This is a genomic window from Pedobacter sp. GSP4 (assembly GCF_051857575.1).
Taxonomy (GTDB): domain Bacteria; phylum Bacteroidota; class Bacteroidia; order Sphingobacteriales; family Sphingobacteriaceae; genus Pedobacter.
Genome location: NZ_JBPZIR010000014.1, coordinates 1 through 57,671, shown reverse-complemented (window position 1 = coordinate 57,671; position 57,671 = coordinate 1). Strand labels below are relative to the sequence as shown.

Below are 57,671 nucleotides of genomic sequence, written 5' to 3'. Positions count from 1 at the left end.
ATTGCCGATGCCGCCTATCAAAGAGACAGAAATGACCTGGAGCAGGAGAAATTCCAGCAAGAAATCCGCGTTTCTGCAGCTTATTTAAATTTACTGGCCGCACAAAGATTAACCAAATCACAGCAGAAAAATTTAGAAAGGGCCATTACCTTTAAAAACACAGCGGTAATCAGGGCCAAGAACGGCTTAATTGCAGGTGTCGATTCATCTTTTGCGAAAGCAGAGGTTTCGAACGCTAAAATAGCCTTAACCAAAGCGAAAGATCTGGAGCAGGAACAGGCCAACCGTCTTGGCATTTTAATGGGGCAAACAGCAACTTCATATGATCTGGACACCACATCCATTACCAGGATTCCAAGCAATTTATTGGCAGATACAACAGTTAAAAGTGCGCATCCGGTATTAAAATTTTACCAAAACCGTGTAGAGGTGAGTGAGCAGCAGCTCAGTTATTTTAAGAAACTATATTATCCAACCCTCTCTTTATTTGGGGTTATGCAGGGCCGTGGTTCGGGTTTTAGTCCGGGTTATGCCTTGGATCAAACGGCTTATTCAACCAGTTATGCAGATGGCATCAACCCTACCAGGGGAAACTATTTGATTGGCATAGGAATGAGCTGGAATCTTTCCTCGCTACTTAAAAACCGGCCACAGGTAAGGGCGCAGGCCTATATCAGTGCAGGTTTAAAAGATGAGTACAACCTGGCCGATCAGCAGTTAAAGGCACAGCTGGCCTTAGCCGAATCGAAACTCATTAACGCACTGGCCAACTATAACGAAGCACCCATCCAGGTAAAAGCCGCATCTGATGCTTACCTGCAAAAAAGCACACTGTATAAGAATGGATTAACTACACTGGTTGATTTAACACAGGCCCTTTTTACACTTAACCGCGCCGAAACGGATAGAGATATTGCCTTTACAAATGTTTGGCAGGCTTTATTGCTAAAATCGGCCGATTTGGGCAATTACGACATATTTATAAACGAATTTTAATCTGGCAATATATAAATGAACTTAATCCGTTTTGCACTCCGCAAACCCATTTCCATCTTAGTTTTAGTGGCAGGTTTGTTCTTTTTTGGTATTGGGGCCGTTAACCAGATCAAGGTTGATATTTTACCGCAGATGAACCTTCCGGTAATTTATATCGCCCACCCATTTGGCGGTTACACCCCCGACCAAATGGAAGCTTATTTTGGCAAGCAGTACGTTAACATTCTGCTCTTTGCCAATGGGATAAAAAGCATCGAAACCAAAAACACCCAAGGTTTGATGCTGATGAAACTGACCTATTACGAAGGTACGAACATGGCGCAGGCCGCGGCAGAGCTCAGTGCGCTTTCTACCCGTGCACAGGCTATTTTCCCACCAGGTTCGCAACCTCCCTTTGTTATCCGCTTCGATGCTTCTTCCCTGCCGGTTGGTCAGCTGGTACTGAGCAGCCCAATCCGTTCCAACAACGAGCTGCAGGATCTGGCCAATACCTATGTGCGCCCCAGTTTCTCGGCTATCCCGGGTTTACTCTCACCCGCACCTTTTGGCGGTAGTCCACGAACAATAGAAATTAACGTTAACCCATCTTTACTGCGCTCGCATAACCTAACGGTAGATCAGGTGGTTGAAGCCATAAGGTTAAATAACCAGACCGCTCCATCCGGAAATGTGAGGATTGGCGATAAAAACTATCTCACCCCTACCAACTACACCATTAAAAAGGTTAAAGATTTCGAAAACATCCCCCTGTTTAAGGGCAGTGTGCAAAATTTGCAGCTCCGCGATGTAGCTACGGTTAAAGATGGGGCCGATTTGGTGGCCGGTTATGCTTTAATTAACGGTAAACGCTCTGTATATCTTAGCATTGCCAAATCAGGAGATGCTTCTACCTGGGATGTGGTTAAAAATTTAAAGAAAAACTTACCCAACATTCAAAGTTCATTGCCCGAAGATGTTAAACTATCGTACGAGTTCGACCAATCGGTTTACGTAATCAATGCCGTAAAAAGTCTGGTAAGCGAAGGTGCCATCGGCGCTATTTTAACAGGATTAATGGTTTTGCTTTTCCTGGGCGATAAACGCGCAGCCTTGATTGTAATCCTAACCATTCCAACTTCGATTATTGCCGGCGTACTGTTTCTCAAACTTTTCGGGCAAACCATCAACATCATGACTTTGAGCGGATTGGCTCTGGCCATTGGTATTTTGGTTGATGAATCGACCGTAACAATCGAAAACATCCACCAGCATTTTGATATGGGTAAACCCAAGGCCCTGGCCATTTGGGATGCCTGCAAGGAAATTGCTTTCCCGAAACTGTTAATCCTCTTTTGTATCCTGGCTGTATTTGCACCTGCTTTTACCATGACCGGCATTCCGGGAGCCTTGTTCTTGCCTTTGGCACTGGCCATTGGTTTTTCGATGGTGGTTTCTTTTCTTTTATCGCAAACTTTTGTACCAATTATGGCCAATTGGCTCATGATTGCGCACCCTAAAAAAGGCGCTGAAAACCATCCGGGCATTACACAGGACGAGGCTGATTTTGCAGCGACCGGAATTACGCTCGAATCGGAAAAGGATACCCTGAACCAAAAAAGGATCCTGGTTGAAAGGGAAGATTTTAGCGGTAATGGCAAAATTGGTTTCTTCGATAAATTCAGAAACCGTTTTATGCGCTTTTTAGACAGGATATTGCCTTACAGGAAATCGGTTGTTTTGGCTTATCTGGTTGTAATTATCGGCCTTGCAGCATTGCTATTGGTAAATATTGGCCGCGATGTTTTACCCAGGGTAAATTCGAGCCAGTTTCAGCTGCGCTTACGTGCCCCCGATGGAACACGTTTAGAACGTACCGAAGAAAAAGCCAATACCGTGTTGGCCGAACTGAAAAAAATGGTGGGTGAAACACATTTGGGCATCTCTTCCATCTACGTTGGCCAGCATCCTGCACAGTTTTCGGTAAACCCCATTTATCAGTTTATGGCTGGTCCGCATGAGGCTGTTTTCCAAGTGAGTTTGAAAGATTACGAGGAAGATATGGATGATTTTAAGGATAATTTTAGGGCAAAAATTAAAACGCTTTTACCTGATGTTAAACTTTCTTTCGAACCGATAGAACTTACCGATAAAGTATTGAGCCAAGGTTCACCTACTCCTGTTGAAGTGAGGATTGCCGGAAAAAACAAAAAGTTGAATGAACAATATGCCAATAAAATACTGACCGAATTGAAGGAAATCCCTTACATGCGCGATGTGCAGATCGCCCAGCCCATTAAATATCCTTCGCTCAATATCGATATCGACAGAACCCGCGCTGCGCAGATCGGCGTAGATATGGCCGATATTTCCAGATCGTTGATCGCTTCAACTTCATCATCACGCTATACCGATAAAAACATCTGGCTGGATGAAAAAGCAGCCTTGCCATATAGTGTTCAGGTGCAGGTTCCGCTTAACCAAATGACCAGTAAAGATGATATCGGAGAAATTCCTTTGTTGAAAAACTCGGCAAGACCGGTGTTAAGCGATGTAGCTAAAATTACGCCTGACACCACCGCTGGCGAAAACGACAACATCGGCGCTATGCCTTTCTTATCTGTAACGGCAAACCTTTACCATACCGATTTGGGAACAGCCTCAAAAGATGTAGCCAAGGCCATTAAGGATGTTGGCGAACTGCCAAGGGGTTTAAATATTTCGCCAATAGGTTTAAGTAAAGTATTAACCGAAACCCTTGACAGTTTACAATCGGGATTATTTGTGGCTATTGTGGTGATTTTTCTGATGTTGGCCGCTAATTTCCAATCGTTTAAAGTTCCATTGGTTATTTTAGCCACCGTACCTGCGGTTATTCTGGGGTCGCTGCTGCTATTAACCATAACAGGTTCAACCTTAAATTTGCAATCTTATATGGGTATCATCATGTCGGTTGGAGTATCTATCGCCAATGCCGTTTTACTGATCACCAATGCCGAGCAATTAAGAAAACATAACGGGAATGCGCTCGAATCGGCGCGCGAAGCCGCAGCATTGCGCTTACGCCCAATTATTATGACCAGTATTGCCATGATTGCCGGAATGTTGCCTATGGCCATTGGTCATGGTGAAGGCGGTGGAGCCGTTTCGCCACTGGGCAGAGCAGTTATTGGTGGTTTATTGGCTTCTACCTTTGCCGTATTGATTATATTGCCACTGGTATTTGCATGGGTACAGGGAAAACAGACAACAGATTCTATCTCACTCGATCCAGAAGATAAAGACAGCATCCATTACATTAAAGGTTTAGAAGAAAACGAATAAAATCAGCATCACAAATGAATACTAAAATATTTTCAACAGGACTATTAAGCACAGGTTTTTTATTGCTTACTGCAATGTATGGCTGTGGCAATGCTGAAACAAAAGCAGAAGTAAAAAAAGAAAAAGCCACGGCAATAGCAACGTTCGAACTTAAAAAGGAAGAACTTTCTACCAAATTAACCTTACCTGGCGAATTGATTGCCCTGCAACAGGTAGATTTATATGCCAAAGTGAGCAGCTTTGTAAAATCGTTAAAAGTAGATATTGGTTCGGAAGTAAGCAAAGGCCAATTGTTAATGACCTTGGAAGCACCCGAGCTAACATCGCAACTGGCAGCCACCCAATCTAGAATTAAGGCACAGGAGGCTATTTACACCGCCAGCAAAGCCAATTACAACCGTTTGTACGAAACCAGCAAAACCCCTGGAACGATATCTACCAACGATCTGGATCAGGCCATGGCCAAAAAAAATTCAGATCTGGCGCAGCTGGAAGCGGCCAAAGCAGCCTATAAAGAAGTGGGTTCCGTTCAGGATTATTTGACCATCAGGGCACCATTCAGCGGAATTATTTCAGCAAGGAATGTAAATTTAGGTGCCTATGTTGGGCCTACCGGTAAAGGATCAGATTTGCCCTTGTTTACTCTGCAGGATCAGAAAAACCTGCGTTTAGCGGTTTCTATTCCGGAGGTTTACACCGGATATTTAAAATCAGGCGATGAGATCAGCTTCACCGTTAAATCGCTTCCGAGCCAAATTTTTAAGGCAAAAGTTAAACGCTTATCGGGTGCTTTAGATCTGCGTCTGCGTGCCGAACGCATTGAAATGGATGTGCCCAATGCAGCTAAAGTTTTATTACCGGGCATGGTAGCCGAGGTAAACATTCCGCTTCCGGCCAATACAGAAACTTTCATTATCCACAAAAAAGCATTGCTCGATACCAGCGAAGGCTTGTTTGTATTAAAAGTAGCCGATAACAAAGCCGTTAAGGTAAGCGTAAAAAAAGGCCGCGAAACGGATGATAAGATAGAAATATTCGGAGATTTAGCAGAAGGTGACAAACTGGTGGCAGAACCTACCGAAGAAATGCATGAGGGAATGGCGATTAAACCATAACTTTACTGTATTAAGCACTTAAAGTATGTTATCAAAAAATCAAGAGCTTTCTACCCTTCAAAAGAAGGAAACATTAGAAGATTTTTACAACAAACTAAAAATCACAAGGCCCGAAATCCCTACACCAAGTTTGGGGATGATTAACGATATAGGCCACTTTAATGTTTTTAACCGCACCACGGTATGCAGCAACGTGCCATCAGTTTTTAGCCGGAGGGATTTTTATAAAATTTCGTTAATTATCGGCAATGGTATTTTGCACTATCCTGATGCGCAGATCGAAATTAAGGGCCGTGCATTATTGTTTACCAACCCCAATATCCCCTACTCTTGGGAAAGTACTTCGCCAAAACCTGCCGGTTTCTTTTGCCTCTTTACCGAAAACTTTATTCACAACCGTAACGAAACCCTGCGCGATTCTTTATTGTGGCGCATAAACGATAGCCCCGTTATCCATATCGACGAAGAACAGGAAGCTACTTTAACCGCTATTTTCGCTAAAATGATGAGGGAGATGGATGGCGATTATATCCATAAATACGATCTGTTAAGAAACTATGTGCAGTTGATTGTGCACGAAGCCTTGAAAGTAAAGCCTCAGGATGTTGTTTTTAAACAGAACAATGCTTCTGCACGCTTAACGGCCTTATTTATCGAATTACTGGAACGGCAGTTTCCGATAGGTTCAACCGAGCATATTCTGGAACTTAAAACCGCCCACGATTTTGCTTGCCGCTTATTGGTGCATGTAAACCACTTAAACCATGCGGTAAAAGAAGTAACGGGCAAAACCACTTCCGAACACATTTCGAAACGGATAACAACGGAAGCTGTAGCCTTATTAAAACATACCGAATGGAATATTGCCCAAATTGCTTACTGCCTGGGTTTTGAATATCCGGCCAACTTTAACATATTTTTCAAACGTCAGATGCAGTGTACGCCAAAAAGCTTTAGGGCCAATTAATGGTGCAGGTGATGGTATTTTATTAAACTAGTCGTTTAACATTTTGAAGCGCCAATCCTAAGTTTAGGAAATGGCGCTTTTTTTTTGCGTTGATGTTCTGTATTAATCTGCGTCTCCGTGGCGATTAAAGTTTCAGGCGGTGAAACACCGACCGATGCATAACTACCTCACCACCGCTACATGGTCGCGCTTATCTGCATCCAGTACATAACCATAGGGATCAATCGCAATTGTTTTAGGCTTTTGATCAGTAACAATTGAAATTTTGCTTTTATTTCCTGTTAAATGATATTTCCCAAAATAATCCGGTTTTGTTGTAGCATCCCAATCTCTTTCCAGCTGATTAAAGCTGGCCAAGTCTATTTCAAGATCGGGCAACTGTTTATCATGGCTTAATCTTTCAGCCGATATTTCAAGGTCTATCTTATATTTCCCGTCCTTTATCCGTTTACAGCTGAGCACTTTAATCCCCAAGTCGTAAGTAACTACCTCGTTAAAACAATCGTTAATAAATTTCTTCTGTGCTGGCAAAGCTTGTTTTAAAAGCGCATTGACCAGATCAGCTGCTGTAGCCCTGGGTTTCGGGCTTTCATGATCTACAATTAACTGCCTCAATACCCCATTAAATTGCCGCTCACCAATTAATTCCTTTACGGCATACATCACTGTCCCACCTTTTTGATAATGCACATAAGGCTGATCTGAGGTTTTAGCCAACGTTTTTTCTTCCTCATCATTGTTCCGGTTTAAGAAATAAAGATTGTTGTCATATCCCAGATATTTCCATAAATACATTTTACCGAAAGCTTTTTCAATCAATATATTTTCGGTGTATTTGGCCAGCGATTCGGTAAGCATCGCATAACCGGGGCCATCTGCCGGGGCCAGCTTATTTGCCCACCATTGGTGCGCTGTTTCGTGCGCGGCTATTGCATAACTGTGATCGATGGTACCTTTCTGACTAAAATTGCCCAGAAAATTGATGTTTTCCGCACTGAATACCACACCAGGATAAGCCGTTGCTGCACCTTTATATTGTGGAATTTCTGCAATAGTGAACTGCCTGAGCGGATACTTTGCAAAATTCTCATTTCCATAATCCAAGGCATCTTTAACTGCCCTAAACATGCTAGTTAAGTTGTATTCTTGTCCAAGCTGGTAATAAATACGCAGATCCATATCCTTATATCTTTCCTTTTTAACCTGATACTTAGCACTGCTTAAGGCAAGCATAAAATTAATGGCCTGCGGTGTTTTGTATTTAAAATACCTGCGGTTATGGCTAATCCAGCTTTTCTGCAGTTCGCCAACGGTAACCACCTGTTGATCCTCATCTGTAGAAATGGTTGTTTCTAAATCGATCAGCTCATATCGGTTATTAAATTTTGCTTTACTGGGAATTTCTGCCAAACCGGCTTTTTTACGCTCCCTTTTATTTTCGGTCTCCAAGTTGTAATTATATCCAAACTGAGGCACAAACTTTTCCAGTTCTATGTAGGTACCGTTTTTTACCACCGAATTTTCGCTGTCAAAATCGTCAAATCCCGTTCTGTTCACAGCAATATTGAAATCCATTACTATTTCCTCATTGGGCCACAATGGAGTTTTTAAGGTAATAAACTGCTGATTAAATACCCTGTCCTTTTTACTTTTAGTGCTCCCTGCTACCTCAATAGAAAAATCATTTACCACAGGACGCAGACTCACCCATATTTTAACAATTGGCTGTGCACTTTCATTTTTCAACCTATATGTACCTTTAACCGTGTATTTTCCTTCAGCTGGATATAAATCGACATGGGTTTTGATGGCTTTTACAACAGGTTGTGGCAAATCAATAAACCGTTTATATTGCTGCTCGTAGGCCAAACGCCAGCTAAGCTGTGCTTTTTTGTTTCGATAAGCACCTACAACATTGGTTTCGCGATAAATAAATGTGCCGCTTGAAATCCAGATCAACAGGGCCAAGGCAACCGCCGATTTATTTTGCCTAAATGTCTGAACGATCAGCCTGAGCCTATTTTGCGCGTTCATTTCGACCTTACTCTGCCACATAGCAACAGTTAAAACAGCTAACAACACTGCAAATGCCGACCAATACAGCATATACCAGTTAAAGGCACGGGCATAGTAGCCAAAACCATTAAAATAAGAGTGCAGCAGATCGGGCACAGTTGCAAAACGGAAAAGATAATGTTCCAGGCCAAAACGATCGGCATACAAAATCAGAAGAGTAGCCATCATGCCCAGCAACATGCCGAAGTATTTATTTGCACTTAAGTTCTGAATAAAAATAAGGAGCACCACAAACAGCAGCATCGGGAATGCACTATAATAGTACAAGGATAAATACTTGGGCAGTTCTATATGGAAGTAACCATGAGTAAGCTGTAAAACAATACCAATACAGATATTTAAGGTAACCAGCATAAAAACAAGTGCAAAAAGACTGATGGTTTTTGCTGCCCACACCACCGATGCGGATACGGGTGTACTGTAAATCAACGACTGTATATTGACCGATTTTTCCCTCCCAATGGTTTCTGCAGCATAAAATATAATCAAAATCAACCCGAATTTGATAGCGCGTATCTCTTCTATAATAATTCCGGTAGCTGGGTAACTGTGGATACCATAAACGCCACTAAAAAGTTCATCTTTTAGCTCTACACCAAAAAGAAATACCCACAACAGGAGCATGACCATAACTGGTATATTTTTAAACAAAAAGATCATTTCCAGTTTAAGCTGGCTTTTAAGGGTAGTATAGAGATACCTTAAACCACTTGGAAAAACCGATAAAACCCGATAGGGAATAAATGTTACCATTTCTGGTAATGCAGCTTTTAATTTTGATTGGCGGGGTTGCTGCAACCTAAAATTGAAAAGCCGGTACGTAATCAGCATCAGCAGGCTGGTTAAACTAATCCATAGTATCCTGTTAAGAAGAAATGCACCCGCTAAAGGGAACAGTTGTTGATTGCGCTGTAAATCTGTCCAGCTTCTGGTTTCGCCAAAAAACGAGGCCAGTGCAAAAGGATCTAAAAGAATGGGTAAAATATCCGGACTACCGGCTTTCAGATTTGAGGTGGCCAGCAATGGCGAATTGCCAAAAATCGAAGCTAGCATGTACAGTATATATATCAGTACCCCAACCACATAAATGGTCCGCACACTTTTGCTTAACAAAGCGGTGCAAAACAAAATACCTGCCGAGAACAATACATTTGGCAAAGCAAAAATGAACAGTGGCTGTAAGAAATAAATGATATTCAAGGGCCCTAGCCTATCGGCATCAATAAAAAAGGTACCAGCAAATAGGCCGAGTGCCGCCATTACCGATAAACTGAAAACGGCCAACAGTATACCCAAAAGCCGAACTAAAAAATAGGTGCTTTTTTGAATGGCAGTCGTAAATATAACCGGTTCCATTTTATATAAGCTATCCCTTAACACCACTCCTGCGCTGAATAATGTACTCGAAAATATGGAGAAAAGCGATAGCAAAGCCATAATATTGGTAATGACATAGGGCGAATTCTTATGTACTTCATCCGAACCAAAACCACCCTGCACCACGCTAACAAAACCCAATGTAAAAAACAAGAGGGCTGCTATTTTGAAAGATATTTGTCCGAAATGGTATTTCAGTTCAAATTTAAGCAAGGATGCAATCATACCTTTGCCTCCTTTTGGTTAATTGTTACACCAAATAGCGCAGCAAAATATACTTCCTCCAAACTTGGCTGTACGGCCTCAAAGCCCGACTCCGGAAATTGATCGGCCAGGATAAACACATGAAACTTACCTGCTATAATCTTAGTAGAAATTACATTAAACCTGGCAGAATATTGGCTTAATTCTGATTTAGCAATGGCCTTACACCATATTTTATCCTTTATTTTTTCGGTCAGCCCGGCAGGCTTTCCCTGTAAAATAAGCTTACCGTTGGCCATTACAGCCATTTCTGAACAAAGGTCGTTTACATCTTCTACAATGTGGGTAGAAAGAATAACCACCCGTTCTGTTCCAATTTCACTGAGCAGATCATGAAAGCGGTTACGTTCTTGAGGGTCAAGGCCGGCTGTGGGTTCATCTACAATAATCAACTGCGGATTTCCGAGTAAAGCCTGCGCAATTCCGAAACGTTGGCGCATACCACCAGAGAAAGTGCCCACCGATCTTTTTCTTACCTCAAATAGATTGGTTTGCTGCAAAAGCGACATGACCTGCTCCTGGCGCTCGCCCTTATTCTGCATACCTTTTAAAACGGCAAGATGCGTTAACAGGTCAACAGCCGAAATTTTAGGGTAAACGCCAAAATCCTGTGGCAGGTAACCCAGTTTGTTCCGCATTTGCTGTGGATTTTGCAGCACATTATGCCCATCAAAAAAGATCTGGCCCGAATCTGGTAGCTGCAAGGTGGCAAGCGTACGCATAAATGATGATTTACCCGCCCCATTTGGCCCCAATAAACCAAACATGCCATTAGAGATATTTAAGTTAACCTCATCGAGCGCTTTCACGCCATTTTGATAAGATTTTGTAAGTTGCTGTATTTTAAGCCGTACCATATTATTTTAACATAAGATGGAAGCAAAGTAAAAACTCAAAACGGCAGCAATATAATTTAAGTGATGAAAGGATAAAAAGTAATGACGAAAGGAAATAATTGACTTCAAGGAGCTTTCATCAGCAAAAACACTCCTTTCGTCAGATAAAGTGATCCATATAGGGGCGCTGCTCCGGCCTTCAACACATGGTTTGTGGAGACAGGAACCATGGCAGTTGGTTCCTGTTCTTTTTGGTTAAATATCAAATTCCGTGTACTCAGTGCTTCCGTGGCAAAAAATAAACTTGCTTAAATTTTGAATGTCTATCTTAAGGCTCTGCTCCGACCTTCCACAAATGGTTCGTAGAGACACAAACCATGGCAGTTGGTTCCTGTTCTTTTTGGTTAAATATCAAATTCCGTGTACTCAGTGCTTCCGTGGCAAAAAATAAACTTGCTTAAATTTTGAATGTCTATCTTAAGGCTCTGCTCCGACCTTCAACAAATGGTTCGTAGAGACACAAACCATGGCAGTTGGTTCCTGTTCTTTTTGGTTAAATATCAAATTCTGTGTGTTCAGTGCTTCCGTGGCAAAAAACTACACCCGCACACGTGTGCAGTGTGTGCAAAATAGAATTACTTTCATCATCTAAAACAGGCCTTTCATCATTTAAATTATAACCGATTCTCAATCTTTGCTAATTTTAATCAAAGTTCAACTAATATTACATCATTAAAAAGATCTCTGTAAATATTATTAACAAATATTCGTCCTTTAGCAGGAAAGATGCTGACCACGAAGTAGCTATTAGGCCTTTGAAAACAATAAAACTACTAATAAAACAAGTTCAGCATGACGATCGCTTTAAGTAGGAGGCTAGAAACTGGTCGCTACGAACAAATATTAATCGAACTCAGGTAATTTTAACAAAATGCAGCGCAATAAGAATTTCAGTTATAAATACCAGGATTTCTTCATCTTCGCGGGTTTATTGCTTTGGGTAGCTATCGGCCATGTGCACACCATTAAGACTAATGCATGGGGCAGTTATGCAGGCTACATTTTAGTATTAGGCTTTGCTTTGTTACCCGCATTGGTATTCTCTTTTTTTAAACCTGTTTTAAAAAACACTTTAGCCAACAACAGGCAGTATAACACCTATTGGTTCATTAATTTCATTATCCTGTTGCCCCTATTTGCTTTTGCGGCTTCAAACATCAAAATTGAAGGCTTGTATCCTTCCAATATCGTCCTTACGGCCATCGCGGCATTTGCGCTTGAACTGCTGCTGCTGGTCAATCAATATTATCAAAAAAAAGTACAGCACATTAAATGGATTAAGAAAATAGGATTGGAAAATGCAGTGCTCATCTCTATCATCTTAATTGCAGTAACCATTTCGGTAATGGCGGTATCCAGTCAGGACAACCCACTTTACCAAAGAAAAGGTTTCCGTTTGGTGGGTTTTGAATTCGATATTTGGATGCTGATCCGCAATTTCGGAACTTTTCTGGCCTTCTTTTCACAGTTCCTGATCATGTATCTGTGCGGCTATCTGCTTTTCTTTATCAACAGCCGCTACCTAGTACCCAAAATACTTAAAAACAAGGGCTTACTCATTTATTTATTAAGTGTTGCGGCTACTGTTGCCCTACTTTATCCGATGTTGGCACAGCTACTTATTTCGTTGCCCATTAATACCATATTTGGCAGGAGCATATTCGAAAGCAACCCTTTTGAATTAGAAAATGCCTTTGGTGCCTTTGCCATTATATTGATCAGTTTACCTGTTGTACTGGCACTGCAATGGGGAAAGCAAAACCACATTATCCTATCGCTGGAAAAGGAGAAATCGCAAAACGAACTCGATTTACTGAAACAACAGCTCAATCCGCATTTCTTTTTCAATACCCTGAACAATCTCTATGCGCTGAGCCTCCAGAAATCGGATAAAACCCCCGAAAGCATTCTGCAGCTCTCAGCACTGATGCGTTATACCATTTACAAAGGGCAGGAAAAATCGGTTAAACTTGCGCAGGAACTCGATTATATAACAGATTATATCCAGTTGCAACAGATCCGTTTGCGTAAGAAACTCCATTTCGAATTCGAAAAACAGATTACTGATGATCAGATTGAGGTTGCCCCTCTCTTGCTCATTGTTTTTATCGAAAATGCGTTTAAACATGGTATCGAACCCGCCGAAGATGCCGCTTCATTAAAACTGTGCTTAGTAAGCAACCATACCACGCTCCATTTTACCTGCGAAAACACTTATCATCAAGAAGAAGTGAGCCAAACCAGTGGCATCGGGATTGATAATTTAAGAAAAAGGTTAGAATTGCTTTATCCTAACCGCCACACGTTGGATATCAGATCAAATGATAATATCTTTAGGGCAGAACTAAAACTCCAACTGGGATGAGCTTACGTTGTTTAATTGTAGATGATGAACCCCTTGCCCATGGCGTAATTACCGAATATGCCAAAGATATTCCGTTTTTAACCATCGTAGGGCATTGTTACCGTGCTACAGAGGCGCTTGAGTTTTTGAGCAGGCAACAGGTTGATCTGATTTTTTTGGACATCAGGATGCCCAAATTAAGTGGACTCGATTTTTTAAGAACCCTACAGCATAAACCACTCATTATTATTACCTCGGCCTTTGAAGAATATGCTTTGGAAAGCTTCGATCTGGCAGTTTGCGATTACCTGTTGAAACCTTTTCGCTTAGACCGTTTTTTAAAAGCCGTTAACAGGGCACTGGAGTTTCATAACCTGAAAAAGCAAGCCGATGGTACCGATGTGGCTAAAACCGATCAAAAAGCCGCAGCACTTATTTCGGTTAAGGTAGACAAGAAGCACGTTTTGGTAAAAATAGATGAAATACAGTACCTGGAAAGCCTGGGTAATTACGTAAAAGTTTGGAAAAACCACGATTTTTTACTCACACCACGTACATTGGGCAGCTTTGAAGATCAGTTTCCAACGGATGATTTTATCCGCATCCACAAATCTTTTATACTCAATAAACAATACGTCGATTACCTGGAAGGGAATACCATTGTGCTTAAAAACGGCCAACAGGTACCTATTGGTAAAAATTATAAAGGGATAATTAAGCAGCTGTTGGATATTGAAGAATAAAACTTAACCAATTTTAAGCCAGCCTGTAATGCTCATGCGCTGTTTATGGGTAAGCAGAACCTCGTGCGCCAGATCAGAGCTTTTAAAGAAAACGCTTTTACCATTGTTGGGCGCAATATCCTGCTCTACATTTTGGTGATAGATGCGCAGTTCGCCACCATCTTCCAACTGCCAATCGGCGTTTAAGTACATAATCATCGAATATTGCCGGCTCCCATTGTTTTGAAACTGATCCATATGCTTTTTGTAAAATGTACCCGGCTCATACAGCGTATAATGAAACTCATAGTCGGCAATGCCGGTATAACAGGTGCGGTTCAAATACACCACAAATTCATCCATCAAATCAAAGAAATCATTTTCATGCTGGTTCTCATGCTTTCTGTCCAGCCAATAAATTACATCGCTCCTGATTAATTTATCCTGGTTGATAACGGCACTATTACCAATCCCCGCATTTAAAAGTGCTTTATTTTCAAATAATCCAATCAGGTTATCTTTAAGGTGGGCCGCCAGCGAAACATTTAAAAAATTCTCGGCAATCCCTACTTTATCTTCGATAAAACTATCAATAAGGCAATCAAATATTTTTTCCACCAGATGGGTTTAACCTTAAAACAACGTGCCTAAGGTGGGTAAGGTAATCTTATTTAATGGTTTAGTTCTCGTTTCGAAAATTTATATTTGAAAATCCAAGTCCCATTCCATGCAAAACGTTTTCCCTGCCCAATATTCTACCTTATCAGCCGATGCTTTAAAAAATTATTTAATTCAGGCTTATCAATTACATCCAACCACCACCTGCCGTTTATTGATCAGAAATGTGAGCGATACGTATATCCTTGAAAACGGGGAGCAGAAATACATCTTTAAAATTTACCGGGATGCACACCGCAAAAGAAGCGAAATTGAAGCTGAAGTAGAATTATTGAATGCATTGAAAGCCAATGGAAACAATGTTTCTTACCCTATAAACGATCTGACCGGAAAACAGATACAGCAATTTAATGCAATAGAAGGTCTGCGCAATGGTATATTGTTTTCTTTTGCAGCAGGAAAAGTAATTATAGACCTCGAACATAAACACTTGGTAAAACTGGGTACGGATATGGCCAAACTGCACCAAACCACTTCAGTTGTACAGCTAAAAAATACCCGGCCTGTTTTTAATTTTGAAACCACCTTATTTGAGCCTTTAAGTAGTTTAAAGCCTCATTTTACCGAAATGCCGGACGAATTTGACTACTTAACCCAAGTTGCAGACCGGGTAGTTAAAAAGTTCGAATCATTTGATACTCCAAAATTCGGTCATGGTTACTGCCACTATGATTTCTTTCCAAAGAATTTCCACTTCGACGAGCAGGGAGCCATTACTTTCTTCGATTTTGACTTTGCAGGGAAAGGTTTTCTCATTAACGATTTAATGTCGTTCCTAAACCATTTTTTCTTTCACCAGCTCAACCATCTGATTTCAAAAGAACAGGCAGAAGCAGATTTCGATACATTTTTAAATGCCTATCAGCTGATACGCCCTTTAACAGCCGATGAGCTAAAGGCCATCCCCTATTTGGGCATTACCTTTCATATTTTCTTTTTAAAATTCTTTTACGATAATTATGATGATTGGTCGAACGCGTTTTTAACGCCCCGCTATACCAAACACCGCGTAGGCCTGATCAAAAAATGGGAAGAAATGTATTGTAACTTTTAAACAGCGCTTTTTCAAATGCCGATGGGCTTGATTATATTGTAGGGTAATTCAAAATCAGTAAGATGGATCAGAAAATAATCAACCTGTACGATGCGTACACCCACAGCCAGATAGGCAGAAAAGATTTTATGAAAAAGCTGGCCATTCTTGCAGGCAGCACAGCCTTGGCCATGACAATTTTGCCCATGCTCGAAAACAATTACGTGGCAGCGGCAGATTTTATCAGTGATGATATTGAGGTAGAAAACATTACCTATGCGGGGGTTGATGGCGAAATGAAAGCGGTTTTGGCCAAACCAAAAGGAAAAAACAGATTAGGCTGCGTGCTGGTTATCCACGAAAACCGGGGCTTAAATCCACACATTATTGATGTAACCAAACGCATTGCTTCCGAGGGTTTCCTTGCACTGGGTGTTGATGCGCTTTCGCCCCTTGGCGGAACACCTGCTGATGAGGATAAAGGCCGTGAGCTGATCGGCAAGCTCGATCCTGAAAAGAATTTACAGAACTATTTAAAAGGCCTGGAGTATTTACGCAACAGAAAAGATGGCAATGGTAAAGTGGGCTGTGTTGGCTTTTGTTGGGGCGGCGGAATGGCCAATAAGCTGGCCGTTAACGACCCAAAGCTACAGGCTGCTGTGGCTTATTATGGAGCACAGGCAAACGCTGCTGATGTGCCTAAAATTAAAGCCAGCATAATGCTGCATTATGGTGGTTTGGATGAGCGTATTAATGCGGGGATTCCAGCTTACGAAAAGGCGCTAAAAGAAAACAATATCGATTACAAAATTTACATCTATGATGGGGTAAACCATGCGTTTAACAACAATACCTCGCCTACAAGGTACAACGAAGCCGCAGCAAAACTGGCCTGGAGCAGAACCATTGATCTGTTTAAACAAAAATTGGCGGTGTTAACGAGGTAGTAAACCTTTACAATTGCGAGGTACGAAGCAATCTTACAACTATGGCTACCTGCCATTGCATTATGATTGCTTCGTCAGCTGAAAAAGAAGTCAAGGTTTAAGAATCGTCACAACCCTGATCCGATAGCTATCGGATTTATTTCAGGGTCTGTATTGCAGAAAAGATGCTGAAATAAATTCAGCATGACGATTTTGTAAGAGAACTGTGGTTATTTGCAGGAAAAGTGCTGATCCCAATCCATCGGTAAGGCATGACGATTTACAACCTAAAACAAATCTGTTTTAAGCATCGTTTTCAGAATATTCGATTGAACATCGAAATTATTGAGATGGTTTAAGAAATTAATGTCCGATATTTTGGTGTAACTATCTTCGAGCAGATCGATTACCTCTGCCGGGATAGCGGTTTTCAGTACCGCAGCGTTACTTTTAAGTTTATCATTTTTATACTGCAGCTCCTGCACAATTCTCTCCTTTTCTGAGAGATTGGTAGAAGTATCCAGGTTTTCAAGAACCGTTAGATCGCAGAACAGGAATAAATTCCTACTGGGAAAAAACAGGTAATAACTGTCTATATCCAAAAACCGATATACCTCAATGACCAGCTCACCTGATTTTAATCCGATGTAAAATTCAGTCCTGAAATCGTGCTTACACAATTTGCCCATTAATTTCTTTTCAATGGTTGCATACACATTGGTATATACCTGCCTGGCCTGAAAATCAATCAGTTTGGCAAACTGATCAGTGGTAAGGTCGAAATAAAAATCGTTAGCATATTTGGAACTGAACGCACTGATGTTCTTTGAAAATGGAAAATCAGAACTCAGCTCAGACAGAACACCGAACAACTTTCTGAGTGATTGGTTTACTTTTAGCGACTGCCTTTGTTTATCGAGCTGAAAATTTTTCTGATTACCAAGTGTTCCCGCCATCCGGTCAATCAGTTCTTCGTTCAGATCAATCTCATCGTAAATAAGCGATACGTTTTTTTCGTTGCTCTTCTTAATTTTTTTGAGCAGTTCTATCACGCTATCAGTAAACTGAAGGTGAAAAAGATCGAGTTTTTCAATTTCAAGTTCATCATTGTTGGCAAAGAGCTGATGAATAACCTGGCTTCTTAAGTAAATTTTATAAATCACTTCATCATCAAAAAACACAGAGAGCAACTGTAACCTGTTGATCTCTGCGCTTGATTTTTTGATAATATTTAAGCGGTATTCATCCATGTTTTAATTAATTCACCCTCGTTACGTTCTTTTTCAACTCTGTTTCCAAAGTTTTAAGTTCGCCATCCAACACCCTTCTGCTCTGTGCACCAGCTTCATGAATCTGTTTCACCTCGTTAAGGGTTTCTATCAATGATGAAGTTGTGCGTTTTAAGGTTTCCAAAGATACCACAGTTTTTTCATTTTCTTTGGCCACATCAATACTGTTCTGTTTCAGCATTTCTGCATTTTTCTGCAAAATGGTATTCGTGGTATCCGAAATTTTCTTCTGCATTTCTACATTGGCCTTTTGCCTTTGTAAAGCAACGGCAATGGTTAACTGGTTTTTCCAAACAGGTATGGTGGTAGAAACTATCGATTGTGCTTTTTCTGCAATTGATGTGTTGTTGTTCTGCACCACGCGGATCTGAGCCAAAGATTGCAGCATAATAAAACGCACAATCTTCATATCTGCCAGTCTTTTATCCAAACGGCTAATGAAATCCCTTAAATCGGCAATTTCATAATCCTGATAATCTGCAGGCCGGCCTTCCATTTCAGCGAGCTTAATGCTCAGTTCGTTGTATTTTAACTGTCCGGCAATAATCAGCTCCTCCATCTGGTGGATATAGCCCACATTGCTATCGAACATCGTTTGCAGCGAGCTGTTATCTTTAATTGAATTTAACCTTCCAGCCTTAATTTTATTGGTAATCTTATCAATATTGTTTACCACCACATCATACTTCTGGAAAAGTTTTTTCACATCAACCACAAGGCTTTTGATAAACGGGATTTTAGAAATGAAGTTTTTAAAAGCACTCTGTTCCAGTTCAGAAACATCAATATAATTGAGTTCGGTAAGCAGTTCGTTAATTAAACCGCCAACTTCGCCACTGTTATAGGTACGTACAGATGATAAAAATTCATTACTGTATTTCTCCATCGAGTTTTGGGCATCGCTACCGTAGTTCAAAATAGAATTTACATCGGATGGTTCGAGCGATTTTCCAATTTCCTTATATTTTAGTGTTTCATCGGATGTTATTTTCTCGAGATCCACATTGCCATCTTTATCCAGTTTAACCGGAGTAAGGGCCTGAGTAGCATTTGGGTTGGTTTCCATAGTTGATTAATGATCAGCTCTGCAGCTTATAAATAGTTTTGAGTTACTGTTTTAACGGTATCTTCCAGTTTTCTATCTTTGGTTGGCTCGCCAATGGCATTAAATTTCCACTCGCCGTTTTTCTTGTAAAAAACACCCATTACCATTGATACGTGCCCGGCAAAGTTAGATCCGTTGGCAATATCATATTTAGCAAAAACCTCGTTAACACGTTTTGTGGTACCTTCGTAAATGCGGATAGAGGCAAAAGGAATGGTTCCAAAATCGTGGCCCCTAAAGCTGTTCAGCACAAAGGCTACATAGTTTACACTGGCATCCAACTGAGAAAAATCAAGTGTGATAATCTCGTTGTCCAAACCATCATCGCCACCCATATCGCCGGTTAAATCATCACCGCTGTGTTTTACCGATCCGTTTTTTGATTTGAGGTTACCAAAGTAAACCACTTCTAAAAGCTGCTTGTTTTCGTTATATAACGCACAGCTTGCGTCTAAATCTACTGCTTCTTTCGAAGATCCGAAACCGAAAAGGCCTTTCTTTTCAATTGCGCCCCAGTTAATGCCTACACAAACATTCTGTAGCTTGCTGCCATTGCTTTTTTCTAAGCTGATGCGCTGTCCTTTTTGAAGATTAATTGCCATAATATTATTGATATTTGTTTAAATAATCCTGTAAACCACCTTTCATTCCTACGCCTACTGCTTCAAATTTCCATTTGCCTTCGCGTTTGTAAATCCGGCCAAACTCTACAGCAGTTTCTATAGAAAAATCTTCTTCCAGTTCATATTTTAGGATCACTTCGTTGGTAACCGCGTCAAAAATACGGATGAAAGAGTTTCTAACCTGACCAAAGTTCTGTCTTCTGCTTTCGGCTTCGTGGATCGTTACCACAATACAGATTTCGCTTACCTTACTATCGGCCTTGGTCAAATCAATTTTGATCTGCTCATCATCGCCATCGCCATCGCCTGTTAAGTTATCACCTGTATGTTCTACCGAACCATCTGGCGAAACCAGGTTGTTATAAAACACAAAGTTTTCGTCAGAAATCAGTTTTTTCTGATCGTTTAATATAAAAATAGACGCATCTAAATCGAATGCAGAACCAGTAGAAGAGCTGTTGGTATCCCAACCTAAACCTATTGTAAATTTAGGAGCATCGATGTTTTCTCTTTGCCCCTTTTGCAAATTAATAGCCATATTTAAATTAATTTATAATTGTTGTTTTTGATATAGTCTTTGATAAGATGTAAGTTTTTTGAATAAACCTCGATAGTGTGGTAACTATTTCCTAGTGATAAATCGTAAAGCTGGTTGATAAAATCGTTGCTGCGGCGCTCCAAAAATATAGTGAAACTGCTCGAAGTGGCGTTTAGGATATATTTTACAATGCGGGTATTGAAACAAAAATTTCCGCCATCGATAATTTCTTCGAGATCAAAAATAGATTTAATCTGGTGGTAGTTTAGAAAGTTCTCTACGTTTGGATGAATGTTTTTATTAACCAGTTCGGCAAAATAAAGCATATGCATTTCATTCTTAAGGCCATATTCTTTCGCCATTTTTAAAATCATGCGCTCGTGGCTTCCGGTAATTTTGATATCATCCAAAAAAAGCAGCGTTTTGCCTTCCAGAAAATCTTTATCAATGTGAAAAGAATCATTCCCGATCAAGGTTAACCGTTGTTCGGCACTTAATTCGCCATAATCTTCTTTGTAAGTGATGGTTCTATGCACTTTTGTTTCCTGTACGGCCAAGCCCCCATTTTCTACCAGCCAACGGTTAAGCTGGCAAACGAAATAGTTTTTCATGGCAAAAGTTGCTGTGGGGATAAAGCTGTAAGGACTGGAAATTACCACAATCTGGTCGGTAATAACGTTATCGGCCAAGTAATACCTGATAAAGCCATCGGCGAGGTCTTTCCCGAACGATCGGGCCACCAAATCATCGCCAAACTTAAAACGGCTGTATGCGTTGGCATCGAAACCGAAATCGTTCGTACTGTCGATTTTATGAAGTGAATAACTATACGGTATCATGGATTAGGTTTAAGATAGATAGATGGTTTGAGTTAATAAGCATGCTGTTAATCCCTATGGCTTCTGCACCGCGCACATCGGCATGCGGATTGTCGCCCACGTGGATCACATCTTTCAATATCAGTTCAGGATGTTTTTCTCGGTCGATGGTATCGAGCATCAGCTGAAAAAAACCAGCATTGGGTTTAGACATGCGCACTTCATCAGAATATAGCTGAAAATCGATAAACTGATCGATACCCAAATGCCTGATTACCTTTTTTAAGGTTTTACCTTTAATGAAACCGGTGTTGCTTAAAATATTTGTCGAGCTTAAACCGTTCGATTTAAGTTCTTCCAATACGGTTAATGAACTGTCGCTGTACAGCAATGGCATGTGGGTAAACACCAGTTGTTCCATATCACGATCGATCTCCTCCAGGTCTACATCATGGAAATTGAAATCATAATCATTGATCATCCCGATGATCATTAAATACATTTCATCGGCATCAACATTTTTTCCGGTCCGTTCGTTAATGGCGTTCACCATTAAATCAACCTGACGGAAAACCACCGCAATTTCTGCTATATTTTTATGCCTGGTATTAAATTTCTTATAAAAATACCGTGTCCGCTCCTGTTTGTACGCCGGATTGGATTTTATCAGCGTTAACCAAAGATCGAATGAATAGTGTTTGTAAAAAGCCATTTAACCCTGTTTTATTAAATTCTAATATTACAATTTCTGTTTAATATCAGAAATCTTCCATTGTAAGTTTTATCACAGATAAGCCTTATTTATCAAGATTTGTTCAATACATCTTCGGCTTCTTCCGAAATAATGATATCGCTCTTGTGTTTTTTGGGATAATTAAACAAAAGGGACGTTAATACTGGTATAATGAAGATTGCAACGGTAAAAATCGAAACGAAGAGATCGGTTTTTTCGCCTTCGATAAAATGCGACACGGCAGAATCGGGACTGAAATGGGTAAACAGCGAAGAAGTAAGTTTAATACCTAACACACCGATTACAATGAAGGCCACTGTTTCTAAAAAGGTAAATTTCTCCATCAGTTTAACAAAAGCCTGCGCTACAAAACGCATGGCCAAAATTCCGATAAACACACCGATGTAAATTAACCAGATATGATCGGTAAAAGCCACAGCAGCAAAAACATTGTCTATTGAAAAGGCTAAATCCATTACTTCTACCAAAGCAACCGTAGCCCAAAAAGTACCGATTACGCCAACAGTCGATTTATAAATCCAGCTTTTATTTTTGTCTACCTCCTCTTCTTCTTCCTTATTTTTGTTGTTCTTTTTCCTGAAATAATCAAAAGCCAGGTACAACAAGTAAAGTCCACCAAGTGGTTTTAGCCACCATATTTTAACCAACCAAGCGGCCAGGAAGAGGCAGATCCCCCTAAATACGTAAGCACCAATAATACCATATTTTAAGGCTTTTTCTCTTTGCTCTTTTGGCAGGTCCATTACCATCGTTGCCAGAACAGCAGCATTATCAACCGAGAGCAAACTTTCGATTACTATTAAGTTTAAAATAATTAATAATCCAGCCTGTATATCATCCCCTAAAATCGTGTGCAAAAAATCCATTGAGTGTGTGCGTGTGTTTAAATTAAAGTTTTAGTTGATAGCAAAGAAACAAATTTTTCTCAATCCCGATGCTTCAATCTTTTTATTTATTGATTTGTTTTGTGGTTTAGATGATTAATCAATAAACATGTTACGTAAAAGCTGCCAAAATTTTATTAATCAGTCTCCAAACGGTAAACAGAGCCTTTTTCTCCGGCCAATATTACCTGTTTGCCTTTTTTGGCCTTTTGTACGGCGTTAAAGCTTTTATCGGATATGTGTTTCCAGTTTTGACCGCCATCTGTAGAAATATCGGTTCCAGATGTACCGGTGGCCACTAGCGTTTTAGCAGTAATATAGGTTACCCCCGATCGGAAACCCCAAACCGGAGTAATCGGTTTTTGCCAGGTTTTGCCCCCATCATTGGTTAAAAGCACATTATTGATATTTTCTTTATCCTTAACATAATTACCGCCAACAGCTATACCTGTTCTTTCATTAAAAAAATCGATAGAAAAAGGGCCGGTTGTACTTTCGCCCTGTAAAATGGGGCATTTATATACCTGCCAGGTTTGGCCATAATCTGCCGAGAAATAAATATTGGAAACCGTACCGCCACTGGCAATCCAGGTTTTACCACCGGGCAGTGTTTTAATGGTAGTGCCACTGGCCGCAAAGCTTGCTTCGCCTTTAGCTAAACCTGTTTTTAGGTTGGCAGAAATATCTTGCCAGCTTTTACCGGCATCGGTTGTTTTGAGCAGCTGCATTTTATCACCTATCGGATCGCCGAAGATGATACCTTTATTTTTATCCCAAAAACCTGCGCCATCCAAAAATATCGCCGAATCTACATTTTTATACTGCTCGGTCCAGCTTTCTCCGCCATCTGTTGTTTTTAATATGTACGCCGGCGAACCTGCATTAACAATCACTGCCTGCTGATCATCAAAAGCTTCAATATCCCTAAAATCGAGTTTCTCGTAGCCTTTTGGTTTTATCCATTTCCAGGTTTGGCCGCCATCGGTAGTTTTACCAACAGCGCCCCCGCTGCCGCTTACCCATATTACCTGATCGGAAACCACGCTCAGCCCCCTTATACTGGTTTTGGTATTTTCGTGTAAAGGTTTAATGGAATACGATTGCGCAGCGCAAAAAAAAGGTGCCAATAAAAGGCACCATAGTAATTTTTTCATGTTTTAATTATTTAACCCGTCTAAAAGTTTCTGATCTGCCCAAAAGCGAAATCCCAACATAACCCCTAACATTAAGCACATCTGTACTTTTTAAACTGAGGTTACAGCTATAGGTTTTACCGCTTTTCGGATCGTATATGGTACCGTCGGTCCATTTACCATCATCGTAAACAAAATCCTTCAATATTTCGAGGTTTAAAAGGGCACGTTTCCTCAAATTTTCGTCCGGGTTTTTACTATCCAGCTTGGGCTTACCATTTAAGCTAGACTCTTTCATCCAGGCCAGCTTTCCGTAGTACTTATCTCCTTTCTTATAAATTTCTATCTGTCCTTCTCCTGATGGGTTAAGCCACTTGCCAACAATAGCATCCTTATTCTGTGCCAAAGCCGAAAACGATACAGCCATGAAGAGCAACATTAAAAATGATAACTTTCTCATATTTTTTATTTCTAGTTAGTTTTTAAAGATAGTAAATACACCTTATATGGAAACACTAAATAAAGAGAAAAAGTATCAGAAAGGTAATAAAGCCGAAAATTTATTTAGAAACTATTGGCAGATACTTTGCCCGGTAAGCATAGATCAGGAACAGGTTGAACAAAAGCATTACGCCAACCATTGGCAGATCTTTAGGACCTAAAAACGCGTGGTACAGGAAAATGTTTACGGTTACCGGTAAAATAATCAAGGTGGCCAAAGGTGCTGTTCTACCAATGAGCAGCAATGCCCCGCCAATCAGCTCGGTAATTTTGATTAAAGGAAAAAGGTATACAGAAGCCATTAAGCCTGTCATAAAGGTGGTTTGTGCTGCTGTCATTTCAGGAGCTTTAGGCATTAAATTAAGGAAATAGCTTACTGAAGCAAAAAGGTACATGGCGGCTAAAAGCACGCGGACAATAATAACTGCAATTTTCATAGTGGTTTAATTTTTGGTTTCTATAGTTTAAAAATAATGTTTTTTGTTAGTTTATTAGTCATTAGTCACTGGTCATTAGTATATTGGGTTAATTGGTTAATTGTTTAAATCGGTTAAATGAGGTCCTAGCCTACCGCCAAACGCTCAATCCGGTTAACTGGTAACTATTTAATCGGTTAATTAACTGATCTTTGAGGTTAATTGTTAATAATATCCCAGAATGTCCTTCAAATCTTAATGTTCTTAATGGTTATTGACTCGTTAGGTTAATCGGTTAACTGTTTAAATTGGTTAATTGACTGATGGTTAATGGCTCATGGTTGATAGCGTCCCAGAATGTCCGTCAAATCTTAATGTTCTTAATGTCTTAATGGTTATTGACTCGCTAGGTTAATCGGTTAACTGTTTAAATTGGTTAATTGAGGCCAAACGCCCGGCCCTTGGTTAATTGGTTAATTGACTGATGGTTGATGGTTAATGGCTCATAGTTGATAGCATCCCAGAATATCCGTCAAATCTTAATGTTCTTAATTTCTTAATGGTTATTGACTCGCTAGGTTAATCGGTTAACTGTTTAAAATGGTTAATTGAGGCCAAACGCCAAGCCCTTGGTTAATTGGTTAATTGACTGATCGTTGATGGTTAATGGCTCATGGTTGATAGCATCCCAGAATGTCCGTCAAATCTTAATGTTCTTAATTTCTTAATGGTTATTGACTCGTTAGGTTAATCGGTTAACTGTTTAAATTGGTTAATTGAGGCCAAACGCCCGGCCCTTGGTTAATTGGTTAATTGACTGATCGTTGATGGTTAATGGGTCATGGTTAATAGTGTCCAGAATATCCGTCAAATCTTAATGTTCTTAATTTCTTAATGGTTATTGACTCGTTAGGTTAATCGGTTAACTGTTTAATTGGTTAATTTAGCCCTAACGCTCACCGCCTTCCCACCCCTAGCCCATAAGCGCTACCCAGTTATTGATAAATTGCTCCAGTGCAGTTTTTTTTGATGCAATATCAGCTAAACTATAAAACCGCGCCTCTCTTCTATCTTTCCAGGTACCCTGCAGTAATGAAGCATCTTCGATCATGTTCCCATCGTAAAAAATAAAAATGAGCTGCACGTATCCTTTTGCACGGAGGTTAAATGCGGCTAAATCTTTCACATAATAATAGCTTGGCGCATTCCACTTTATCCTTTCTTGCAGTTTAGTATTGGCATTCAAAATAATGTTCCTTAAACTTTCTATTTCGCACTTATATGGGTGATCGAGTTTTTCCATATAGGCGTTCACCTGATTTATAGTGGGCAAACTTTCTTTATTGGCCATCGCTTATTCTGGTTAATTTGATATCCATCCATGCCTGCCAGTTTTTACCATCAAACTGCTCCCAAAGCCCTTCAATGGTATTGGCTTTAAAATTTCCTTTAAATCTTTCTGTATCGGCGAATATTAAAATAATGTCGTCATAGATTTTCAGTGTAGAAATAGAAATATTGCCTGCATTATCGAACGATTGCGACCTAAAAACATCCTCCATATCATCGTAGTGGGTAATTTCTAATGATTGTATCTGCTTTTTACCAAACAATACATTTACCTTATGGGTTAAAAAGAAACCACCAGCTACCCACTCATAACAATCTGTTCCGCTAATTATATCTCCAGCTCTGGTCAATCCTTCCGTTTTCCATGTGCCGATATATGGATGTAACAGTGCCAACTTTTCGTTTCTCATAAATTTAATTAAAATCTGCCTGATTTAATTTAGTGAAGATATTTTTTAACTGGTAGTTATGCCGCTGTGTATGATAGATCACGAAATAAATAGCCTCCAATCGGGTTAAGAAACCATAAACCGGCAGTTCAAAAGAAGTGCATGTTTTGGTTAAATCAAGTCCTGCCACCGAAACCGCCATCGCATTGCTGATATGCTTCAGGTTTGCCAACAGAGCCGACTGATCGTATGGCTTATCTTCAGGATAAATTTCTTTGGGCGAATCGAACTTTATCTGGAAATTTAAGAAATCATGCTTAATCTTTTCTACATTGATATCGGCCGGACGGCTGGTTTCTGATACCGGCCCATTAATTACCTGCAAAAAGCCCGAATTTGCCATCACCAGGTGCTGTGCCAGTTGCCCAGCAGTCCAGCTCCCCGCAAAAGGCACTTCATTAATCTGTTGCGGATCAAATTCCATCAATAGCTGTTCGAGTGTAGATAGAGAATCTGTGGCCTCTTTAATCACTTTTTCCATAATTTACATATAATTCATTCCAGGATAATCCAATAACCTACGCCATAGCGCAATCTGGCCAATGCAGTTGGCTTCACGGTAGCTGGTAAAGCTGATCATTTCGAACAAGGTAATTTCCATTCCCGGCATCGTTAATTTTTCTTCCAGTTTATCATCCGAGGCCTGCGTTAATGCTTCTTCCAATAGTGGTGAAATCTGCGCCCAGTCCTCTCTAAATTCGGCCAGCGATGGATAGGTGGCATCATCTACGATACCTTTATTGTCCGCAAAAAGTTCTCCCGTGGTTGATTTAAGGTCGATACCGAAAGATTTGGCCAGAAAATAGCGCCCATGTACTACACTTCCGGTAATCCAGGCGATGTGGTTTGCTTTGGTATCCAATCTCTTCTGCGCATCTTCTTCGGCTATGCCATCCAAGGCCCTCAACAAAAAATCAGTCTGCATTTCGTACAGTACCATGATGCCGTACATCCTGCTGCTATTTGGTTTGGTTTTCATATCGTTTTATATTAGGTTGATACATTTACATAAAGTTAAGGTTTTCTAAAGCCCGGTACCCTTGCCGTAAAAGTCAAACTTGAGGGGCATTTCAGACATTTTTTATATCTTGTATTTCCTTTATTGGAATACCTAAATTTTAACCAGATGATACAAGTAGGTGTATTAATACCCAAAAACTTCAGATTGCTGAGTATAGCCGCTATTTTAGACGTGTTTGATACTGTAAATGGTTTTTACCGTACCGATGGATTGGAAACCCCATTTGCGATTAGCTTAATTACACTTGATGATCAGCAATATGATTTTAGCGGGCATCCTTCTATAAACCTACAGAAAACAGCAATACTCGATCTGATACTGGTTCCATCTTTTGCTACCAGTGATATTAAAGCCTGCCTAGCGGTGAATAAAAGTTACCTGCCCTGGTTAAATAAACAGCATAGGGCCGGAGCAGAAATTGCCACATTTTGTACAGGGGCATTTTTACTTGCCGCATCGGGATTATTAAATGGAAAAGTAGCAACTACGCATGTTGATGCCTGCGCGGCCTTCTCTACGGCATTTCCACAGGTACATTTAAAAGCCGACAAAACGGTAACGCAGGATGGAAAACTGTTTACCAGTGGCGGTGCTACATCTACCTTCCACCTGTTGTTGCACCTTTTACAGCTTCACTGCGGGAAAGAGATGGCCGTTAAGGTAGCCAAGATATTTGCCATTGATATGGACCGTGTAAACCAATTGTACTTTAGTACTTTTCAGCCTATCCGTCACCACAACGACGATATTGTAGCTTCGGCCCAGGAAAAAATAGAGAACAGCTATCAGGATGTGGCCACCATTGAAGAAATGATCAAAGATATCCCATCCAGCAGGCGGAACATTGTACGCCGCTTTAAACAGGTAATTGGTATTACCCCTATCGAATACCTGCAGCAAACCCGCGTAGAGGCAGCAAAAAAATTACTGGAACAAACTGCGCAGCAAATGACAGAGGTAATTTACAATTCGGGTTACAACGACCCAAAAGCGTTTAGAAAAGTATTTAGAAAAGCAGTTGGGATGACTCCCACCCAATACCGTGATAAATTCCAGTCGAGATAAATAAAAGCAGTTACCTGATTAGCAAATATTTACAATTAAAACAGCACAATTAAAAACTAAATAAATAGTTTTCAACAGTCCGCGAAATTTTGTTAATAATTATTTTAAAATAAATGCTCCACCCTATATAATTTAAGATAACTTAACGTTATAATTACACTAACCAAACAAACAATATTATGAGCACATTCCTTTTAATCACAGCAGCCTTCTATGTTATTTCTTTTGGATCGATGTTATATTGCTATTTTTCGGCAGAACAGATTCCAAGCGATGATGAAAAATTCTAAACTAGATTATTCCCCGTCGTCCAAATTAACCTCTTCAAAATTCTTTATCAAATAGTGTAGCTGTTTCTTCAAAAAAGAATCAATAGCAAAGCATGGCCAGGCTTGGTCGTCCATTATTTACACCAATAAATTTCTGTTTACTTGTTTGCAATCCACTTAATTAAATAAGGGGCGGCTCCCGTATACCATAAAACTGCGGAAATTAAAAATATCACAATTAGGATCCATAATATAGGCCAGCCTTCAAACTTATGTTTTGATTTGGGATGATAAGGTTCATTAAAGTTATTATGCTCATTGTCCATCCCATCGGCTTTTTTTACCGGTTTCGGATTAGAAAGATTGCTCATAAAATATTCAGTTAGAAATGCAAACTTAAGCTATAAACCTATAAATCAAAAATTAGTTTCAATTTTATCTGTGCGCAGGTTAATTTATTGCTTAGAAAAAGCCTGTTGGTATTTTAGCGGCGTTTTTCCGGTTATTTCCCTAAAATATTTATGGAAACTGGTAAAATTATAAAAACCGCAATCGTAACAGATTTCTTTAACGGTCAAATCGTTCTCTATAAGCAATTTACAGGCCTGCCCTACCCTAATCTCGTTCAAAAACTGGGTATAGGTTTTTCTGCTTTTGGTTTTAAAGAACTTGCAAAAAGAGTTAGGACTGATTTTAGCCACCGCAGCAATCTCTTTCAGCTCTATTTTATTTTTGTAATTGCTGATGGTGTAATTGTAAATGGCCTGGATCCTATCTTTTTCATTTTCCAAAAAGTTTGGCTTAAACCCTAGCGATACCAAGATGTTCTTTTCATTACAGTTGGCAATTTCTGTTAAAACTTCCAGTAATTTTATAATCCGCATGGTTCCGGTTGCCTCAATAATCTGCGGCATCAGGCTTGCAATTTTCTCTTTTGCATTTCCCTGCAACTTAATCCCCTGCTTCGATTGGGTTAAAATCCTTTTTATTTCCTGATTTTCGGGAAGATCGATAAACTCTTTGCCCAAAAAATCCTCTTTAAAATGAATGGCATAAACATCAACGGTTTCACTCCCTTTTTCTAAAAAAAACTCAGGGTCGAAGCGCCAGTAATGCGGTAGGTTACTTCCCAAAAGCACTACATCGCCATCACTAAAATTTTTAATACTATCGCCAATAAATTGCGTTCCCCTGCCCTTTTTAATATAAATCAGTTCCAAAGCAGAATGGTAATGCCACAGGTTGTTTATATCTGGCATCACATCTCTCCGGGCGCTAAAAGAATCTACCGAATTGGTAGATACATTAAGTAAATGCGGTTTCATAGTTTAAAAAAATCAATCTAATATGCAGTAATATTGTGCAATGTATGAAATTGAGACAATATCATTTAATAAATAGATCATAAAGTTAAATTTTAATTAGCACCTAACAACTTAATTTGTATAGCGGCAACTAACCAAAACATATTTATGAAGGCAGGATTATTTATTCCCCGTTATATCGAACAGCTTTATCCACAGGTTGCCATTGCTAAAACTGCCAACGTTATGCAATCTTTTGTTATCGGTGCTCACCGCACCAGAAGTTTAACTTTTATCATTTTACTAGCATCTGCTTAAACCATTTATAACCAAACAATATGAGCCAAATTACATCAACCAACTTTCAGGTATCTGATACGCCAAAAAATGGCAAAGGGTACTTATTTCCTTTAATTTTGGTAACCAGCCTATTTTTTTTCTGGGGCTTTGTGCACAATCTCGATCCTGTTTTGATCCCGCACCTTCGCAAGGCTTTTCAGCTTAATGTTTTCGAATCAACCCTGGTAGATTCTTCTGTTTTTATCGCCTATTTTTTATTGGCCTTACCTGCGGGTTACATCATGCGCAAGTATGGTTATAAAAGCGGTATCATTTTAGGGCTTGTTTTATTCGCCATTGGCTGCCTATTGTTTATTCCGGCTGCCAATACTGCTAAATACGTATTTTTTTTAGGTGCCCTTTTTATCATTGCCTGCGGATTAACCTTTTTAGAAACTGCCGCCAACCCTTATGTTACTGTATTGGGGCCGCCCGAAACGGCTACGCAGCGTTTAAATTTCTCGCAATCTTTTAATGGTTTAGCGGCCTTTTTAGCTCCCATATTAGGTGGTAAGTTCATTTTTACCGAAGTAAAATATACCGATGCTCAATTGGCTAAAATGCTGCCGTTAGAAAAACAGGCCTATGTACTACAGGAAGCCTCAACGGTAAAAGCGCCCTACCTGATTTTGGGTATCTTGATTATTGTGGTGGCCATCCTATTCGTTTTCACCAAACTGCCTGATATTAAGGAAGAGGAAAGTACAACCGAAAAAAGCAGCTTTAGCCATGTATTGGGCCACAGCCATTTGCGTTGGGCTATTATTGGACAATTTTTTTACGTGGGTGCTCAGGTTTGTGTGCTGAGTTTGTTTATCAGTTTCATCACTACATCAGCGGGTGTTACCCAAGACCAAGCGTCATGGTATTCTGGCGCAGCTGGTTTGGCCTTTATGCTAGGCAGGTTTGCGGGTACCTTTTTTATGAAATTTGTGGCTCCCCACAAACTATTGATGCTGTATGCCTTAATCAGTGCCCTACTTACCTTGGTATCTATTTTTGCCAGCGGCATGGTTACCGTTTATGCATTAATCGGCGTAGCCTTTTTTATGTCGATCATGTTCCCAACCATATTCTCGTTAGGCATAGCTGGCTTAGGCAAAGATACCAAGTTAGGCTCATCGCTAATTGTAATGTCGATTGTAGGTGGGGCCTTTTTACCGCCCGTACTCGGCATAATATCAGATGCCACCCATAATATTCAATACGGCTACCTGGTGCCGTTCATCTGCTTTTTGGTCGTATTTTATTTCGGCTGGAAAGGATGGAAACCCAATCATACGGAGAAAGAAATAAGTTTAGAAGTATAAAATTAACAATGAAGAAATTAGTCATCCAAATTAACCATGCTGATAATGTTTTGGTTGCCCTGCAGGATTTACCTAAGGGCACCAACATCGTACACGAAGGAAATACCTACCTCACCATTGATGAAATTCCGGCCAAGCATAAATTTTTTATGCAGGATATGAAAGCCGGTAGCGAGGTAACCATGTACGGTGTGTTGGTTGGGAAAGTGCAGTTTGACGTTAAGGCTGGTATGCGCATGACTGTTGATAACACCAAGCACGCAGCAGAACCTTTTGCCTACCGCAACAGCAATTTTAAATGGGAAGCGCCCGATGTAAACAAATATGCCAACCGCAATTTCAAGGGTTACCACCGCAAAAACGGCGCGGTTGGAACGGCAAATTATTGGTTATTTATTCCTACCGTATTTTGCGAAAACCGCAACCTCGATATTATAAAAGAATCGTTGTACAGCGAACTGGGTTATGCCGTAGATGACAAATACAAATCGTACACACATAAACTGGTACAGGCTTTTGAAAATGGAGAAAACATCCATAACATTAGTTTTGAACCTAAGGTAGATAAGGCTAACCGCACCTTTAAAAATGTAGACGGAATAAAATTCCTTACCCATAACGGTGGCTGTGGTGGTACACGCCAGGATTCGGATACCTTGAGCAAACTCTTGGCCGCTTATGCCAACCACCCCAATGTGGCCGGTATTACAGTTTTAAGTTTGGGCTGCCAGCATTTACAGGTTGAAGATTTTAAACGGGATCTTTTCGCGCTAGATCCTGATTTTGATAAACCGCTGTTAATTTTTGAACAACAAAAAGCGCAGAGTGAGGAACAATTAATTCAATATGCCATAAGAAGCACCTTTGAAGGACTAATATTTATCAATAAACAGGAACGCTCAGCAGCACCTTTGAGCAAATTATGCGTGGGCGTTAAATGCGGTGGCAGCGATGGCTTTAGCGGAATTTCTGCCAACCCTGCTGTTGGTTATTGCGCCGATTTATTGGTGGCTTTGGGCGCAAAAGTATTATCGGCCGAGTTCCCCGAACTTTGCGGTGTAGAACAAGAAATGATTGACCGATCGGTTGACCGCCCAACGGCAGAGAAATTTATCCGCTTAATGACGGAGTACGACGATCTGGCGCATAAAGTGGGCTCGGGCTTTTACATGAACCCTTCTCCTGGTAACATTAAAGATGGTTTGATTACCGATGCCATAAAATCGGCAGGTGCTGCGCGCAAAGCAGGTTCTTCTCCTGTGGTAGATGTACTCGATTACACCGAGCCTGCAACAAAACCCGGCTTAAGCTTGGTTTGTACACCAGGAAATGATGTAGAGGCCACTACCGGAAAAGCTGCTGCCGGAGCTACTTTAATTTTATTTACAACAGGTTTAGGTACACCAACAGGTAACCCGGTATGCCCTACGATTAAAGTGGCCACCAACTCCATTCTCGCTACACGCATGAGCGATATCATAGACATTGATACAGGCGCTGTTATAAGTGGCGAAAAAACCATTAATGAAATGGGCGAAGATATTTTAGAATACTGCATTAAAGCGGCCAGTGGAGAAGAAATACCTAAAGCGGTACAACTGAACCAGGATGATTTTATTCCGTGGAAAAGAGGGGTTAGCCTTTAGAAGATGTGGGATGGATGATTTGGGATGGATGATGGTAAATGGAAGATGGATGGAAGGTTCAGCTAACTCTCTGTCCATGCACTAAATAAAAAGCACGGTGCTTACATAAAAACGAATACCCGAATATGAATTTAAATTTAGACGGAAAAATAATATTGGTAAGTGGTGGTGCAAAAGGTATTGGCTCAGCAATAGTTAAAGCTTTAGCTATAGAAAATGCTTTTCCGATTATTATTGGGCGTAACGAAGGGGATAACCTGAAAATGTTTCAGGAGATAAAAGATTTAGGTTTACAGGCTGATTATTTTACGGCAGAACTAACCAACCCCAATAGCTGCAAAGCAATTATTGATGATGTACTTTCCAAATACAACAGGATTGACGGCTTGGTGAACAACGCTGGGGTTAACGATGGTGTTGGTTTAGAAAGCGGAACTTACGAAGGCTTTATGGAATCGCTGCATAAAAATGTGGTGCATTATTACCTTTTGGCCAAATATGCCCTGCCTGCATTAAAACAGAGCAAAGGCAACATCTTAAACATTGGCAGCAAAACAGCTGAAACCGGACAGGGCGGTACCTCTGGCTATGCAGCGGCAAACGGCGCCCGAAATGCGCTTACACGCGAATGGGCGGTAGAATTGCTTCCTTTCAGCATCCGTGTAAATGCAATTATTGTTGCAGAAGCCTGGACGCCTTTATATGCAAAATGGATCAGCTCTTTTGAAAACCATGATCAGAAACTCAAAAGTATTACTGATAAAATCCCATTTGAAAACAGAATGACCACTGTGGATGAAATTGCGAGCATGGCTGTATTTTTACTGTCTGATAAATCGAGCCACACCACAGGCCAGCTTATCCACGTAGATGGCGGTTATGTGCACCTGGACCGGGCATTGCTTTAGGATGCTGCACAAAAGGCTGTATCATAAACTGTAAATGCTACAATTTATGATACAGCCTCTTATTTAGATAACCTTTGGATTTTTCCCTATTCCCAGATCGACTTAACGGTATAAACTTTTAGCTCTTCAACCTCAATATTGGTTCCCCAAAAATGAAAACCTTCCTTGTTCTGTGTATCAGGCCTTCTCTCCATTGAATAAGAATAGACACCACCATCAATAAATACCTCAATAGATGTCCTGTCGATATAAACATCGGCAGTGATTTCCATACTGGTCATGTCTTCTGGCGAATAGAAAACACCATTTACGAGGTTAAAATTCATATCATAATCTAATATTTTCTGTCCAAAAAGGTTTAAACCGGCACTGGTAGCATGCGAAAGTTTCAAAGTCGTTTTAATCCGCAGCTTATCACTACCATTATATTGTTTTAGCTTTTCGTTCGCATCTTTTGCATTTAAGGCTTGCCATTCGCCCACGCTCTCAAACAGTTGGTTGGTTTCTTTAACCGGCTCGCTTATCAAACGCACACCATTTTTAGTCGTTTTAAGCTTAAGTTCAGTTGGTAGTAGCATCATGCCGTTAAAAGGCATTCCGGGGTGGCTAAGCCTAGCCCAGCCAATCTGTATCCTTCGCCCATCGCTTTCGGGTATATTGGTAAAAGTTTGTGCGGCGTAAATGGTTCCGGTAACGTAATAATGTTTACCAGATTCGGGCGTAAATTTTTTACCGTCGAATGTGCCGATCATGTAAGTATTGGATGCACCATACATTACCCACTTGGTTTTGGCTTTATCGCCATCAACAGGCAGTTCAAACAGATCAGGGCATTCCCAAAAACCGGTGGTATGGCTCTCAAAAGTCCAGTCTTTTAAATTTTTAGAGTTATAAATAGAATGTCCATCTCTTTCATTCAGTACCAAAACCCAGTGGTTACCTGGCTTGTACCAAAAAACCCTGGGATCACGGGTATCAACACTGTTCCATTTGGCTTTCGAATCGATAACCGGGTTTTTGCTGTATTTGGTCCATGTGCGCCCCTTATCCAAACTATAGGCTACACATTGTACCTGTTTGTCATCCGTATTTGCGGTATAGGTAGCTACCATTGCAGGTGTGTTGCCTTTATTAAAACCAGCGGTATTGTTGTAATCAATTACGGCAGAGCCCGAAAACATTGTACCCAAATTATCCGGGCTTAAAGCCGTTGGCAGTTCCTCCCAATGGATCATATCTTTACTCACGGCATGCCCCCACGACATATTTTCCCATTCTCTTTCGTATGGGTTATGTTGGTAAAAAAGATGGTATTCCCCTTCATAAAAAATAAGCCCATTTGGATCGTTTATCCAACCTCTTTTGGTGGTGAAGTGAAACTGAGGCCGGTTTTTCTCCTTATACATCATTTCGTGCCCCTCTATCTCATCGTTTTGATAAATTTTCTGTAAGCCAGATCCATCACCATCGTAGCTGATTTTGATGGTCTTCCCTTTTAAGGCGCTAACATCGCAGAATACCCAATATTCGGGTTCATCTTTAGCCAGCCTGATTTTAAAAATACGTTCCTGTTTACCAGCTATTTCAAATTTCATATTTCCCCTGGCCTGTTTCTGCGAAATGGGCAGGTTGAGGTAACGTTTATTGATTTTGATTACCACATCAGCCGCATGCGAAACCTGAAAAAAAAGCATTAAGGCTCCGATGGCCAGCATCATTTTGAGTGTTGTTTTCATATCCTTTCAATAATAATAATTAATCTGTTTGCTAAGCCCTTTATCAGCTTAATTTGGTAAAATAATTTTAGCTTCTTCTGCCACTCCTGCTGTATTGTCGGTTGCACCGGCAAAGCCATACCAATAGGTGGTTATCGCAAAATCGGCGCTTCCGTTCTGCCAGCCCAGCATTTCCATATCCATTTTAAATAACTTTTTGAAGGGAATTCGGTCTAGGTTTCTTGTTCGGGTAAAGGTATTGTAGCCGTACGAATCTTCATGATCGGCACGGGGCGCATTGGCAAAAGGCGTTTGATACAGTACAACCGGTGCCCAAGAGGTATTGTAATAATCTTCAGTTCCGGTTCCAAATTCGGAAGGGAATTTATCCTCATCCACCCATATTTTCTGATCGCCCTCTCCATACCAGGTATGCATATGGTTAAATACCGACATACTGTTGCCCAAATAAACACCCTTTCCCTGTATGGTAATAAAATTAAGCTCGGCAGCCTGTGGCCTATCCCACTTAAAAATGGCCTCGTTTCTTTTTTGTTTCCAGCTGGCATGAAAATACATGCTTGAGCCAGTCCATTGGTAAGTATTCAGCTCAGTTGTTAAATCTACGGTAAGAGGTGCATCGCTTAAATTGATAAAAGAAATCTCTGCTGTTTTTTGATAGGGCATCACCCATCGGCTTATTATATCGCCATCACTTTTTACGGTTCGGTACCAGCTCTGTAGCGGCTTGCCGCCTACCCCACTGCCCGAAAAATCGCCGACCGGGCACCAAACCGTCTGAACGCCATCAAAAACAATTTTGATCAGCGTAGAACGCAATACCTGATCCTGAACCGCCGCATGCTGTGCTACAATTTTGAGCTTCATCAAATCAATGGCCCACGATCCTTTGGGCATTTGGATAACAGCGGTTTTACCGGGCAAAATTGTTTGCTTTAGTATACGTTGGCTATTTGCCCGCTGGGTTGGCGGCTTCCACAACTGCTGTTCTGTTGTTGCTATCTGTTTTGTAGCAATAGCTAACTGCTTAATATCGAATGTTTTTACCTTAACTTTTGGCAAATAAGTACGGTAATTAATCTGATAATACCTAGGCTGTTTATCTTTAAGGTCTTTTTCTTCCCAGGTAACCCTACAGTGCTTTGCATAGGGCAACGGTAAATAAAGCGTACTGCCACCTTTTTCTGTAGGCTGGTAAGATGAATGCGGGTTTAACAAAGCTGGGCCAAGGTTCAATCCACTTTTCAACAGGTCGTAACCCGCTATCTGCAGGCTTGCACTATCCCGGTTGTCGAAATAAATCCTGAACACCCCATTACGTTTAAAGGTAGTAAGCCAAAATCTTACCAGTACGCCGGGTCCATCAACATCAAGCATTACCTGTTCGGTACGTCCGTTTTTCTGTATGGAACCTTTGTACTGCGAAAAATCTGCATTGCCGTACCAACCGGCTTTATCGGGCGCAACCGAAGCCCTATCGTAGCTACTGGCCTGGTGGGTACTAAAGTTTTGAGCGGGCCAATAAGTGTTGGCCTTGCGGGCTGTCATTTCTTTTAACAGGCTGGAAAGGGAAACCTCTGCCTGACCAAAAGTTTTACCAACCATAAGCAAGAGCACCACAGTAATTACAACCGGATTAAAAAATTTCATCATGTTCTTCAATTTAAACCGTTAAAACCACTTTGCTTAAGCATCAAAATGGAGGTATTGTTCCAGTTCATACTCTGGGCATGCTCCTTTTTGCGTGGCAATAAAAGCGCCCATTGCAATTGCATTTCTTAAAATTTCGTTGGGCTGTTTTTTCAGTTTGTGCCCTGCAATAAAGGCGGCCAAAAATGCATCGCCACTGCCAATGGTGTCTTCTACCGAAACAGCAGATCCAAAATGATAAAACCGATCGTTGTCCTTATAATATGCCGCACCCGATTCGCCTTTGGTAACCAATACTTCGGCTACGTTAAACTTATCCTGAATAAATTTAACTTTTTCTTTTTCCGTGCCAATAGTCCCGCCAAAAAGTGTTTGCACAACATCCAGTTCGGCTTCATTAAATTTGATGATATTGGCTTTCTGCATTAAATCTTCCAAAACAGCGCGCTTTACAAAAGGATAGCGCAGGTTAATATCGAGCACTTTAACTACATCCAGTTCGAGGAAATGTTGCAGGGCCTGCCGGGTCTGCTTATTCCGCGAGGAAAGGGAACCATAGATAAAATATTCGGCTTCGGCCACTTCATTAATAGCGGCCTGGTCAGCATCGATAAAATCCCAGGCTACCGGAAATACGATTTCGTAACACACTTCATTTCCATTGTTCAAACTGGCTATTACTTCGCTCGTGGGGTATTTTATATCCACCTGAAGCAGGTTATGGCCAATATCCCATTGCTGCATAAGTTCTAAAAGCCACTGGCCATTTTCGTCATTGCCTATCCGGCTAATGATGCCACTAGAAATGCCAAGTTTATTTAAATGATAAGCAACATTTAAAGGCGCCCCGCCCGGTTGTGGTCCATCAGGAAGGATATCCCAAAGTACTTCGCCAAAACAGATTACCGATGGATGATTTGTTTTTAATACAGACATATTTAGTGGGTTATGATGTTAGATTCGATCTGTTCCAATGATCTTCCCTTGGTTTCTGGCATTACCCGCCAAACAAAAATCAGTTGCAGCACCATCATTGTCCCGAAAAAGAAAAAAGTGACGGCGCCACCGAGGGTTTCGGTTAAATAAGGGAAATAAAAGGCAATAAGTGCGGCCATGATCCAATGGGTAGAGCTGCCCAAAGTTTGCCCTTTTGCCCGCACCTGGTTGGGAAAAATCTCTGAAATAAATACCCAGATTACCGCTCCCTGAGAAAAGGCAAAAAATGCGATAAACAGCATGATAAAGATGGGAATGGATAGCCCGCCCTGAATATGGAAATAAAAGGTAAATGCCACCAAAAACAAAGAAGTAATTAAACCTACCGAACCGATAAGCATGAGTACGCGGCGGCCTACCCTATCGATAAAATTGATGGCTATAAGCGTGAAAATAAAATTGATTACGCCGATACCCACCGTAGAAAGCAGTGAGGAATGCGCCCCAAGCCCCGCCATTTCGAAAATCCTCGGCGCATAATAAATAATGGCATTGATACCCGAAACCTGGTTGAAAAAAGCAAAAACAACGGCTAGCATTACAGGCACATTGTATTGACCTGAAAACAACCCTGCCGATTTATCTTTACTTTCGGCCTTGCCCAAACCATCCGATTTTTGAATGGCCAACAGCTCCTCACTGTAGTTTAAAGGGTTAATAATTTTTAATGTTTCTAGCGCGCGTTTTACATCACCTTTTTTGAGTATGAGCCAACGTGGGCTTTCGGGGATAAACCTGATGAGGATAAGAAAAACCAGCGAAGGAACAGCCTGCACGCCCAGCATCCACCGCCAGGAATGCTCTCCACCCTGGCTGAGCAGGTAGTTGGACAGATAAGAAATTAGAATACCTAAAACCACATTAAACTGGAATAGGCCTACCAGTTGCCCTCTTTTCTCGGCCGGCGAAACCTCCGAAATATAAATCGGAGCGGTTACCGATGAGGTTCCAACACCTAATCCACCTAAAAAACGGAAAGCCAGAAACAGGTACCAGTTATCAGCAAGGGCGGTACCCAGCGATGATAAAAGATAGGCCACCGCAACAAAGGCCAATGTGTACTTCCTTCCAAATGTATCGGATGGTTTTGATCCTAAAAGCGAGCCCACCACCGTACCAATCAGGGCGATGGAAATGGTAAGGCCATGCTGAAATACAGAAAGCGACCAAAATTGCTGGATAGATTTTTCGGCCCCGGAGATTACGGCGGTATCAAAGCCAAAAAGAAAGCCGCCGAGCGCAACCACCATGGACCAGGCCAGAACAGATTTTTTTTTCATATGATTTGGTTAGAGAATTTTAACTGCAATTTATAGGCAGCAGCTGATGTAGACTTTAAAAAAAATATCAAAATCGTTAAAAAAATAAAAAAAACACAAAACACTTAAAATCAAATGGTTAAATTTTAACTTTTCAGGTCAGATTCCAAACTTTAAATCTGGTATCATATAACATTAGTTCTGGTTACAGATTTATAGTGGGCCTTTGCAGCCCAATTTTTAAATGCAGATTACATTTTATAGTTTTAACCCAACTAACCAAATGGATAAGCATATGCATGTTGCACATTTTACAGTACTACCGCTCAGGGCGGGCCTTAAGTTGGCTCAGCTGCTTATGCTTTTTTTGGTGGTTTTATTCTTTTTAGGCTGCAGCAAAAAGAAAGAAGATGAAAAGTTTATAATCGGCTTTTCGCAGTGCGTAGCTTCCGACCATTGGCGCCGTACCATGCTCGATGAAATGAAAATGGAACTATCCTTGCATCCGGCCACTAAACTGCTATATACCGATGCAGATGGGAACAGCAACAGGCAGATTAAACAGGTACACGAAATGCTTAAGCAAAATATCGACCTTTTAATTATATCGCCAAACGAGGCCCATCCGCTTACAGCTGTAGTAGAAGAAGCCTACAACAAAGGGATTCCGGTTATTGTAATCGACAGAAAAACTTCTTCATCGCGTTACACGGCCTACGTTGGGGCCAACAATTACGAAATCGGCAAAATGGCTGCCGATTATATGGCCAATGCTGTGCTTAAAAGAAAAGGCGGCGTGGCCGAGGTAATGGGCCTACCTGGATCATCGCCGGCCATAGAGCGTGCTAAAGGTTTTGCTGATGGCTTGAAAAAATACCCCGATATTAAAATAAATTTTCAGGTTTATGGCAACTGGGTAAAGGATGAAGCACAAAATCAGCTTCAAAAAAATGCCGCACAATTAAAAGAAGTGGATGCCATTTTTGCGCATAATGATGTAATGGCCATGGCCAGCAAAGCTGTACTGCGCAAATTTTCTTTAGCCAAAAAAGTAATCGGGGTAGATGCGTTACCGGGAAAAGATGCCGGTTTAGAACTGGTAAGCAACAATACCCTAACGGCAAGCCTTTTATATCCTACAGGAGGCAAAGAGGCGATAAATACAGCTTTTGCGATCCTCAACAATCAATCCTTTGCAAAGGAGAATATTCTGCAGACCGTAGTGATAGACAGTACTAACGTTGAGCTGATGAAGATGCAATGGTCGAAAATTAGCAGCCAGCAAAAAGATATTGAACGTAGGCAGGAATTATTGGATAACCAGCTCGAGATATACGATAACCAGCGCCTGGTGCTCAATATTATTGTAATTACCCTGGTATTGGCCGTTGTTTTGGGTGGTATTGCCTTTCATTCGCTGCTGCAGAACAGGAAGATAAACAAAAGCTTGGCGCTTAAAAATTCCGAAATACAATCGCAGCGGAACCAATTGATAGAAATGTCGGCAAAGGCCGAAGCCGCAGCAGAAATGAAACTTAGCTTTTTCACCAATATCTCGCACGAGTTCCGCACGCCCCTAACACTTATTCTCTCGCCGCTGGAAGACCTGCTCAAAAATGAAAAAGTAAAGCAATTAACCGGCAATAACCTTAACCTCATCCATAAAAATGTGTTCAGGCTGCTTAAACTTGTAAACCAGCTGATTGATTACCGGAAAATTGAACACCAAAAATTTAAGTTAAGGGCTACTGAAGGCAATATTACCGCCTTTTTGCACGATCTGATTGAAAACTTTAGGCATATTGCCCAAAAGCGCCATATTGATTTACGCCTGCTGAGTGAAAATAGCAGTTTGATGTTATGGTTTGATGCCAATATTTTGGATAAGGTTATTTTTAACCTCTTATCCAATGCACTTAAATTTACTGCCGATCATGGCCGTATACAGGTTAAATTGCGCACAGCAGGAAATATAGCCGAAATTTTGGTCGAAGATAATGGCGTAGGCATCGAAGATGCTGACCTAAAAAACATCTTCGATCAGTTTTATGAGGCAGATGCCGGTTATTCGCGCGGTTCGGGACTTGGCTTATCGCTTTCTAAAGAGCTGATGCAACTGCACAAAGGCACCATTAACGTAGCCAGTAAAAAATGGCATGGCACCACATTTACCGTTACCTTGCCATTGGGCAGCAGTCACCTTTCGGCAATAGAAAAGGATGTGCAAACGGAGAAAAGAATCCGTTTGTACGATCAGTTAAAAATTTACACAACCGATTTAGAACCGCAACAGCCCCTGGCCCAGGAGGAAGTGTTTAAGCCTTTAAAAGAACAATCAATCCTGATTATTGAGGATAATACCGATCTGCAGCATTACCTGCGCGAAAAATTTGAGTTCAATTACGAAGTTTTTATGGCGGCCAACTGCTTAAATGGCATGAACGAGGCCTACGAAAAAATACCTGATCTGATTATTTCTGATGTGGTTTTACAGGATGGGCATGGGACTGAACTGGCCAATAAGCTCAAAAACGATTTCCGCACCTCGCATATCCCCATCATTTTATTAACGGCCAGGGGAAGTATTGAACAACAGATTGATGGCATACAGAGCATGGCCGATCTTTACCTAACCAAGCCCTTTAATTTTGATTATTTAACGGCCAATGTAGAGAACCTGCTGCGTAACCGCGGGATATTGAAAGAGCGTTACAGCAGCGACATTAGCCATACCACAACCAAGAAAACCGTTGCAAGCCAGCTCGACAAGAAATTTATCAACGATTTTTCGGGCATTGTGGAGCATAACCTATCGAATGAGGATTTTAGTGTAGAAGATCTCTGCAAAGCCATTGGTATTTCGCGCATACAACTGTACCGGAAAGTTAAAGCACTGCTCAACTGCAGCATAAGCGATTATATTTTAAACCGCAGGTTAAAAAAAGCCAAATATTATCTGGGCAACGAAGATTATACCATTGCCGAAGTAAGTTATATGGTCGGAATTTCTTCAGCTACTTATTTCTCCACTATATTTAAAGCCAAATATGGCATAACGCCTAGCGAGTTTAAAAAGAACCGCATGTAAACCGGCTTTATCCGGCCGCTATTTGGCCGGTTTCACTTTTGGATCAGGGTCTTCATCCTTAAAAATAAGGTCCAGAATATTGGCCAGCACAGGATTATGATCATCGGTGCGCCAGTTGATGTACAAATCAGTTTTAAAAGGCAAAGAGATAAACCTAAGCCCCGGACTTTGATGGTGCAGGTAAGAATCTGGCAAAACCGCTATCCCCAAGCCTTTTCTCACCAGTGCAATAATGGTCGATCCGAATTCTGAATACAAAAATACATCTGGAGAAAAATCGTACGAGTCGAAAAAGGCCTGGATAATCTCACTATAACTGCTCCCCTCATCTTTGGTTGGCAGTATAAATTTTTGTTCGGTAAGGCTTGCGGTTGATAAATCTGCTATGCCTTGAAATGCATGTTCTAAGGGCACTACCAAAGCCAGATTATCGGAGTACAGCTTTCGCGATTTAATGCCCTGTTGATTATTCACGTCACGGGTAATGGCCAGGTCGATTTTATAATTTCTGAGAAATTCGGGTTGGTCTTCGTATAAAACCTGTACCAGCTTGATTTGAAGCTGTGGAAAGGCCTGGGTTATTTTGGCCAAAAGATCGGGCATAATAGAGGCCGAGATCGAATCGGGGTGGGCAATGGTTATTGCACCGCGCTCGCCAAGATGTAACTGCTTGGCAAACTGATGGATATATTCGAGCTCGTTCAGTTCTACTTCCCATTTGGCTTTTAAAAATTTACCGGCCGGGGTAAGCTTAACGTTTCTTTTATTTCTTTCAAAGAGCTGCAGGCCCAGTTCATTTTCGAGCGACTGTATCTGGCGGCTCAGGGCCGATTGTGTAATGTTTACCTTTTCTGCTGTTTTCCAGTAATGAAGCTGCTCCGAAAGCGCCAAAAAATATTTTATCCGTTGAAGATCCATTAATGCAATTTTAGCATTAATAAATGAAAAAATAGCATTTTATCACATTTAAAGTCTCTGTACATTCGTGGCATGAAGCATATCACCATCGAGCAGGCTTTGCCAACAAACCTCTCAACATTACAGGAAATTGCAAAGACCACATTTTATGAGGCTTTTGCCGGGGTAAATAGCAAAGAAGATATGCAGCTTTACCTCGATAACAATTTTGCAGCAGAGAAATTGAGTGGGGAGCTGAACAATAAAGATGCGCAGTTTTATTTTGCCATGAGCGATGGACAAGCGATTGGATACTTAAAAATAAACCTTGGGCAGGCGCAAACTGAAAACCTGGATAATAATGCACTGGAAATTGAAAGAATTTATGTGCTTGAAGCCTTTCATGGCCAGCAGGTAGGCCAGCTGCTTTACCAAAAAGCCATTGATATTGCCTACCAGATACAGGCACCTTTTGTGTGGCTCGGGGTATGGGAAGAAAACCATAGGGCTTTAAGGTTTTACCAAAAAAATGGTTTTACCGCTTTCGATAAACACCTCTTTATGCTTGGAAACGATGAGCAGACCGACCTGATGATGAAAAAAATATTGTTGCACACCAGCGATCAAAAAACAGCCTAATGGAAAAAAGAAACCTATTTTTGTCTTTATTGGTATTAGGTACTGCTTTTTGGGGCATTTCATTTTCAGTTACTAAACTGGCTATCGGCGAAAACCAATCGGCCTTATTTTTATTTTACCGCTTTTTACTGGCAAGCTTGGTTTTATCTGTCGTTTTTTGGAAACAGGTAAAAAACCTCGATTTAAAATCAGTTAAAACCGGTGCGAGCTTGGCTGTTCCGCTTGTACTGGGCATATACCTGCAAACACTGGGCATTACACACACTGCCGCCTCACAATGTTCGTTTGTAGCCGGCATCACCGTAGTTATTATCCCTGTGCTTAAACTTGTTATTTACAGAAAATCTGCCCCTTTAAAAATATGGATTGCCGCTTTTACCGCGCTTCTTGGCCTTTTTGTAATAGCAATTAAAGATAACCTGAGCATTGGTATTGGCGATTTATATACCATAATCGGTGCATTTTGTTTTGCGGCATACCTAGTACAGGTCGAAAAAGAATCGCAGGCCCGGAATATTATCCCCACTATTGTACCCATGTTTGCCACCTGTGCTGTTTTAACTTTTTTATTAACCCTTACGCAACAAAATATTGTTTGGGTGCCCCAGCAAGATAATTTTTGGATAGGTATTATTTTTTGTGCACTGTTTTCTACTGCTTACATGTATACCATTTCCAATATTGCGCAAAGGTACATCAGTGCCGAAAGGGTAGCCATTATTTATCTTTTCGAACCGGTTTTTGGTGCTATTGCCGCACATTTTATTCTGGGCGAGCACATGTCGTTAAGGTTATTGGTAGGTGGAACATTGATATTTGCGGCTACATTGATATCTGAGCTTAAGCTTAAATGGCGGCCAGTAAAAGAAGTGGTATCGTAGGTGTTTTTTTTACTGTACTGTACTCCATTTTTTAACCGCAAAGCACGCAATGAGAAAAGCGCAGAGGGCGCAGAGCTGGGCTGAACCATCTTCCATTTTACCCATTATATCTTCCATCTTTAAACGCAAAAACACAAAGGGCACGAAACTAGGCGCTTAGAAGTCCCATCCTCCATTTCCCATCTTACATCTTTCCTTTTTTGTTTTCGTCACAAAAACGGCGCTATATTGTCACTATTGCCCCCGCTGTACTGTATTTTGTCCGCATATATTTGTATAAACAATACCAAACAAAATGAGAAAGATCAAAATCATGGAACATATTTCGCTGGATGGTGTAATTCAGCACGAAAAGAGCGAAGACTTTGCCTATAGTGATTGGACTACTCCTTATCGCAGTGCCGAAGGGTTGCAGCTCGTAATGGAAACACAGGGAAATCGCTTCGATTTGCTGCTTGGCCGCCGTACTTACGATTTATGGACGCAATATTGGCCTAAAGCTGGCGATAGTGCGATAGCAAACAGTATCAATGCAGCCACCAAATATATTGCCACCCACCGTCCAGAAAGTTTGGAGTGGGGTCCGGTTAACGATTTAGGTACTGATATTGCAGTGGGTATAAGCCAGCTCAAAACCACTGATGGCCCCGACCTGATTGTATGGGGAAGTTCGAGCCTAACCTCGTTATTATTGGAGCAGGGATTGGTTGATGAGGTTATCCTGATTGTTTACCCGGTTTTACTTGGCCAGGGCAAACGCTTCTTTTCTGATCGCGCAGCAGCCTGCCATCTTCAACTTCTTAGCTCGAAGACCACCTCTACCGGTGTAATCATGAATACGTATCAATATGCTGGATTGTTGCCAATTTAGTTTTCTTTAAGGCAAAACATCAATTCTCCTCTTCTGTTGGTTACTTATTGGGCCTGTTGGTCCGGATTTATAATCTGGACCTAGCTTAGACTATTTATATTAACCAGAACAGGAAATGATAAAAGACTAAACAGGCATGCGAAAGGTAAAGCGCGTTTCATTATCCTTTGATACAACAGACAGTGTTCCACCATGTGCACCAGCAATCTGCGAGGCAATGTACAATCCCAATCCTAAACCCTGTTGGCTTGGCGAAGTTTCTTCCCGTTTAAAGGGCTCAAATAAGGTATCAATCGACTCTTCGGGTATGGTTTTGCCACCATTGGCTACTGTGAGTTCAAAATAGCCCATTGTTATATTTGCAGAAACAATAACAGGCTCATTTACTGCCCCATGGGTAAGTGCATTTGCAACCAGGTTTGATAGCAGCTGAGCAATTCGGTTTGCATCACATTTAACGGCAATGTTTATACTACAGTCTATATCAACTGTACGCTCTGGAAAGGCAATTTTTAGTTCGCTGGTAACCTGTTCGATAATTGGATCAATAAGGGCATGCTCTAGATCCAAGGTTATGCCGCCGCCCAAACGTACCCTAGCAAAATCCATCACATTGGTGATCAGTTCTTCCATACGGAGACCACTTTTGTTGATCAGGTTCACTATTGCTTTGTTTCTGTCGGATAAATCTGCCCGCGATAACAATGATGCCCCGCTTTTTATGGCACCAAGTGGGTTCCTGAGATCATGACCTAGTACAGCTATAAATTGTTCTCTTAAACCAGCCATTTCACGTTCTTCACTTAACCTTTTTTCTGCATCAGAAATTGCGTATCGGAGATTTTCTTCATACACTTTCCTGTCTGTAGCACGGTATAGGGTTAACTGCACAAATTGGGGTTTATCTTCTTGATCTTTCCGTACATAGCCATTCAGAAGCACCTGTAACCGGCCTCCGTGTTTTGCAATCAGCTCCACAGATACTTCTTCAAAGAAACCCTGTAATTTTAACAGCGGAGACAAATGCGTTTCATAAAATATTCTGCTGCCTACAGCAAGCAGACTGTTAAAACGTTTGCCTATTAATTCTTTGCTATCATATCCCAGCCACTTTAACAATTTGCTGTTGATGTTGATGATCTCACCCCCTACGCCAGACGTAACATGCCCAGACAGCGAATGTTCTAGAAAATCATCTAGATCGTTTCCAGGTTCCTTATTTCTCAAGTTCAACTAAGCTAGTTTATGATAAAAATTCTTTCATTGCAGAAACAGTTTCCAACGGAGCGCTCATGTGCGGACAATGGCCTGTTGCTTGCAATATTACAAGTTTGCTGTTTGTCATCTGCTCACTCATGTACGTACCTACTTCTACAGGCGCAATAATATCGTTTGAACACTGGAGTATCAGCGCAGGTGTGCTACACAGACTTAAGGCACTCCGGCTATCGGTAAGAAAAGTTGCACGGGCAAATTGCTTGGCTATGGCTGGGTCAGTTCTACAAAAGCTGTTTTTTAGTTCTTCTCCCAACTCAGCCCGATCAGGATTGGCCATAATCAGTGGTGCCATCGTCATCGACCAGCCCATATGGTTCATATCTAAAGATTCGAGCAGTTCATCAATCTCGTTCCTGCTAAATCCACCGATGTAATCGCCATCGTTAATATATGAAGGGGATGGCGATACTAAAATTAACGTTTTAAATAAATTGGGTTCCTGCTCTGCCGCAAGTATCCCCATCACTGCACTTACCGAATGTCCGACAAAAATAATATCCTTTAGGTTCAGCTCCCTTGCAATCTCAATAATATCAGCGGCATAACCATCTAGCTCGTTATATTTTGCAGGATCGTAAGAACCTAGGTCGGATTTGCCCGCGCCTACATGGTCGAATAAAATAATTTGATAGTCCTGTTCAAACGATGGAGTAATAAAACGCCACATGTTCTGGTCACATCCAAATCCGTGGGCAAACATCATAGGAGATGTACCATTACCCTTGATAACTACATTATTTCTTTGGATTACATTCATTTAAAGGTCAATTTAAAACGAGGGTTGGTTTGCAAAGCTACTGGCTAACAAATATAATATTACCAATGTTTTAAATAGGGTGTGTAAAAATACAGTTATTTAACTGATGGAAAGAATTGTGCAAGGTTTTACAACTTTTTAGCATATGAATATCAATTGCCGAAATGGTTGATAAATGTTGCAACCGCTATTTTTTGTAACCATATAAGGCATTTTAGTATATCAGAATATTACTGAAGCTCCTGTTGTTACGGATTTAGTATGGGTTTAGTATTAATACCAATTTTTCAATTGCGCTTATATGTCTCATATGGTTAATAAATTGAATAAAGCCTAACCCAATTATTTTAAATTACTGGCCTTAACAAACACTAAAAACCCTCAAAACCTTAGCTGTGCTCGGCACCACTTCCTATTGGAAGTATCAAATTGGATAGATTAGGGAAATTTGCGTGTTTTGCTCAGCTCGAACAGATTATCAGTTGGATAATGCTTCTATTTTTTACAAATTGCGGGCTTTTACACACACCTAAATGATAACCAACCCGAGTAATGAGCTGGCTACCAAGCCACACTATCCCATTTTAGATGGCCTTCGCGGCATTGCAGCCATCATTGTTGTAACCTTTCACTTAACTGAACCCTTAGGAACGGGCCACTTGGATATTTTGGTGAACCATGGCTATTTGGCTGTAGATTTTTTCTTTTTATTATCCGGTTTTGTAATGGGCTACGCTTATGATGACCGCTGGCACAAAATGAGCGTTGGTACCTTTTTTAAACGCCGTATAGAACGCCTGCAGCCCATGGTTATTTTAGGGATGACCTTAGGTGCAATTGGGTTTTATTATACCGATTCTACCATTTGGCCGCTTATCCATACCGTACCACTATGGAAAATGCTATTGGTACTCCTTATCGGTTACACCATTCTGCCCATCCCCCTGTCGCTCGATATACGTGGCTGGCAAGAAATGCACCCGATGAACAGCGTAGGCTGGTCGCTATTTTTCGAATATGTGGCCAATATACTTTACGCCGTATGGATCAGGAAATTTACTAAAACGGCCTTAAGCATTTTAGTGGTTATTGCGGCCATTGCATTGGCACACCTGGCCATTACCAACGGCGATGTAAGTGGCGGCTGGGCCCTCAACGTAGAACAGGTACGCATTGGGATAACCCGCACAATATATCCTTTCTTTGCCGGTTTGTTACTTGCACGCATAGCGAAACCTACCCAACTTAAAAATGCCTTTTTATGGTGCAGTTTATTGGTGGCCATTGTACTTTATATGCCGCGCATTGGTGGTGCTGAGCACCTCTGGATGAACGGCATTTACGAATCTGTTTGCATTATTATTGTTTTTCCGCTTATTGTATACCTTGGTGCCAGCGGCATAATTCAGAGCGATAGAGAAAAAAGGATATGCAAATTTTTAGGCGATATATCCTATCCGCTTTACCTGGTACATTACCCACTGGTTTATTTTTACGTGGCCTGGATAAGCAACCATAAAGGTACAACCCTGGTACAGGCCTGGCCTTATGCCCTGCTCATTTTAGCAGGTGGCATAGTTTTGGCCTATGCGGCTTTGAAATGGTACGATGAGCCGGTTCGTAAATGGTTACGTAAAAAGCTTGCTTAAAATAAAGGCGTAAGTTCACCTTTACGAAATGAAGGGAGAGCCAAATAATCAAACAAGCTCCATTTACATCTGCGCTTTTATCAATTTTAATCTGCGGGGAAATTTACAACAATGTTTTCCCGCAGATGCTATAGAAAAGAAAACCTCTTTTTAGGCTTTGAATTGCCCGTTAGAGGCATAACTAGTATAAATACGTGGAGCTGCGCAATTTACCTACAGCACATAATGTACCCGATAATGGCATGCGCCACTGGTATAGGTTTTGATTTAGCCGGTTACACGCTAAAACAAAAACTTATGACACAGAAAGAATTCAGTAAGATTATTGATCTGCACGCGTCGTCATTAAGATCGCACGCACTCAATTTTACCAAAGACTATGATGATGCCAACGACCTGCTACAGGAAACCTTTTTAAAGGCCACCAGATTTGTATCCAAGTTTAAGGATGGCACCAACATGAAGGGATGGTTGTTTGTGATTATGAAGAATACCTTTATCAACAATTACAAAAGAACTTTAAAGGCACGCGAGCGTACGGTACAGGAAGAAGAAATTACTTCGGCAAACCTGTTTTACAGCGCTACCACTAATGGATCGGTTGGCAGTTTTGCCCTTCAGGATATTAACCTGGCCTTGGCCATGCTGCCTCAAAAATACGCCATTCCATTTATCCGTTACTTTGAAGGCTACAAATACCATGAAATTGCCGATGAGCTGCAACTGCCGCTTGGCACCGTTAAGACCTATATTTATGAAGCCAGGATACAGCTAAAAAAATACCTTAAACAGTACGAACTGTAAAAACAAAGAGGAAAGCAGTACAATTGCATTCCTCTTTTTTATACACCCTAATTAAATATTTTAACTGCTACCAGACTTTAGCGGGTGTAAACTACTTCTTTTGATGAGCAGAATACCTGAAAAACTGGTTCCTATTGAAATGTTACCATTAGATATTATTTTTTAGATAAAGCTAAATCCGCCTTTATCAGTTTAAAATACCCTTAAGGTAGGCAAAGCGCATAAGTACAGCTGTATTTTTGGCACCTGTTTTATCGATCAGGCTTTGGCGGTGCCCTTCTACCGTGCGCCGGGATATAAACAATTTATCGGCCATCTCTGCATTGGTAAGCCCTTCGCCTATTAACTGCAGGATTTCTATTTCTCTGGAAGAAAATGCTGAACTCTGAACATCAGCAGTTGATGAAAAAGCCGAATCAATTACCTGATCAACAATTTTTACCGATAAACTGGAACAGATATAGCGCTCTCCAGCAACAATTCTTGATACGGCAAAGAAAAGTTCATCAGAATCTATAGATTTGGTTAAAAATCCTTTCGCTCCCGCCTTAATGGCCTGATAAAGGTGAGCTTCATCTTCGAGCATGGAAATTATCAGTACAGGAACATTTAAATTCCTTTCGCTGATATTTTTAATCATGGCAATTCCATCCATAACAGGCATGCCGATATCCGAAACGATGAGATCGGCCAACAGGCCTTGCTCCAATACATCGATTACTTCTTGGCCATTGCCGGCATCAAAAACAACTTTATATTGGTTTGTTGATTCCAGGAGCATTTTGAGTCCGTTCCTGATGACCTTGTGATCTTCTGCTAGAATAATATTTTTCATTATGGTTGGGCATGATCAGGACAAGGCTGCGGTGTATTGTCAAAGTAGTCAAGCATTAAAACAACATTAGTTATTCCATAAAGTTTTAAATAAAGCACATCTCTAAAATGCTATCTGTAAATACAATAATTGGTTAAAAAAAAACCAGGGCATTGCTGCGCCTGGTCTTCCCCGTTTATATTTGAAATTATGATTATTTTTTATAATCGCTCCACTGGGCAACACCATCAGGTTCAGCAGATTTAACTTCAGCACTCTTTTCTTTACTCATCTTTACGTTCAGTGCTTCTGTATCTTTCAGTTCTTTAGCCTTTGGATCGGGCAGATTGCTCAACCCTTCAGTTTCTTTAACGAACGCTGCAGGATCTTCAATCAGTTTCCAATTTTTGCCCATATCTGGCATTTCCCCTTCATTCCATGGCCCTTTAACTGAATTTTCTGGCGAGAGGTTAAAATACTGTTGGGTAAACCTTGGGTCGGCCTGTAACACACCGGGAGGAAAGTTTGGCTGTATGGTTTCGAGTGCTGCTTCAAACATTTTATAATGCGCAACTTCTCTGGTCATCAAAAAGGAAAGCGTTTCTTTCACGTAAGGATCGTCGGTAAATTTCATCAAATGCTCGTAAACCAGTTTAGCACGCGATTCAGAGGCCAGGTTAGACCTTAAATCAACTGTTAAATCTCCATTCGAATGAATATATGAAGCACACCAGGGTATACCTTGACTATTGGCCAGCCTCGGACCGCCACTGCTCAGCATTACAAAATGTGGGTTTGCGGTAAGGGCGGCATGGATAATATCTTCTTTTGCAGCCTTACCTTTAAGCACCTGCATAATCTCTGACGAGTCTGCTGCATCTTTTAGTTCGCCATTAACACCTTTAAGCAGCATCTGGATGGTTGCACCAACAATTTCCAAGTGCGAAAACTCTTCGGTGGCGATATCCATCAGCATATCATATTTATCGGGATGAGGCTGTTTAGCGCCAAAGGCCTGGGTAAAGTATTGCATGGCTGCTGCGAGCTCGCCGTTCTCACCGCCGAACTGTTCCAATAAAATATTGGCAAAAAGTGGGTCTGGCCTAGAAACCCTTGCATTGAACTGTAGGTCTTTTGAATGATGAAACATAAGCTTTTTGTTTTGTTAAATGTTTAAGAAACCTGATCTGTTGAAGCTTCTGCACTAAACACACTAAAAACAGGCGTCTGGTTTGCACAATTAACAAAACACGTAGTTGGCTCAAAACAGGTATTGCGCTTCATTAATTACCTGTTTTGCAAAAAAGAAATGATTTTAAAAGAGGATAAGCAAAAAAAAACAGGGGTATTTTAACATGATCTCTACAAACTGAAAATTAACCTGCTCCGTTCAAAATTCCTGAAATTAAGAGATGCCACTGGGTAAAAGACATACCGATTGCGCTTCCACCATTTACCACTAAATTCCTCACTTTATCCAACAGATTCTGATCTTGCGTATTCGGAAGCTCATTACGACCATGTACTTCCACACTGAGTACACTGGCCCTGCGGAAAACAAAAAAGGTAGAAGTGGCCTGATTGGTAAAAAAATGGGCAATTTTATCGTCACACTCACTTGGGTTTTTACTAGGCCTGGCTACCAGAAGCGTAAATTCGATACCCGATTCCTCATCCGAAAACTGCTCCATGTTTTCGATACAAACCCAATCGTACCCATTTCCGGCCGATGTTCCAGGACCTGGAATATCAATGCGGATGTAGTCGCCCTGTTGCACCAACCTCTCAATCGGAGATCCATCACTATCGAAAAGTGCGAAACTGCTAGCGGTTATAGTAGAATTACGTTGCCATTTATTTACATCCAACAATCTATTAGCGGCCTGTTGGTAAGCCGTTTTAGCTTCTATTACAGTAGAAAATATTTTTTCTTCAACTGCATCAGTCTGTCTACCGATCTGCTGTGTAGGTATAAGCTCCTCTTTTTCCATGGTCGTATTTAAATGAAAATCCTATTTGCTCCAAATTGTTTTGGTATTTGGCTAAAAAACCCTAAACAGGTAATCAACATCAAAGGTGATAAATACCTATACCCGTTACCAACAATACCTGTTTAAGCAATTGTGTAAACCATTTGATTAGCAATGGGGTTCTTAGATAAACAAGAAAAGATAAAAAGATATGGCAACTACAACAAAAACAACTGCCGCAAAAGCCAGCAGTAAAACAAGTAATAACAAGACCAATAATAGTGTGGGTAAAATTGAACCATCAGAATTCCACGAGTTTTTTATTGATGAATTGAAAGATATTTATTGGGCAGAAAAACACCTGGTAAAAGCACTACCTAAAATGAAAAAGGCCGCCACCAGTACAGAACTTGCTTCAGCATTTGAAAAACACACACAGGAAACCCAAACCCACATTGACACCTTAGAAAAAGTTTTCGGTTTATTAGATGAGAAACCCGCAGCAAAAAAATGCGATGCTATGGCTGGGCTATTGGAAGAAGCAAGTGGTATTATCGAAGATACTGATGCTGGTACCATGATCCGCGATGCCGGTTTAATACTTGCAGCGCAAAAAGTAGAGCATTATGAAATTGCCACCTACGGAACGCTAAAAGTGTTTGCCGAAAATATAGACCGTATGGACGTAGCTGAGCTTTTGGGTGCAACTTTAGAAAACGAAAAAGCAACCGATGTAGCCCTTACTGAAATAGCGGTTAGCGCTATAAACGCTGAAGCAGCAGCGGAATAAGTATAACTATATCATGAAGCCGCCTCATCATTAATGATTGAGGCGGCTTTTTTATTATGCTAAGCCATGAATTGCTTAATGTTATAAGCTACAGATTATTTACCTCATTGAAACCACCATATTGTTCATCAGTTACCGGTTCAAGCCAGTTTACCATGCCTTTATCGGTATTGATGTTAATGGCCAAATGAACCATCGGCTCTTCTGGAGAAGCTCCATGCCAATGCTTTATGCCGGGAAGGATATTAATCACTTCGCCTACCGCAAACCTTTGAATCGGTTTTCCTTCTTCCTGATAATAACAGGTGCCCTCCTTAATCATTAAAATCTGGTTTGAGGGATGCGTATGCCAGTTATTGCGGCAACCTTTTTCAAAAGCCACATCGCTGATGTTACAATTTGTTACCTCATCTGCCGCGACAAGGATTTTTAAAAAAGCTTTTCCAGAAAAATATGCTGAAGGCGCCGGTTTGAAACCTTTTTGTTCTAAATCTTCCATCTTTATACATGTTAGTGCTATCAAATTTACTGACCTTTTCTCAACCATTTAAGCCAAACCTAAGCTTATTCTCTATGAACGGCTTTGTTTATTGGTTATTTTTTTGCCTTAGTTTATTTGCCTACCCTATTTTGAAGGTGCTGCGGATATCTTTCGCCATGAATGGTGATTTTTGCTGCTGCAAGTTCAATTTTTTCCAAATCTGCTTTGGTAAGCGTTACAGCTGCTCCGCCTACATTTTCTTCCAAACGGTGTAACTTTGTGGTTCCCGGAATAGGTGCAATAAAAGCTTTTTGGGCAAGCAGCCAAGCCAAGGCAATTTGTGCCGGAGTAGCTTCTTTCTCTGCAGCAATAGCTTTTAACAGCTCAACCAAGGCTTGATTTGCCTTTCTGTTTTCTTCAGTAAACCGCGGAACAATATTCCTGAAATCATTTTGATCAAATGTTGTCTTTTCATTTATCGCCCCCGTTAAAAATCCTTTACCTAGCGGACTGAAAGGCACAAAACCGATTCCCAATTCGGCCAACGTTGGAAGGATTTGCTGTTCAGGCTCGCGGAAGAACAAAGAATATTCACTTTGCAAAGCTGCCACAGGCTGCACAGCATGTGCTTTACGGATGCTTTCTACACTGGCTTCAGAAAGCCCGAAATGTTTTACCTTACCTTCGGCAATTAAATCTTTTACGGTTCCTGCAACTTCTTCAATCGGCACATTCGGATCAACACGGTGCTGATAAAGGAGATCGATATAATCAGTCTGCAAGTACTTCAAAGAATTGTCTACCACCTTGCGTATCCTTGCCGGACTGCTATCTAAACCCTTGGTAGCATCGCCATCCAGAAAACCAAATTTAGTGGCAATAACCACCTTATCCCTAAAAGGCTGTACGGCTTTTCCCAATAATGTTTCATTCCCACCCTGGCTGTAGGCCTCAGCGGTATCAAAAAATGTAATGCCTAAATCGTAAGCACTTCTGATCAATGCAATGGCTTCGTTTTCTGCTGTTGCCGGTCCGTAGCCAAAAGTTAAGCCCATACAACCCAAACCTAATGCAGAAACTGCTAAACCGTTATTTCCTAATATTCTCTTTTCCATTTTAATTCATATTAATATTGATGAGATACGTGCTGTTTGCTAAAACAAAGTTCGGTATTGCAGCAATAAAAATGGTGATACAGATTACTGCATGTTATACCATTATTACTGATGGGCATTAACGCAAAACAGAAGGTAGCAGTTTTGGCTGTGTTTTCTTGATCTGTCAGTTAAAGCTTATGGCGCGTTTTGACATTTCAGAGTTGTCAACTTTGTAGCAAAGTGGCCATTAAAGTTGATAGCACTTTTGGTTAAGTGGTAACTGCCTGTAGCATTCTGCAGGAAGCTCTGAGGATAGCAAAATAGAAAGAGGTTTGTAGACTCTATATGAATTATCAATAATTTGTATATGGTAGATCCAAGGGGCTATCTCATAGTTTTGATAAGGTCCAAATTGGCTGGCTAATATAACTTCAGAGTTGTCAACTTTCTAGCAAAGTGGCTATTAAAGTTGACAACTCTTTTAGTAAGCGCTAACTACCCATAGCGTTCCGCAGGAAGTGCAAAGGATAGCTAAATAGAAAGGGGTTCTGATTCAGTATCAATTACAAAGAAAATTAAACTGATGCCATATAAAAAAAGAGCTTGGTGTAAACCAAACTCTTTTTGTACTCCAAAATATATCGTTAACGAAAGTTTTTAAAGAGGACATCAAAAAAGTTGCCCGTCTATATGATTTCCCAAGCGATTTTTAACATCAAAAGCATATTTCATCGAACTATTTGCAAAAATTATTAGTATAGAAATTACTTTGTTTTCCAAGACCATTCTTGATCAAAATCGTGTTCATCTCCATCATCGTCTCTGGTGTAATATTTAGTTCTAAACTGTTCCATTGCTGTTTTAAATTGAAGAATGATAAATACGGCATCACTATTTGAAGGCAATGAATCAGAATCCAGTGTATCGAGAAACTCAACCGTTGGCTCAGAGGCTAATATGTTCCTAATTTTCTCAAGCTTTTTATTGATCATATTAACCTTGAGTTTGTTTAAAGAGCCATCTGGTTTCTTACTGGAAAGGCTTTTTACCTCTGTTAGATCAGCTACAACCATAGGATAAAGCATTTGATATTGGTCAACATCGTCTTGGCTGGGAGCTGATTTTAGTTTATCTTTTTTGGCCATTATTATTTAGCTAATTTTGTTGGTGGATGGGTTCTAGAGTCCGAAAGTTTGGTATCAACTATCCAATACCAATACTGAGGAAAATTAAGATTCTTTCTAATATTATTTACTCTTAACTTTTCAAAGCAATTTAAATACTGTGTCAGCATCATTGCCACATCGCTATTGGTAGGCAGGTCATTCTCATCAAACGTCGAAAAATCGGCAAATGGTCTGTAATCATCCTCTAACAGAATATTCGATTCGGTAAGAATCTGGTTAACAAACTTTAATTTAAATTTATTGAGCGCATCATTTTGTGACTTTTTTGACAATGCACTAATTTCATTGTATTGTAAGCTCCCCTGTTTTTCAGACCATTCAAAAGTATAATTTTGTCCTCAACTTTCCTGCAATAAATCGATGGGAGATTTGAAGTTCAATGCCTGGTGTGGTCGATGGTAATTATAGTCC

General features: G+C 40.7%; 52 protein-coding genes (1 of these 52 running past the window's edge). 20 read left to right on the top strand and 32 right to left on the bottom strand.

Annotation, left to right across the window (positions count from 1 at the left end):
- The 4 genes in view from ACS5PU_RS23950 to ACS5PU_RS23935 are tightly spaced (at most 25 nt apart) and all read left to right on the top strand, a layout consistent with a single transcriptional unit that may run on beyond the window.
- Positions 1–996, top strand: the 3' portion of a protein-coding gene (locus tag ACS5PU_RS23950) for a TolC family protein (protein WP_439461687.1). 396 nt of this gene lie to the left of the window's left edge; 996 of the gene's 1,392 nt are visible here — the last part of the coding sequence; its start codon lies beyond the left edge, outside the window; the stop codon is at positions 994–996.
- Positions 997–1,011: 15 nt separating this feature from the next.
- The gene (locus tag ACS5PU_RS23945) at positions 1,012–4,296 is read left to right on the top strand and encodes an efflux RND transporter permease subunit (RefSeq protein WP_439461686.1); all 3,285 of its coding nucleotides are present in this window, start codon (positions 1,012–1,014) and stop codon (positions 4,294–4,296) included.
- 14 nt (positions 4,297–4,310) lie between these two features.
- Positions 4,311–5,411, top strand: a complete 1,101-nt coding sequence (locus ACS5PU_RS23940; protein WP_439461685.1) for an efflux RND transporter periplasmic adaptor subunit — start codon at positions 4,311–4,313, stop codon at positions 5,409–5,411.
- A gap of 25 nt (positions 5,412–5,436) precedes the next feature.
- Entirely contained in the window at positions 5,437–6,378 is a 942-nt protein-coding gene (locus tag ACS5PU_RS23935; RefSeq protein WP_439461684.1) for a helix-turn-helix domain-containing protein, read from the top strand.
- 162 nt (positions 6,379–6,540) lie between these two features.
- On the opposite strand, the gene ACS5PU_RS23930 is transcribed toward ACS5PU_RS23935, so the two are convergent.
- A complete protein-coding gene (locus tag ACS5PU_RS23930; RefSeq protein ID WP_439461683.1) occupies positions 6,541–10,056 on the bottom strand; it encodes a M1 family aminopeptidase in 3,516 nt (1,171 codons plus the stop codon).
- Positions 10,053–10,952: an ABC transporter ATP-binding protein gene (locus ACS5PU_RS23925; protein ID WP_439461682.1), complete on the bottom strand. Its 900-nt coding sequence runs from the start codon at positions 10,950–10,952 to the stop codon at positions 10,053–10,055. Before ACS5PU_RS23925 ends, ACS5PU_RS23930 begins: the two co-directional genes overlap by 4 nt.
- Positions 10,953–11,862: 910 nt before the next feature.
- On the opposite strand from ACS5PU_RS23925, the gene ACS5PU_RS23920 reads away from it, so the two are divergent.
- Both ACS5PU_RS23920 and ACS5PU_RS23915 read left to right on the top strand, forming a co-directional pair.
- Positions 11,863–13,356, top strand: coding sequence for a sensor histidine kinase (locus tag ACS5PU_RS23920; protein ID WP_439461681.1), 1,494 nt, complete (start codon positions 11,863–11,865; stop codon positions 13,354–13,356).
- Positions 13,353–14,078, top strand: coding sequence for a LytR/AlgR family response regulator transcription factor (locus tag ACS5PU_RS23915; protein WP_439461680.1), 726 nt, complete (start codon positions 13,353–13,355; stop codon positions 14,076–14,078). The genes ACS5PU_RS23920 and ACS5PU_RS23915 overlap by 4 nt, the downstream gene beginning before the upstream one ends.
- A gap of 3 nt (positions 14,079–14,081) precedes the next feature.
- Here the strand turns inward: ACS5PU_RS23915 and ACS5PU_RS23910 are convergent, their stop codons facing one another.
- Positions 14,082–14,675, bottom strand: a complete 594-nt coding sequence (locus ACS5PU_RS23910; RefSeq protein WP_439461679.1) for a 2OG-Fe(II) oxygenase — start codon at positions 14,673–14,675, stop codon at positions 14,082–14,084.
- A 109-nt stretch (positions 14,676–14,784) separates the two neighbouring features.
- Here ACS5PU_RS23910 and ACS5PU_RS23905 point away from each other — a divergent pair, with 109 nt between their 5' ends.
- Together ACS5PU_RS23905 and ACS5PU_RS23900 are read left to right on the top strand one after the other, a co-directional pair.
- Positions 14,785–15,789, top strand: coding sequence for a phosphotransferase (locus ACS5PU_RS23905; protein WP_439461678.1), 1,005 nt, complete (start codon positions 14,785–14,787; stop codon positions 15,787–15,789).
- Between the two features lie 62 nt (positions 15,790–15,851).
- Positions 15,852–16,715, top strand: a complete 864-nt coding sequence (locus tag ACS5PU_RS23900) for a dienelactone hydrolase family protein (protein ID WP_439461677.1) — start codon at positions 15,852–15,854, stop codon at positions 16,713–16,715.
- Positions 16,716–16,981: 266 nt separating this feature from the next.
- Here the strand turns inward: ACS5PU_RS23900 and ACS5PU_RS23895 are convergent, their stop codons facing one another.
- The 14 genes from ACS5PU_RS23895 to ACS5PU_RS23830 form a co-directional block, all read right to left on the bottom strand.
- Positions 16,982–17,944: a hypothetical protein gene (locus ACS5PU_RS23895; RefSeq protein WP_439461676.1), complete on the bottom strand. Its 963-nt coding sequence runs from the start codon at positions 17,942–17,944 to the stop codon at positions 16,982–16,984.
- 7 nt (positions 17,945–17,951) lie between these two features.
- Positions 17,952–19,049 carry a toxic anion resistance protein gene (locus ACS5PU_RS23890; protein ID WP_439461675.1) on the bottom strand — a complete coding sequence of 366 codons (1,098 nt, stop codon included), beginning with the start codon at positions 19,047–19,049 and terminating at the stop codon, positions 17,952–17,954.
- Between the two features lie 26 nt (positions 19,050–19,075).
- Positions 19,076–19,690, bottom strand: coding sequence for a TerD family protein (locus ACS5PU_RS23885; protein WP_439461674.1), 615 nt, complete (start codon positions 19,688–19,690; stop codon positions 19,076–19,078).
- Between the two features lie 4 nt (positions 19,691–19,694).
- Positions 19,695–20,249 (bottom strand): TerD family protein, encoded by a 555-nt coding sequence (locus tag ACS5PU_RS23880; protein WP_439461673.1) that lies wholly within the window; start codon positions 20,247–20,249, stop codon positions 19,695–19,697.
- Between the two features lie 2 nt (positions 20,250–20,251).
- The gene (locus ACS5PU_RS23875; protein ID WP_439461672.1) at positions 20,252–21,088 is read right to left on the bottom strand and encodes a phosphoribosyltransferase family protein; all 837 of its coding nucleotides are present in this window, start codon (positions 21,086–21,088) and stop codon (positions 20,252–20,254) included.
- On the bottom strand, positions 21,075–21,779 hold the full coding sequence (locus ACS5PU_RS23870; protein WP_439461671.1) for an HAD family hydrolase: 705 nt from the start codon (positions 21,777–21,779) through the stop codon (positions 21,075–21,077). Before ACS5PU_RS23870 ends, ACS5PU_RS23875 begins: the two co-directional genes overlap by 14 nt.
- A gap of 92 nt (positions 21,780–21,871) precedes the next feature.
- The gene (locus tag ACS5PU_RS23865) at positions 21,872–22,687 is read right to left on the bottom strand and encodes a TerC family protein (protein WP_439461670.1); all 816 of its coding nucleotides are present in this window, start codon (positions 22,685–22,687) and stop codon (positions 21,872–21,874) included.
- Between the two features lie 155 nt (positions 22,688–22,842).
- Positions 22,843–23,859, bottom strand: coding sequence for a WD40/YVTN/BNR-like repeat-containing protein (locus tag ACS5PU_RS23860; RefSeq protein ID WP_439461669.1), 1,017 nt, complete (start codon positions 23,857–23,859; stop codon positions 22,843–22,845).
- Between the two features lie 7 nt (positions 23,860–23,866).
- Complete coding sequence (locus ACS5PU_RS23855) at positions 23,867–24,298, bottom strand: DUF2147 domain-containing protein (protein WP_439461668.1); 432 nt, start codon at positions 24,296–24,298, stop codon at positions 23,867–23,869.
- Positions 24,299–24,398: 100 nt separating this feature from the next.
- Entirely contained in the window at positions 24,399–24,776 is a 378-nt protein-coding gene (locus ACS5PU_RS23850) for a DoxX family protein (RefSeq protein WP_439461667.1), read from the bottom strand.
- A gap of 952 nt (positions 24,777–25,728) precedes the next feature.
- Positions 25,729–26,106 (bottom strand): DUF1801 domain-containing protein, encoded by a 378-nt coding sequence (locus ACS5PU_RS23845; RefSeq protein ID WP_439461666.1) that lies wholly within the window; start codon positions 26,104–26,106, stop codon positions 25,729–25,731.
- Entirely contained in the window at positions 26,096–26,515 is a 420-nt protein-coding gene (locus ACS5PU_RS23840) for a hypothetical protein (RefSeq protein ID WP_439461665.1), read from the bottom strand. The genes ACS5PU_RS23845 and ACS5PU_RS23840 overlap by 11 nt, the downstream gene beginning before the upstream one ends.
- A gap of 4 nt (positions 26,516–26,519) precedes the next feature.
- Positions 26,520–27,035 carry a DinB family protein gene (locus tag ACS5PU_RS23835; RefSeq protein ID WP_439461664.1) on the bottom strand — a complete coding sequence of 172 codons (516 nt, stop codon included), beginning with the start codon at positions 27,033–27,035 and terminating at the stop codon, positions 26,520–26,522.
- 3 nt (positions 27,036–27,038) lie between these two features.
- Positions 27,039–27,533, bottom strand: a complete 495-nt coding sequence (locus ACS5PU_RS23830) for a DinB family protein (protein ID WP_439461663.1) — start codon at positions 27,531–27,533, stop codon at positions 27,039–27,041.
- A 147-nt stretch (positions 27,534–27,680) separates the two neighbouring features.
- On the opposite strand from ACS5PU_RS23830, the gene ACS5PU_RS23825 reads away from it, so the two are divergent.
- Positions 27,681–28,640 carry a GlxA family transcriptional regulator gene (locus ACS5PU_RS23825; RefSeq protein WP_439461662.1) on the top strand — a complete coding sequence of 320 codons (960 nt, stop codon included), beginning with the start codon at positions 27,681–27,683 and terminating at the stop codon, positions 28,638–28,640.
- Between the two features lie 427 nt (positions 28,641–29,067).
- On the opposite strand, the gene ACS5PU_RS23820 is transcribed toward ACS5PU_RS23825, so the two are convergent.
- Positions 29,068–29,280, bottom strand: a complete 213-nt coding sequence (locus ACS5PU_RS23820; RefSeq protein ID WP_439461661.1) for a hypothetical protein — start codon at positions 29,278–29,280, stop codon at positions 29,068–29,070.
- Positions 29,281–29,364: 84 nt separating this feature from the next.
- Positions 29,365–30,234 (bottom strand): AraC family transcriptional regulator, encoded by an 870-nt coding sequence (locus tag ACS5PU_RS23815; RefSeq protein WP_439461660.1) that lies wholly within the window; start codon positions 30,232–30,234, stop codon positions 29,365–29,367.
- Between the two features lie 147 nt (positions 30,235–30,381).
- Between ACS5PU_RS23815 and ACS5PU_RS23810 the strand changes: the two genes are divergently transcribed.
- The 4 genes from ACS5PU_RS23810 to ACS5PU_RS23795 all read left to right on the top strand — a co-directional run bounded on the left by ACS5PU_RS23810 (position 30,382) and on the right by ACS5PU_RS23795 (position 34,416).
- Positions 30,382–30,531 carry a hypothetical protein gene (locus ACS5PU_RS23810; protein ID WP_439461659.1) on the top strand — a complete coding sequence of 50 codons (150 nt, stop codon included), beginning with the start codon at positions 30,382–30,384 and terminating at the stop codon, positions 30,529–30,531.
- 20 nt (positions 30,532–30,551) lie between these two features.
- Positions 30,552–31,862, top strand: a complete 1,311-nt coding sequence (gene fucP, locus ACS5PU_RS23805) for an L-fucose:H+ symporter permease (RefSeq protein ID WP_439461658.1) — start codon at positions 30,552–30,554, stop codon at positions 31,860–31,862.
- Positions 31,863–31,870: 8 nt separating this feature from the next.
- A complete protein-coding gene (locus ACS5PU_RS23800; protein WP_439461657.1) occupies positions 31,871–33,508 on the top strand; it encodes a UxaA family hydrolase in 1,638 nt (545 codons plus the stop codon).
- Positions 33,509–33,633: 125 nt separating this feature from the next.
- Positions 33,634–34,416 (top strand): SDR family oxidoreductase, encoded by a 783-nt coding sequence (locus ACS5PU_RS23795; protein WP_439461656.1) that lies wholly within the window; start codon positions 33,634–33,636, stop codon positions 34,414–34,416.
- 86 nt (positions 34,417–34,502) lie between these two features.
- Here the strand turns inward: ACS5PU_RS23795 and ACS5PU_RS23790 are convergent, their stop codons facing one another.
- Genes ACS5PU_RS23790 through ACS5PU_RS23775 form a run of 4 tightly spaced genes read right to left on the bottom strand, consistent with a single transcriptional unit; the run spans position 34,503 to position 40,078 of the window.
- Positions 34,503–36,152, bottom strand: coding sequence for a 2,6-beta-D-fructofuranosidase (locus ACS5PU_RS23790; RefSeq protein ID WP_439461655.1), 1,650 nt, complete (start codon positions 36,150–36,152; stop codon positions 34,503–34,505).
- A 48-nt stretch (positions 36,153–36,200) separates the two neighbouring features.
- Positions 36,201–37,805, bottom strand: coding sequence for a glycoside hydrolase family 172 protein (locus ACS5PU_RS23785; RefSeq protein ID WP_439461654.1), 1,605 nt, complete (start codon positions 37,803–37,805; stop codon positions 36,201–36,203).
- A gap of 33 nt (positions 37,806–37,838) precedes the next feature.
- Positions 37,839–38,738 carry a carbohydrate kinase family protein gene (locus tag ACS5PU_RS23780; RefSeq protein ID WP_439461653.1) on the bottom strand — a complete coding sequence of 300 codons (900 nt, stop codon included), beginning with the start codon at positions 38,736–38,738 and terminating at the stop codon, positions 37,839–37,841.
- A 2-nt stretch (positions 38,739–38,740) separates the two neighbouring features.
- Entirely contained in the window at positions 38,741–40,078 is a 1,338-nt protein-coding gene (locus ACS5PU_RS23775; protein ID WP_439461652.1) for a sugar porter family MFS transporter, read from the bottom strand.
- A gap of 262 nt (positions 40,079–40,340) precedes the next feature.
- Between ACS5PU_RS23775 and ACS5PU_RS23770 the strand changes: the two genes are divergently transcribed.
- Positions 40,341–43,145 carry a substrate-binding domain-containing protein gene (locus ACS5PU_RS23770; RefSeq protein ID WP_439461651.1) on the top strand — a complete coding sequence of 935 codons (2,805 nt, stop codon included), beginning with the start codon at positions 40,341–40,343 and terminating at the stop codon, positions 43,143–43,145.
- Between the two features lie 18 nt (positions 43,146–43,163).
- Here the strand turns inward: ACS5PU_RS23770 and ACS5PU_RS23765 are convergent, their stop codons facing one another.
- On the bottom strand, positions 43,164–44,063 hold the full coding sequence (locus tag ACS5PU_RS23765) for a LysR family transcriptional regulator (RefSeq protein WP_439461650.1): 900 nt from the start codon (positions 44,061–44,063) through the stop codon (positions 43,164–43,166).
- A 72-nt stretch (positions 44,064–44,135) separates the two neighbouring features.
- Here ACS5PU_RS23765 and ACS5PU_RS23760 point away from each other — a divergent pair, with 72 nt between their 5' ends.
- From ACS5PU_RS23760 to ACS5PU_RS23750, 3 genes are all read left to right on the top strand, one after another.
- The gene (locus ACS5PU_RS23760) at positions 44,136–44,681 is read left to right on the top strand and encodes a GNAT family N-acetyltransferase (RefSeq protein WP_439461649.1); all 546 of its coding nucleotides are present in this window, start codon (positions 44,136–44,138) and stop codon (positions 44,679–44,681) included.
- On the top strand, positions 44,681–45,562 hold the full coding sequence (locus ACS5PU_RS23755) for a DMT family transporter (protein ID WP_439461648.1): 882 nt from the start codon (positions 44,681–44,683) through the stop codon (positions 45,560–45,562). The genes ACS5PU_RS23760 and ACS5PU_RS23755 overlap by 1 nt, the downstream gene beginning before the upstream one ends.
- 295 nt (positions 45,563–45,857) lie before the next feature.
- Positions 45,858–46,433, top strand: coding sequence for a dihydrofolate reductase family protein (locus ACS5PU_RS23750; RefSeq protein WP_439461647.1), 576 nt, complete (start codon positions 45,858–45,860; stop codon positions 46,431–46,433).
- A gap of 126 nt (positions 46,434–46,559) precedes the next feature.
- Here ACS5PU_RS23750 and ACS5PU_RS23745 read toward each other — a convergent pair whose 3' ends face one another.
- Together ACS5PU_RS23745 and ACS5PU_RS23740 are read right to left on the bottom strand one after the other, a co-directional pair.
- On the bottom strand, positions 46,560–47,660 hold the full coding sequence (locus tag ACS5PU_RS23745) for a PAS domain-containing sensor histidine kinase (protein ID WP_439461646.1): 1,101 nt from the start codon (positions 47,658–47,660) through the stop codon (positions 46,560–46,562).
- 16 nt (positions 47,661–47,676) lie between these two features.
- Positions 47,677–48,468 carry an alpha/beta fold hydrolase gene (locus ACS5PU_RS23740; protein ID WP_439461645.1) on the bottom strand — a complete coding sequence of 264 codons (792 nt, stop codon included), beginning with the start codon at positions 48,466–48,468 and terminating at the stop codon, positions 47,677–47,679.
- A 533-nt stretch (positions 48,469–49,001) separates the two neighbouring features.
- Here ACS5PU_RS23740 and ACS5PU_RS23735 point away from each other — a divergent pair.
- Together ACS5PU_RS23735 and ACS5PU_RS23730 are read left to right on the top strand one after the other, a co-directional pair.
- Positions 49,002–50,117, top strand: a complete 1,116-nt coding sequence (locus ACS5PU_RS23735; protein ID WP_439461644.1) for an acyltransferase family protein — start codon at positions 49,002–49,004, stop codon at positions 50,115–50,117.
- A gap of 297 nt (positions 50,118–50,414) precedes the next feature.
- On the top strand, positions 50,415–50,921 hold the full coding sequence (locus ACS5PU_RS23730) for an RNA polymerase sigma factor (protein ID WP_439461643.1): 507 nt from the start codon (positions 50,415–50,417) through the stop codon (positions 50,919–50,921).
- A 187-nt stretch (positions 50,922–51,108) separates the two neighbouring features.
- Here ACS5PU_RS23730 and ACS5PU_RS23725 read toward each other — a convergent pair whose 3' ends face one another.
- From ACS5PU_RS23725 to ACS5PU_RS23715, 3 genes are all read right to left on the bottom strand, one after another.
- Positions 51,109–51,756: a response regulator gene (locus tag ACS5PU_RS23725; protein WP_439461642.1), complete on the bottom strand. Its 648-nt coding sequence runs from the start codon at positions 51,754–51,756 to the stop codon at positions 51,109–51,111.
- Between the two features lie 193 nt (positions 51,757–51,949).
- Positions 51,950–52,885 (bottom strand): manganese catalase family protein, encoded by a 936-nt coding sequence (locus tag ACS5PU_RS23720; RefSeq protein WP_439461641.1) that lies wholly within the window; start codon positions 52,883–52,885, stop codon positions 51,950–51,952.
- A 226-nt stretch (positions 52,886–53,111) separates the two neighbouring features.
- Positions 53,112–53,726: a hypothetical protein gene (locus ACS5PU_RS23715; RefSeq protein ID WP_439461640.1), complete on the bottom strand. Its 615-nt coding sequence runs from the start codon at positions 53,724–53,726 to the stop codon at positions 53,112–53,114.
- Between the two features lie 190 nt (positions 53,727–53,916).
- Between ACS5PU_RS23715 and ACS5PU_RS23710 the strand changes: the two genes are divergently transcribed.
- Positions 53,917–54,495 carry a YciE/YciF ferroxidase family protein gene (locus ACS5PU_RS23710; protein WP_439461639.1) on the top strand — a complete coding sequence of 193 codons (579 nt, stop codon included), beginning with the start codon at positions 53,917–53,919 and terminating at the stop codon, positions 54,493–54,495.
- An 88-nt stretch (positions 54,496–54,583) separates the two neighbouring features.
- On the opposite strand, the gene ACS5PU_RS23705 is transcribed toward ACS5PU_RS23710, so the two are convergent.
- The 3 genes from ACS5PU_RS23705 to ACS5PU_RS23695 form a co-directional block, all read right to left on the bottom strand.
- On the bottom strand, positions 54,584–54,994 hold the full coding sequence (locus ACS5PU_RS23705; RefSeq protein WP_439461638.1) for a cupin domain-containing protein: 411 nt from the start codon (positions 54,992–54,994) through the stop codon (positions 54,584–54,586).
- Between the two features lie 113 nt (positions 54,995–55,107).
- Positions 55,108–56,091 carry an aldo/keto reductase gene (locus ACS5PU_RS23700; RefSeq protein WP_439461637.1) on the bottom strand — a complete coding sequence of 328 codons (984 nt, stop codon included), beginning with the start codon at positions 56,089–56,091 and terminating at the stop codon, positions 55,108–55,110.
- A gap of 746 nt (positions 56,092–56,837) precedes the next feature.
- Positions 56,838–57,218 carry a hypothetical protein gene (locus ACS5PU_RS23695; protein ID WP_439461636.1) on the bottom strand — a complete coding sequence of 127 codons (381 nt, stop codon included), beginning with the start codon at positions 57,216–57,218 and terminating at the stop codon, positions 56,838–56,840.
- Between the last annotated feature and the right edge of the window lie 453 nt (positions 57,219–57,671).

What these genes read in the sequence shown, in the direction of transcription:
- ACS5PU_RS23715 (WP_439461640.1), bottom strand. Translation starts at nt 53,726, where the DNA reads ATGGAAAAAGAGGAGCTTATACCTACACAGCAGATCGGTAGACAGACT.
- ACS5PU_RS23790 (WP_439461655.1), bottom strand. Translation starts at nt 36,152, where the DNA reads ATGAAAACAACACTCAAAATGATGCTGGCCATCGGAGCCTTAATGCTT.
- ACS5PU_RS23930 (WP_439461683.1), bottom strand. Translation starts at nt 10,056, where the DNA reads ATGATTGCATCCTTGCTTAAATTTGAACTGAAATACCATTTCGGACAA.
- ACS5PU_RS23925 (WP_439461682.1), bottom strand. Translation starts at nt 10,952, where the DNA reads ATGGTACGGCTTAAAATACAGCAACTTACAAAATCTTATCAAAATGGC.
- ACS5PU_RS23895 (WP_439461676.1), bottom strand. Translation starts at nt 17,944, where the DNA reads ATGGATGAATACCGCTTAAATATTATCAAAAAATCAAGCGCAGAGATC.
- ACS5PU_RS23700 (WP_439461637.1), bottom strand. Translation starts at nt 56,091, where the DNA reads ATGGAAAAGAGAATATTAGGAAATAACGGTTTAGCAGTTTCTGCATTA.
- ACS5PU_RS23720 (WP_439461641.1), bottom strand. Translation starts at nt 52,885, where the DNA reads ATGTTTCATCATTCAAAAGACCTACAGTTCAATGCAAGGGTTTCTAGG.
- ACS5PU_RS23855 (WP_439461668.1), bottom strand. Translation starts at nt 24,298, where the DNA reads ATGAGAAAGTTATCATTTTTAATGTTGCTCTTCATGGCTGTATCGTTT.
- ACS5PU_RS23885 (WP_439461674.1), bottom strand. Translation starts at nt 19,690, where the DNA reads ATGGCAATTAATCTTCAAAAAGGACAGCGCATCAGCTTAGAAAAAAGC.
- ACS5PU_RS23735 (WP_439461644.1), top strand. Translation starts at nt 49,002, where the DNA reads ATGATAACCAACCCGAGTAATGAGCTGGCTACCAAGCCACACTATCCC.
- ACS5PU_RS23920 (WP_439461681.1), top strand. Translation starts at nt 11,863, where the DNA reads ATGCAGCGCAATAAGAATTTCAGTTATAAATACCAGGATTTCTTCATC.
- ACS5PU_RS23905 (WP_439461678.1), top strand. Translation starts at nt 14,785, where the DNA reads ATGCAAAACGTTTTCCCTGCCCAATATTCTACCTTATCAGCCGATGCT.
- ACS5PU_RS23890 (WP_439461675.1), bottom strand. Translation starts at nt 19,049, where the DNA reads ATGGAAACCAACCCAAATGCTACTCAGGCCCTTACTCCGGTTAAACTG.
- ACS5PU_RS23800 (WP_439461657.1), top strand. Translation starts at nt 31,871, where the DNA reads ATGAAGAAATTAGTCATCCAAATTAACCATGCTGATAATGTTTTGGTT.
- ACS5PU_RS23785 (WP_439461654.1), bottom strand. Translation starts at nt 37,805, where the DNA reads ATGATGAAATTTTTTAATCCGGTTGTAATTACTGTGGTGCTCTTGCTT.
- ACS5PU_RS23755 (WP_439461648.1), top strand. Translation starts at nt 44,681, where the DNA reads ATGGAAAAAAGAAACCTATTTTTGTCTTTATTGGTATTAGGTACTGCT.
- ACS5PU_RS23765 (WP_439461650.1), bottom strand. Translation starts at nt 44,063, where the DNA reads ATGGATCTTCAACGGATAAAATATTTTTTGGCGCTTTCGGAGCAGCTT.
- ACS5PU_RS23810 (WP_439461659.1), top strand. Translation starts at nt 30,382, where the DNA reads ATGAAGGCAGGATTATTTATTCCCCGTTATATCGAACAGCTTTATCCA.
- ACS5PU_RS23710 (WP_439461639.1), top strand. Translation starts at nt 53,917, where the DNA reads ATGGCAACTACAACAAAAACAACTGCCGCAAAAGCCAGCAGTAAAACA.
- ACS5PU_RS23830 (WP_439461663.1), bottom strand. Translation starts at nt 27,533, where the DNA reads ATGAAAACCAAACCAAATAGCAGCAGGATGTACGGCATCATGGTACTG.
- ACS5PU_RS23940 (WP_439461685.1), top strand. Translation starts at nt 4,311, where the DNA reads ATGAATACTAAAATATTTTCAACAGGACTATTAAGCACAGGTTTTTTA.
- ACS5PU_RS23740 (WP_439461645.1), bottom strand. Translation starts at nt 48,468, where the DNA reads ATGAATGTAATCCAAAGAAATAATGTAGTTATCAAGGGTAATGGTACA.
- ACS5PU_RS23935 (WP_439461684.1), top strand. Translation starts at nt 5,437, where the DNA reads ATGTTATCAAAAAATCAAGAGCTTTCTACCCTTCAAAAGAAGGAAACA.
- ACS5PU_RS23850 (WP_439461667.1), bottom strand. Translation starts at nt 24,776, where the DNA reads ATGAAAATTGCAGTTATTATTGTCCGCGTGCTTTTAGCCGCCATGTAC.
- ACS5PU_RS23730 (WP_439461643.1), top strand. Translation starts at nt 50,415, where the DNA reads ATGACACAGAAAGAATTCAGTAAGATTATTGATCTGCACGCGTCGTCA.
- ACS5PU_RS23775 (WP_439461652.1), bottom strand. Translation starts at nt 40,078, where the DNA reads ATGAAAAAAAAATCTGTTCTGGCCTGGTCCATGGTGGTTGCGCTCGGC.
- ACS5PU_RS23845 (WP_439461666.1), bottom strand. Translation starts at nt 26,106, where the DNA reads ATGGCCAATAAAGAAAGTTTGCCCACTATAAATCAGGTGAACGCCTAT.
- ACS5PU_RS23820 (WP_439461661.1), bottom strand. Translation starts at nt 29,280, where the DNA reads ATGAGCAATCTTTCTAATCCGAAACCGGTAAAAAAAGCCGATGGGATG.
- fucP (WP_439461658.1), top strand. Translation starts at nt 30,552, where the DNA reads ATGAGCCAAATTACATCAACCAACTTTCAGGTATCTGATACGCCAAAA.
- ACS5PU_RS23750 (WP_439461647.1), top strand. Translation starts at nt 45,858, where the DNA reads ATGAGAAAGATCAAAATCATGGAACATATTTCGCTGGATGGTGTAATT.
- ACS5PU_RS23875 (WP_439461672.1), bottom strand. Translation starts at nt 21,088, where the DNA reads ATGATACCGTATAGTTATTCACTTCATAAAATCGACAGTACGAACGAT.
- ACS5PU_RS23815 (WP_439461660.1), bottom strand. Translation starts at nt 30,234, where the DNA reads ATGAAACCGCATTTACTTAATGTATCTACCAATTCGGTAGATTCTTTT.
- ACS5PU_RS23705 (WP_439461638.1), bottom strand. Translation starts at nt 54,994, where the DNA reads ATGGAAGATTTAGAACAAAAAGGTTTCAAACCGGCGCCTTCAGCATAT.
- ACS5PU_RS23770 (WP_439461651.1), top strand. Translation starts at nt 40,341, where the DNA reads ATGGATAAGCATATGCATGTTGCACATTTTACAGTACTACCGCTCAGG.
- ACS5PU_RS23795 (WP_439461656.1), top strand. Translation starts at nt 33,634, where the DNA reads ATGAATTTAAATTTAGACGGAAAAATAATATTGGTAAGTGGTGGTGCA.
- ACS5PU_RS23725 (WP_439461642.1), bottom strand. Translation starts at nt 51,756, where the DNA reads ATGAAAAATATTATTCTAGCAGAAGATCACAAGGTCATCAGGAACGGA.
- ACS5PU_RS23695 (WP_439461636.1), bottom strand. Translation starts at nt 57,218, where the DNA reads ATGGCCAAAAAAGATAAACTAAAATCAGCTCCCAGCCAAGACGATGTT.
- ACS5PU_RS23945 (WP_439461686.1), top strand. Translation starts at nt 1,012, where the DNA reads ATGAACTTAATCCGTTTTGCACTCCGCAAACCCATTTCCATCTTAGTT.
- ACS5PU_RS23860 (WP_439461669.1), bottom strand. Translation starts at nt 23,859, where the DNA reads ATGAAAAAATTACTATGGTGCCTTTTATTGGCACCTTTTTTTTGCGCT.
- ACS5PU_RS23825 (WP_439461662.1), top strand. Translation starts at nt 27,681, where the DNA reads ATGATACAAGTAGGTGTATTAATACCCAAAAACTTCAGATTGCTGAGT.
- ACS5PU_RS23900 (WP_439461677.1), top strand. Translation starts at nt 15,852, where the DNA reads ATGGATCAGAAAATAATCAACCTGTACGATGCGTACACCCACAGCCAG.
- ACS5PU_RS23870 (WP_439461671.1), bottom strand. Translation starts at nt 21,779, where the DNA reads ATGGCTTTTTACAAACACTATTCATTCGATCTTTGGTTAACGCTGATA.
- ACS5PU_RS23840 (WP_439461665.1), bottom strand. Translation starts at nt 26,515, where the DNA reads ATGAGAAACGAAAAGTTGGCACTGTTACATCCATATATCGGCACATGG.
- ACS5PU_RS23760 (WP_439461649.1), top strand. Translation starts at nt 44,136, where the DNA reads ATGAAGCATATCACCATCGAGCAGGCTTTGCCAACAAACCTCTCAACA.
- ACS5PU_RS23880 (WP_439461673.1), bottom strand. Translation starts at nt 20,249, where the DNA reads ATGGCTATTAATTTGCAAAAGGGGCAAAGAGAAAACATCGATGCTCCT.
- ACS5PU_RS23835 (WP_439461664.1), bottom strand. Translation starts at nt 27,035, where the DNA reads ATGGAAAAAGTGATTAAAGAGGCCACAGATTCTCTATCTACACTCGAA.
- ACS5PU_RS23915 (WP_439461680.1), top strand. Translation starts at nt 13,353, where the DNA reads ATGAGCTTACGTTGTTTAATTGTAGATGATGAACCCCTTGCCCATGGC.
- ACS5PU_RS23865 (WP_439461670.1), bottom strand. Translation starts at nt 22,687, where the DNA reads ATGGATTTTTTGCACACGATTTTAGGGGATGATATACAGGCTGGATTA.
- ACS5PU_RS23780 (WP_439461653.1), bottom strand. Translation starts at nt 38,738, where the DNA reads ATGTCTGTATTAAAAACAAATCATCCATCGGTAATCTGTTTTGGCGAA.